Origin of the sequence: Collinsella sp. AF36-3AT, from assembly GCF_003475205.1 — a bacterium.
Taxonomy (GTDB): Bacteria; Actinomycetota; Coriobacteriia; order Coriobacteriales; family Coriobacteriaceae; genus Collinsella; species Collinsella aerofaciens_AF.
The window spans coordinates 75605-133275 of record NZ_QROZ01000005.1; the positions used below are offsets into that span (position 1 = coordinate 75605).

Annotated in this window: 46 protein-coding genes (1 of these 46 cut by a window edge); 36 read left to right on the forward strand and 10 right to left on the reverse strand. The window is 60.8% G+C overall.

Going from position 1 to position 57671, the window contains the following annotated elements:
* Positions 1-562: 562 nt before the first annotated feature.
* Both DW003_RS06005 and DW003_RS06010 read right to left on the reverse strand, forming a co-directional pair.
* On the reverse strand, positions 563-1192 hold the full coding sequence (locus DW003_RS06005; protein WP_117756969.1) for a response regulator transcription factor: 630 nt from the start codon (positions 1190-1192) through the stop codon (positions 563-565).
* Positions 1189-2334: a sensor histidine kinase gene (locus DW003_RS06010; protein ID WP_147352185.1), complete on the reverse strand. Its 1146-nt coding sequence runs from the start codon at positions 2332-2334 to the stop codon at positions 1189-1191. The genes DW003_RS06005 and DW003_RS06010 overlap by 4 nt, the downstream gene beginning before the upstream one ends.
* 211 nt (positions 2335-2545) lie before the next feature.
* On the opposite strand from DW003_RS06010, the gene DW003_RS06015 reads away from it, so the two are divergent.
* The 6 genes from DW003_RS06015 to DW003_RS06040 all read left to right on the forward strand — a co-directional run bounded on the left by DW003_RS06015 (position 2546) and on the right by DW003_RS06040 (position 11006).
* Positions 2546-3484, forward strand: a complete 939-nt coding sequence (locus tag DW003_RS06015; RefSeq protein WP_055251488.1) for an ABC transporter ATP-binding protein — start codon at positions 2546-2548, stop codon at positions 3482-3484.
* 9 nt (positions 3485-3493) lie between these two features.
* Positions 3494-4681 carry an ABC transporter permease gene (locus DW003_RS06020; RefSeq protein WP_118388080.1) on the forward strand — a complete coding sequence of 396 codons (1188 nt, stop codon included), beginning with the start codon at positions 3494-3496 and terminating at the stop codon, positions 4679-4681.
* Positions 4668-5873: an ABC transporter permease gene (locus DW003_RS06025; RefSeq protein ID WP_118388082.1), complete on the forward strand. Its 1206-nt coding sequence runs from the start codon at positions 4668-4670 to the stop codon at positions 5871-5873. The genes DW003_RS06020 and DW003_RS06025 overlap by 14 nt, the downstream gene beginning before the upstream one ends.
* A gap of 321 nt (positions 5874-6194) precedes the next feature.
* Positions 6195-6908, forward strand: coding sequence for an ABC transporter ATP-binding protein (locus tag DW003_RS06030; RefSeq protein WP_118388084.1), 714 nt, complete (start codon positions 6195-6197; stop codon positions 6906-6908).
* 8 nt (positions 6909-6916) lie between these two features.
* A complete protein-coding gene (locus DW003_RS06035; protein ID WP_118388086.1) occupies positions 6917-9583 on the forward strand; it encodes an ABC transporter permease in 2667 nt (888 codons plus the stop codon).
* Positions 9584-9800: 217 nt separating this feature from the next.
* Entirely contained in the window at positions 9801-11006 is a 1206-nt protein-coding gene (locus tag DW003_RS06040; protein WP_118388088.1) for a DUF362 domain-containing protein, read from the forward strand.
* 131 nt (positions 11007-11137) lie between these two features.
* Here the strand turns inward: DW003_RS06040 and DW003_RS06045 are convergent, their stop codons facing one another.
* Positions 11138-12103 (reverse strand): alpha/beta hydrolase, encoded by a 966-nt coding sequence (locus DW003_RS06045; protein WP_117634579.1) that lies wholly within the window; start codon positions 12101-12103, stop codon positions 11138-11140.
* 186 nt (positions 12104-12289) lie between these two features.
* On the opposite strand from DW003_RS06045, the gene DW003_RS06050 reads away from it, so the two are divergent.
* From DW003_RS06050 to DW003_RS06085, 8 genes are all read left to right on the forward strand, one after another.
* Complete coding sequence (locus DW003_RS06050; protein WP_187361909.1) at positions 12290-12973, forward strand: hemolysin III family protein; 684 nt, start codon at positions 12290-12292, stop codon at positions 12971-12973.
* 108 nt (positions 12974-13081) lie between these two features.
* Complete coding sequence (locus tag DW003_RS06055; protein ID WP_117634577.1) at positions 13082-14455, forward strand: hemolysin family protein; 1374 nt, start codon at positions 13082-13084, stop codon at positions 14453-14455.
* 24 nt (positions 14456-14479) lie between these two features.
* Positions 14480-15313 carry a hypothetical protein gene (locus tag DW003_RS10065; protein ID WP_222847415.1) on the forward strand — a complete coding sequence of 278 codons (834 nt, stop codon included), beginning with the start codon at positions 14480-14482 and terminating at the stop codon, positions 15311-15313.
* A 136-nt stretch (positions 15314-15449) separates the two neighbouring features.
* A complete protein-coding gene (locus DW003_RS06065; RefSeq protein WP_099432470.1) occupies positions 15450-15839 on the forward strand; it encodes a YtxH domain-containing protein in 390 nt (129 codons plus the stop codon).
* A complete protein-coding gene (locus tag DW003_RS06070; RefSeq protein ID WP_055252569.1) occupies positions 15839-16594 on the forward strand; it encodes a hypothetical protein in 756 nt (251 codons plus the stop codon). Before DW003_RS06065 ends, DW003_RS06070 begins: the two co-directional genes overlap by 1 nt.
* A gap of 72 nt (positions 16595-16666) precedes the next feature.
* Positions 16667-18073, forward strand: a complete 1407-nt coding sequence (locus DW003_RS06075) for a polysaccharide deacetylase family protein (protein ID WP_233545528.1) — start codon at positions 16667-16669, stop codon at positions 18071-18073.
* Between the two features lie 328 nt (positions 18074-18401).
* Positions 18402-20246: a magnesium transporter gene (locus DW003_RS06080; RefSeq protein ID WP_118256318.1), complete on the forward strand. Its 1845-nt coding sequence runs from the start codon at positions 18402-18404 to the stop codon at positions 20244-20246.
* A gap of 74 nt (positions 20247-20320) precedes the next feature.
* Positions 20321-21517, forward strand: a complete 1197-nt coding sequence (locus DW003_RS06085; RefSeq protein ID WP_117637211.1) for an Nramp family divalent metal transporter — start codon at positions 20321-20323, stop codon at positions 21515-21517.
* 543 nt (positions 21518-22060) lie between these two features.
* Here the strand turns inward: DW003_RS06085 and DW003_RS06090 are convergent.
* Positions 22061-24277, reverse strand: a complete 2217-nt coding sequence (locus tag DW003_RS06090) for an acyltransferase family protein (RefSeq protein ID WP_118388090.1) — start codon at positions 24275-24277, stop codon at positions 22061-22063.
* A 187-nt stretch (positions 24278-24464) separates the two neighbouring features.
* Between DW003_RS06090 and DW003_RS06095 the strand changes: the two genes are divergently transcribed.
* The 16 genes from DW003_RS06095 to DW003_RS06170 all read left to right on the forward strand — a co-directional run bounded on the left by DW003_RS06095 (position 24465) and on the right by DW003_RS06170 (position 43700).
* Complete coding sequence (locus DW003_RS06095) at positions 24465-25427, forward strand: ribokinase (RefSeq protein WP_117758589.1); 963 nt, start codon at positions 24465-24467, stop codon at positions 25425-25427.
* Positions 25428-25457: 30 nt separating this feature from the next.
* Positions 25458-26432: a nucleoside hydrolase gene (locus tag DW003_RS06100; RefSeq protein WP_118388092.1), complete on the forward strand. Its 975-nt coding sequence runs from the start codon at positions 25458-25460 to the stop codon at positions 26430-26432.
* A gap of 203 nt (positions 26433-26635) precedes the next feature.
* On the forward strand, positions 26636-27646 hold the full coding sequence (locus DW003_RS06105) for a LacI family DNA-binding transcriptional regulator (RefSeq protein WP_117839924.1): 1011 nt from the start codon (positions 26636-26638) through the stop codon (positions 27644-27646).
* A gap of 257 nt (positions 27647-27903) precedes the next feature.
* Positions 27904-29304 carry an L-fucose/L-arabinose isomerase family protein gene (locus DW003_RS06110; protein WP_118388094.1) on the forward strand — a complete coding sequence of 467 codons (1401 nt, stop codon included), beginning with the start codon at positions 27904-27906 and terminating at the stop codon, positions 29302-29304.
* Between the two features lie 2 nt (positions 29305-29306).
* The gene (locus tag DW003_RS06115) at positions 29307-30143 is read left to right on the forward strand and encodes a transketolase (protein WP_199573597.1); all 837 of its coding nucleotides are present in this window, start codon (positions 29307-29309) and stop codon (positions 30141-30143) included.
* Positions 30136-31077, forward strand: coding sequence for a transketolase family protein (locus tag DW003_RS06120; RefSeq protein ID WP_118388096.1), 942 nt, complete (start codon positions 30136-30138; stop codon positions 31075-31077). Before DW003_RS06115 ends, DW003_RS06120 begins: the two co-directional genes overlap by 8 nt.
* 56 nt (positions 31078-31133) lie before the next feature.
* A complete protein-coding gene (locus DW003_RS06125; protein ID WP_118388098.1) occupies positions 31134-32624 on the forward strand; it encodes a glycerol kinase GlpK in 1491 nt (496 codons plus the stop codon).
* Positions 32625-32759: 135 nt separating this feature from the next.
* Entirely contained in the window at positions 32760-33248 is a 489-nt protein-coding gene (locus DW003_RS06130; protein ID WP_117640520.1) for an S-ribosylhomocysteine lyase, read from the forward strand.
* Positions 33249-33448: 200 nt separating this feature from the next.
* Positions 33449-34288, forward strand: a complete 840-nt coding sequence (locus tag DW003_RS06135) for a PRD domain-containing protein (RefSeq protein ID WP_117646431.1) — start codon at positions 33449-33451, stop codon at positions 34286-34288.
* 68 nt (positions 34289-34356) lie between these two features.
* A complete protein-coding gene (locus DW003_RS06140; RefSeq protein ID WP_158573189.1) occupies positions 34357-35727 on the forward strand; it encodes a PTS transporter subunit EIIC in 1371 nt (456 codons plus the stop codon).
* A gap of 105 nt (positions 35728-35832) precedes the next feature.
* A complete protein-coding gene (locus DW003_RS06145) occupies positions 35833-36813 on the forward strand; it encodes an alpha/beta hydrolase (RefSeq protein WP_117766239.1) in 981 nt (326 codons plus the stop codon).
* A gap of 123 nt (positions 36814-36936) precedes the next feature.
* Positions 36937-37581, forward strand: a complete 645-nt coding sequence (locus tag DW003_RS06150; protein WP_118388102.1) for a DUF4867 family protein — start codon at positions 36937-36939, stop codon at positions 37579-37581.
* Positions 37582-37931: 350 nt separating this feature from the next.
* Positions 37932-39362, forward strand: coding sequence for a 6-phospho-beta-glucosidase (locus DW003_RS06155; RefSeq protein ID WP_118388104.1), 1431 nt, complete (start codon positions 37932-37934; stop codon positions 39360-39362).
* A gap of 425 nt (positions 39363-39787) precedes the next feature.
* The gene (locus DW003_RS06160) at positions 39788-41587 is read left to right on the forward strand and encodes a histidine kinase N-terminal 7TM domain-containing protein (RefSeq protein ID WP_158573190.1); all 1800 of its coding nucleotides are present in this window, start codon (positions 39788-39790) and stop codon (positions 41585-41587) included.
* 2 nt (positions 41588-41589) lie between these two features.
* Positions 41590-43083, forward strand: coding sequence for a sensor histidine kinase (locus DW003_RS06165; protein WP_370448110.1), 1494 nt, complete (start codon positions 41590-41592; stop codon positions 43081-43083).
* Positions 43080-43700, forward strand: coding sequence for a response regulator transcription factor (locus DW003_RS06170; RefSeq protein WP_117758600.1), 621 nt, complete (start codon positions 43080-43082; stop codon positions 43698-43700). Before DW003_RS06165 ends, DW003_RS06170 begins: the two co-directional genes overlap by 4 nt.
* A 109-nt stretch (positions 43701-43809) precedes the next feature.
* Here DW003_RS06170 and DW003_RS06175 read toward each other — a convergent pair whose 3' ends face one another.
* The 6 genes from DW003_RS06175 to DW003_RS06200 form a co-directional block, all read right to left on the reverse strand.
* Complete coding sequence (locus DW003_RS06175) at positions 43810-44652, reverse strand: hypothetical protein (protein WP_117770244.1); 843 nt, start codon at positions 44650-44652, stop codon at positions 43810-43812.
* An 80-nt stretch (positions 44653-44732) separates the two neighbouring features.
* Positions 44733-45974 (reverse strand): SPFH domain-containing protein, encoded by a 1242-nt coding sequence (locus tag DW003_RS06180; protein ID WP_118388110.1) that lies wholly within the window; start codon positions 45972-45974, stop codon positions 44733-44735.
* Positions 45975-46022: 48 nt separating this feature from the next.
* Complete coding sequence (locus DW003_RS06185; protein WP_118388112.1) at positions 46023-47345, reverse strand: hypothetical protein; 1323 nt, start codon at positions 47343-47345, stop codon at positions 46023-46025.
* 24 nt (positions 47346-47369) lie between these two features.
* The gene (locus tag DW003_RS06190) at positions 47370-48107 is read right to left on the reverse strand and encodes a DUF4428 domain-containing protein (RefSeq protein WP_117766224.1); all 738 of its coding nucleotides are present in this window, start codon (positions 48105-48107) and stop codon (positions 47370-47372) included.
* Between the two features lie 180 nt (positions 48108-48287).
* Positions 48288-49799: a nucleoside hydrolase-like domain-containing protein gene (locus DW003_RS06195; RefSeq protein ID WP_118388114.1), complete on the reverse strand. Its 1512-nt coding sequence runs from the start codon at positions 49797-49799 to the stop codon at positions 48288-48290.
* Between the two features lie 262 nt (positions 49800-50061).
* Complete coding sequence (locus tag DW003_RS06200; RefSeq protein ID WP_118388116.1) at positions 50062-51399, reverse strand: prolyl oligopeptidase family serine peptidase; 1338 nt, start codon at positions 51397-51399, stop codon at positions 50062-50064.
* A 490-nt stretch (positions 51400-51889) separates the two neighbouring features.
* Between DW003_RS06200 and DW003_RS06205 the strand changes: the two genes are divergently transcribed.
* From DW003_RS06205 to DW003_RS06230, 6 genes are all read left to right on the forward strand, one after another.
* Positions 51890-53317 (forward strand): PTS transporter subunit EIIC, encoded by a 1428-nt coding sequence (locus DW003_RS06205; protein ID WP_117736925.1) that lies wholly within the window; start codon positions 51890-51892, stop codon positions 53315-53317.
* A gap of 209 nt (positions 53318-53526) precedes the next feature.
* Complete coding sequence (locus tag DW003_RS06210) at positions 53527-54840, forward strand: DUF4038 domain-containing protein (protein ID WP_117637213.1); 1314 nt, start codon at positions 53527-53529, stop codon at positions 54838-54840.
* A gap of 339 nt (positions 54841-55179) precedes the next feature.
* Positions 55180-55461 carry a hypothetical protein gene (locus DW003_RS06215; RefSeq protein WP_118388118.1) on the forward strand — a complete coding sequence of 94 codons (282 nt, stop codon included), beginning with the start codon at positions 55180-55182 and terminating at the stop codon, positions 55459-55461.
* Positions 55461-56723, forward strand: coding sequence for a helix-turn-helix transcriptional regulator (locus DW003_RS06220; RefSeq protein WP_147352186.1), 1263 nt, complete (start codon positions 55461-55463; stop codon positions 56721-56723). Before DW003_RS06215 ends, DW003_RS06220 begins: the two co-directional genes overlap by 1 nt.
* A gap of 145 nt (positions 56724-56868) precedes the next feature.
* Complete coding sequence (locus DW003_RS06225; protein ID WP_117806556.1) at positions 56869-57318, forward strand: hypothetical protein; 450 nt, start codon at positions 56869-56871, stop codon at positions 57316-57318.
* 20 nt (positions 57319-57338) lie between these two features.
* Positions 57339-57671 carry the start of a zinc ribbon domain-containing protein gene (locus DW003_RS06230; RefSeq protein ID WP_147352187.1) on the forward strand. 1227 nt of this gene lie beyond the right edge of the window, so the window shows 333 of its 1560 coding nt (coding positions 1-333); its start codon is at positions 57339-57341; its stop codon lies beyond the right edge, outside the window.

The window sequence follows — 57671 nt, forward strand, 5'->3', positions numbered from 1 at the left end:
AATAGGGGCCGGCGGGGCAAAAATGCCCCGCCGGCCCCGCGCGTGAACGCGTGTGCGGGCCGCCACGCGACCCGTCCAGCCCGAAAATGACCCGTCTGCCACGAAATGGGCCCATCTACTACGTTTAAGCCGCTACCCTCAACCATGGCAAGTAATGCGAAATAAAAACCGCAGGTAGAACGCCTGCGATTTTTCATGAAAAGCGGGTATGGTCGGGGATATTGAGTCAAACGTAGTAGATGGGCCGATTTCGTGGCGGGCGCTGTCAGCCGATCTCCGCGGGCGGAAGAAAACGGATCATTTTTGTTCCGCGAGGCCTGGGATGGTATCCGTGCGGGACTATCCGAACAAAACTATGTCGGTTTACTACGATGAATTCGACATTCCCGACCATGACTGCATTTTTCTAAATATTGCAGGCGTTCTACCTGCGGTTTTGCAAGCGCGCAATTTGCCGTGGTCGAAGGCGGGCGATTCATCGTAGTAAACCGGCATAGTTTTGAAATGGTATTAAATCGGTAGCAGCCATTTTGCTATGCCGGGGCGGTTGGCCGTTGGGTAATTACCCTCGCAGGTAGGCGATGGCGATTTGGGTGCGGTTGCGCAGACCCATTTTGGCAAGGATCGAGCTGATGTGGTTGCGCACCGTGCCTTCGCCCATATAGGCGGTGGCGGCGATTTCCTTGTTATCGAGACCGCGGGCGATGAGCTCGGCGACTTCGAACTCGCGGTCGGTTAGGCTGGCGAAGGCCGCGGGCCGGCGGGTCGTGCCGGCATCGACGCCCGTCCCATCAAAGTTGATATCTTCGATCGCCTTACCCTCGAGCACGCGTTTGCCGTCCATGACTTGCGCCAACGCCGGAGGAATGACGGCGACATCGGTTTTAATCAAGTAGCCGCGGGCGCCCAGTTTGAGCGCCGACACAATGTACTCGTCATCCGAGAATGTCGTCAGAAACACCACGCGCGCCGAAGGGTCGCGCTCAAGGATTTCGCCCGCCGCCGAAAGGCCGTCGCGCCCCGGCATCTGAATGTCGAGCAGCGCGATATCGGGCGCGTGCTCGGCGTAGAGTGCCACCGCGTCGTTGCCGTCGGCTCCGGTGCCCACCACTTCGATCTGCGGCTGGGCGCCCAGGATAATCTTGAGCGAATCGACTACCAAGCGGTCGTCGTCGACAACTATGAGCCTCATCGGGCGTCATCTCCTTGCTGTTTGGGGACGGTGGCAAACACGCGCCAGCCGGGGGCGCCGGCGCGCAGGCCGGCGGTGAAGGTTCCGCCAAGCGCCTCGACGCGCTCGCGCATGGAGACGAGCCCCATGCCTTCTGCGACGTTGCTGCTGCTCGCCGGGGTCGCGTCTGCGCCATCATCGGTAACGATGAGCTGGTAAAACGACGGATGCTCCATGCACCGCACGGTAATGGTTTTGGCATGGGCGTGGCGCATGGTGTTGGAGAGCGCCTCGCGCAGGACCGCCGCAAAGCAGTTCGCGACGTTTGCGGGCGCATGTTCGGTCATAACTTCAAGCTCAATCCGCGGACCGCCGTCCGAGCGCGCGCCTTCAACAATGCGTTCGAGCTGCACGGAAAGGTCGACGGCGTTGTCGTTGAGCGCGTGGACGCTGGCGCGCACGAGCTGGAGCGCCTCGTCAACGGTGTATTTGACGTCGGCGAAATCGGCGGCAACGCCGGGCTCGTTGGCATGGACCACGCGCAGGGCTTCGGTTTGAAGCGAAGCGCGCGTGAGCTGGTGGCCCACGTTATCGTGGATCTCGCGCGCGATGCGGGCGCGCTCGGCGAGCGTCGCGAGCTCGACTTCGTAGTCCTGGCGGTCGGCGAGGTCGCGGTTGCGTGCCTCGAGTGCCAGGGCGCGTTCTTGCAGCTTGTCGCGGGTGCGACGCATGCGTTCCTGTTCGCGCTCCAGCTGCGCGGTGCGCAGCGACAGCAACGTGGCGGCGACCGAAAGGATGGCGGTTAGCAACAGCGTTCGGGTGGTGAGCGCGCCGCAGCGAAGGTCCGTGGCAAGTGCGCAGGCAAACACGGAGCCAATTGCCAGCGCGGGCCAGATGCGTTCACGGCGCACGCGTCGCGCGATGTCATAGAGGGCGAGAGGTGCGAACGGCACAAACGGCGGCACGAAGACAGCCGCGATGACGTAGGCGTAGCTGCCGGCCTCGCTGGCGCGACGGGCGCGTTCTCCCTGCGCGACCTCGGCCAGTGCGGCGATGACAACGCCAAGGCAAAACGCCGCGACCAGGCGAGCATCCACAGCAAGGCCCGTGGCGGCTGCGATGCAGCACGCCAGCACGATCGATTTGTCGAATAGCCTGTTCATACGGGTATTGTACGCGATGCCGCGCACGGGGGAGGCGCCGCCCGGGGCAACCGTGACATTCCTCCCGCGCGGCAAAGCGGCGTCGATCGCTCGCGCGAGCGGGGGTTTCGCCTCCGCCCCCTCGTACTCGTGACAAAGCTCACTGGTGCGCGCCGCCCACTCCTGCGATGATGCAATCGTACCGGGCCGCAATCAACAGAAGGGCCGCCTCATGACAGACATAGTCCACGTCGAAAATCTCGTCAAGCGCTACGACGACCTTATTGCGCTCGACCACTTTAACCTGAGTATCGCTCCCGGCGAGATCTTTGGCCTGCTGGGCCCCAACGGCTCGGGCAAGACCACGTCCATCAACTGCATCCTGCAGCTGCTCGCCTACGACAAGGGCACCATCGAGCTATTCGGCGAGCGCATGACGCCCGCCCGCTACGACCTCAAGCGCCGCATCGGTGTGGTGCCGCAGCAGGTGGCGGTGTTCGACGAGCTCACCGTGCGCGAGAACATCGACTATTTCTGCAGTCTCTACGTCAACGACCGCAAGCGCCGCCGCGCGCTGGTGGACGAGGCGATCGACTTTGTCGGCCTGGGCGACTTTACCAAGTTCCGCCCCGGCAAGCTCTCGGGCGGCCTGGCGCGTCGTCTCAACATTGCCTGCGGCATCGCGCACAAGCCCGAGCTCATCTTTTTTGACGAACCCACGGTGGCGGTCGACCCGCAAAGCCGCAACGCCATCCTGGAGGGCATCTGCCGCCTGCGCGACGAGGGCGCCACGGTGGTGTATACCAGCCATTACATGGAGGAAGTCGAGCAGATCTGCAGCCGCATTATGATCATGGACGGCGGCCGCGTGCTGGCGCAGGGCACTAACGACGAGCTCAAGCGCATGATTCAGATGGGCGAGAAGATTGTAATCGAGGTCGGCGAGGTTCCGAGTGCGGCGCTCGGTGCCGTCGCAAGCCTGCCGCACGTTCTGGACCTTTCGGCAACGGCGGGACAGCTCACGTTTTCGTGCGAAGCGAGCCCGCACAACCTGACGGACATTCTCGATGCGCTGCGCTCGCATGACGTGCCACTCGGCCGCATCTATTCCGAACCGCCGACCCTCAACGACGTGTTCCTCGAGATCACCGGCCGCGAGCTGCGCGACTAGGGGGCGGCCATGTTCAACACCATCATCACCACGGTCAAGACGCTGCTGCGCCGGCCGAGCACGTGGGTCTGGGGCGCTCTCTTTCCTATTGCGCTTTCCACGATGTTCATGTTTATGTTTGCGAACCTCAGCTCCGACGGCACGGTCGACCCGGTGCCGGTTGCCGTCGTGGCGGACGAGGCCTGGGATGCCTCGACCTTTAAGGACGTGGCAGCTTCGCTTGCCAAGGCAGGCGACGACCAGCTGCTCGATGTGAGCGAGTACGAAGACTTGGCTGCCGCGCGCAAAGCGCTCAAGGCCGGCGAGGTCGCGGGCATCTATATGGTCGATGCCGCGGGCACGCCCAGGCTCACGCTGCTATCGAGTTACGACAGCTCGCGCGCCTCGTCGGTGCTCACCGACCGCAGCATCCTTGAAACGGTGGCAAGCTCGTATACGCAAAATACCGAGCTCATGGCTCAGATTGCTCAAGATGACCCGGCGGCGCTCGCCGACCCGGAGGCGGTTGCGCGCGCTCTGTCGCTCGAGGGCGGAACCCGCCGCGTGAGCCTGACTCGTGCCACGCCCGATGGCACGGTCATCTACTATTACGCGCTTTTTGGCCTGGTCGCGATGATGTCTGCCGAGTTTGCCGCCTTGAGCGTCGTCGATTTGCAGCCTAATCTGTCGGGCCTTGGCGCGCGCCGCTGCGTGGGCGGTCTTTCCAAGACGGCGTCGCTGGCCGGCATTTTTGTCGGCTCGTGGCTGGTTTCCTTTGCATCGATGGCGGTTGCGATCGGCTACGTGCGCCTGGTCGTGGGCGTCGACTTTGGCGGGCGCGAGGGGTTGTGCCTGCTGGGCGGGGCTGCATCCGCGCTTGCCGCCACGGGCCTGGGGCTTTTTGTGGGCACGCTTCCCGTTAAGGGCGGCAAGGCATCCAAGTCGGGCATCCTCACGGGCTTTGCCACCACGTGCGCCCTGTTCGCCGGCCTCTACGGCGAGCCGGCGATGGCGCTTGCCGACGACGTCGCCCGCGCTTGTCCGGTCGAGTGCTGGCTCAACCCCGTCAAGCTCATCTGCGACATGTTCAATCGCCTGTATTTCTTTGAGGACCTGGGGCCCTTCGCTGTTCGCGCCGGCGCGCTCGTCCTGATGGCCCTGGTGTTTGTCGCCGCCGCTACGCTGATCTTTGGAAGGAGCCGCTATGAGCACCTTTAAGACCGCGCTTCGCATGGCGCTGGCGCACCCGTTCTACCTGCTCATCTATACGGTGTTCATCTCGCTCATGGGCGTATTCATCGCGGCTTCGGTGAGCTGGAACTCGTCGCAGCTTACCGAGTACAAGCCCTACGACACCAACGTGATCGTGGTCGACCGCGACAATAGCGACCTTTCGCGGGCGCTTACCAAGCACCTGGGCTCACGCTTTGACCTGGTCACGGGCGTCGGCGACGACACATACGACCTTGCCGACGCGCTCTCCAAGAGCAACAGCGCCAAGGGCAGTGCCGATTGCGTGTTCTTTATCCCGGAGGGGTTTGAGGACGATCTTGTTGCAGCCGCCCGTGCGGGGGAGGCCCTGCCCAAGCTCGACGTGACCTATGGTTCCGGCACCATGGCGGCGGCGCTTTCGTCCGCCGAGGCCTCGCGCTGGATCTCGCTCGCGGGCGCTGCGGCGGCGCTTGAACCCGCTGCCTCCAACGGTGACGTCGCAAGGGCCGCCGAGCACGCGGCCGCAAAGCGCGCGGAGGTCCAGATCGAGCAGGTCAAGGTCGACTCGACTGCTGCTACCACGCTCGAGTCGTACTTCAACTTTGGCGCGTACGCGATCATCTCGTCGGTCATCGTGTCGGTGGGACTGGTGTTCTCGGGCATGAACGAGCCCGAGCGCGTGCGCCGCATGGATGCCAGCCCGGTCTCTGGGCGCCAGCGTTCGCTCGCTGTGTTCGCGGCCGCCGCCGTGCTCACCGTCTGCATCTGGCTCGTGTCGAGCATGATGGGCGTCGTGGGCTTTGCCAGCGCGGTTGCCGAGGTCGGCGTGGGTCGCGTGTGCCTGGCGCTGGCGGCAACGTTTGCCCTAGCGTGCACGCCACTGGCCGTTGGCTTTGCCCTGTCGAGCCTGGGCGCGCGCGAGGAGCTGCTCAACGGTGTGGGCAACCTGCTCGGCATGCTCATGACGTTTTTGGGCGGCGCCTGGATGCCGCTGTCGCTCATGGGCTCGGCCGTGCAGACGGTGGCGCACTTTGTGCCGACGTATTGGGTGAACGACGCGATCGGCAAGGCGCTCGCCGCGGACCTGACGTCCACCGTGCTGGGCGACATCGCCTGCGATCTGGGCGTCACGGTGCTCTTCGCCGCCGCCATCGCCGCCGTAGGCCTGGCCCTCACCCGCGCCAAATCCCACGCCTAGCTACCTGGTCATCGGGGACGTTCTTAAACGGCTAGTCATCGGAGACAGTCTTTGTCGATTCGCCGGCCCGCCGGTCGTGCCGGCAAGGACTGTCCCAATATGTCGGCACTTGGGGACGTTCCTTTCCTGCCGGCACTTGGGGACAGTCCCGGCATTCATTGGGCACTCATTGGGGACAGACTTAAATGAGCGATTTCACTCATTTAAGTCTGTCCCCAATGAGTAGGTTGGAAAATAGTTCGCGCACGTCGCTTAAAAATAGTTCGCCCAGGTTTACTATTACCCTAGAAAAGTAGCAGAAGGCTAACAACGGGGGATAGCATGGCGACAAAGCATGCCTACGTCCAGGTCAACGGGCTCAAGAAACACTACGGCGATGGAGATGCACGCCTGACGGTGCTCGACGGTATCGACACGTCCATCAACCGCGGAGAGATCTGCGTCATGCTGGGGCCCTCGGGCTCGGGCAAGTCGACCTTTCTCAACCTGATCGGCGGCCTGGAGGATGCCGACGGCGGCTCCATCATGGTGGACGGCTGCGATCTCACGGCGCTCAAGCCCGCCGATCTGGGCGAGTATCGCCGCCGTGAGCTGGGCTTTGTCTTCCAGTTCTACAACCTGGTGCCCGACCTTACCATCAAGGAAAACATTGAGGTCACGGCGCACCTGTCCAAAAAACCGCTCGACGTCGACGATCTGCTGCGTTCGCTGGGCCTCTACGAGCACCGCAACAAGTTTCCGCGCCAGGTCTCAGGCGGCCAGCAGCAGCGCTGCGCCATCGGCCGTGCGCTCGTCAAAAATCCGGGCCTGCTGCTGTGCGATGAGCCCACGGGCGCGCTCGACTACAAGACATCCAAGGAAATCTTGCGGCTCATGGAGAATGTCAACCGCACCTACGGCTGCACCATCATCATTGTCACCCACAATGCGGCCATCGCGCGCATGGCCAATCGCGTGCTGCGCCTGCGCGACGGGCGCATCGTCGAGGATGAGCTCAACGAGTCACCCGTCGCGGCCGCCGAGCTCGATTGGTAGGCGGCGCCATGACACCTCTCGCAAAACGTCTCCCGCGCGAGCTGCGCCGCAATATCGGCAAGTACCTGGGCATCTTTTTGCTTATGTGCGGAAGCATCGCCCTCACGTCGGGCTTTTTGCTCGCGGCGCATTCCATCGGCTGCCTCATTGACGACATGCGCGATGCATACACGATCGAGGACGGCCGCGTGACTACCTCCTTCGAGGCCACCAAAGATCAGCTCAAGGCTGCCGAAGACGCGGCTGAGGACGTCGGCGGCGTTACGTTTTACAAGAACTTCTCTATCGACGCCATCATCAAAAAGGCGGCTGGCGACGACGGCACCAAGCGCACCCTGCGCACCTACGCGCATCGCACCAAGGTCGACATTGCGTCCTACTGCGAAGGCAAGCAGCCAAAGGCGGACAACGAGGTGGCTATCGACCGCGTCTTCGCCACCAATAACGACCTCGCCATCGGCGATAGGGTCGAGCTCGAGGGGCGCACCTACACCATCTGCGGCATCATGACGCAGCCCGATAGCCAGGCGTTGTTCCTCGACAATTCGGACTTTACGGTGAACACCATCACGTATGGTGTCGCCGAGGTCACCGACGCCGGTTTTGCCGCGCTCGAGGATGCCGGCGGCGCGCCCGCCTATACGTACTCCTTTACCTTTAACGACCGTGACCTCCCCACCGCGGATCGCATTGATGCGGAGCAGGATATGGTCGAGGCACTGACCGATGCCGATGCGCGCGTGGACGACCTGATCGATGCCGATTCCAATCAGGGCATTGGCTATGCGCGCGACGACGTGGACGGCGACTCCATGATGTGGATGACGTTGCTCGACATCATCATCGTGATCATGGCGTTTGTCTTTGTGGTGCTCACCGACGCCACCATCGAGGAGGAGAGCGCCATTATCGGCACGCTGCTCGCCAGCGGCTATCGCCGTCGCGAAATCGTGCTGCACTACCTAGCGCTTCCCGCCATCGTAGGCGTGGCCGCGGCGCTACTGGGCACCGCTCTCGGCGTTGCGTTCTTTACCGAGCCCATGCGCGGCCTCTATTACGGTTCGTACAGCCTGCCTCCCTTCCAGGTGTATTGGAGCTGGGAGATCTTCGTGAAGTGTGCCGTGGTCCCCGCCGCTGCGCTCATCCTCATCACGCTGGTGGGCCTGCTTCGCAAGATGGGCAAGACGCCGTTGCAGTTCCTTCGTCACGAGGCGAGCGGCAAATCGGGCACCAAGCGCGGCCTGCAGCTGCCGGAGTGCATGGGCTTTGTCTCGCGCTTCCGCCTGCGCGTCTTCCTGCGCAACCTGGGCAACTTCGCCACGCTCTTCGTGGGCATTGCATTCGCCTCGCTGCTGCTGCTCTTTGGCCTGGCGATTTTGCCCACGATGACGCACTACGCCGACAACCTCGAGACGAGCCTGGTCGCCGAGCATCAGTACACACTCAAGGCGCCGCTGGAGCTCGAGGGCACTACCGAGGAGCGCGAGCAGTGGTCGGCACTCGAGCGCTTGCAGTCGGTTGACGGCGCGCTGCTTTCTGCCGCCCAGGATGCCGATGACGAGCTTGACGGCGCGGCCGATGCGGCGCAGACGGCAGCCGATGCCGCGACCGCATCTCCGTCTGCCGAGAGCCTGACCGCAGCGCAGGATGCGCTTGCCAAGGTCCAGGACAAGAAGGATGCGCTCTACGCGCGCCTTGACGATCTTGCCGATGCCCTCGGCTGCAACCGCGATGAGGCCATCGATCTGATCGACAAGGCCTCTAAGATCGACACTGACAACGACGATATCCACCCGGTCAATACGACCGACAACGGCGCGGGCGCAATCGCGCAGGCCGAGAAATATGCCGTTTACCAGCTGCAGTACGACCGTGGCGACGGTAATGGCGAGGAGACGATTTCTGTCTACGGCATCTCGTCCGATTCGCGCTACTGGAAGGGCCTCAACATCGGCGATGGCCGCGTCGTCTTTGGCGGCGGTCTGCTCGATAAGTTTGGCTGGAGCGAGGGCCAGAAGGTCACGCTCAGCGACAAGTACGAGGGTGAGCATTATTCCTTTGAGTACGCGGGCAAGGACTGTGCCTGGGGCTCCAAGTCGGACATGAACATCTATATGAGTATCGACGACTTTAACGAGCTGTTCGACAACGACGCCGCCTACTTTAACGGCTATGTGAGCGACGAGAAGCTCGACCTCGACGCGCGCTACTTTGCCGGCGACACCACGCCCGACGACATGCGCGCCGTGGGTGACCAGTTCATCGGCATGATGAGCAAAATGATCGGCATGATGGTCGGGCTCGCGGTGTTTATCTTCCTGCTGTTTATGTACCTGCTGACCAAAGCGGTGATCGACCACAGCGCCCGTTCGATCAGCTACATGAAAGTCTTTGGCTATCGCGATAGTGAGATCTCGCATCTGTACATCCGCTCGATCACGCTGTGCGTGGCGGCGTCGCTCGTGCTGAGCCTGCCGGTCATTATTGGCTCGCTCACGGCCATCTTCCGCTCGATGCTGCTCGCCTACAACGGCAATATCGAGATCTACGTGCCCGCTTGGTCCATGGCTGCATGCGTCGGCATTGGCTTTGCGACCTACCTGGTCGTGGCGCTGCTGCACACGCGCTCTATCAAGCGCGTCAGCCTAGCCGAGGCCCTCAAGGTGCAAGAGTAGTCATCGGGGACGTTCTTAAATGACTGGTCATCGGGGACAGTCTTTGACGATTCGCCGGCTCGCTGGCCGGGCTGGCAAGGACTGTCCCTGGCGGTACTCATTTAAGTCTGTCCCCAATGAGTGCCTAACGACTCGGCGTTGCGCTTGACTTCGACCCTACTTTAACGGGTACCATCCTCTATGTCTGTAACGCCATATAGACCGAGGGGATAGATCTATGACCGCAACTGCACCCGCAGCACCCGCTAAGGTGTACTTCATCAACCTGCGCACGCATGCTCGCGAGAGCCAGCTCGACAAGCTCAAGCGTCTCATCCGTCGCGCCGGTATTGAGCAGATTGACTTCGAGAACAAGTTCGTCGCTATCAAGATTCACTTTGGCGAGCTGGGCAATCTGAGCTTTTTGCGCCCCAACTACGCCCGCGCCGTCGCGGATGTCGTCAAGGAGCTGGGCGGCAAGCCCTTCCTCACCGACTGCAACACGCTTTATGTCGGCAGCCGCAAAAACGCGCTCGAGCACATCGACACCGCCTACCAGAACGGCTTTACCCCGTATGCCACGGGTTGCCAGATCATCATCGCCGACGGCCTCAAGGGTACCGACGAGGCACTCGTCCCGGTCGAGGGTGGTGAGTATGTGCGCGAGGCAAAGATCGGCCAGGCACTCATGGATGCCGACATCGTGATCAGCCTTACGCACTTTAAGGGTCATGAGCAGGCGGGCTTTGGCGGCGCCATGAAGAACCTGGGTATGGGTGGCGGCAGCCGTGCCGGCAAGATGGAGCAGCATGCCGCCGGCAAGCCGAGCGTCGATACCACCAACTGCGTAGGTTGCCGTGCCTGCGAGAAGATTTGCGCGCACGGCGCCATCACGTTTGACGGTACGCATGAGCGCGAGCTTGCCAACGGCAGCACCCGCACGGTTCACGTGGCTGCCATCGACCACGATCGCTGCGTGGGCTGCGGCCGCTGTATCGGCGTGTGCAACCAGGACGCCATCAAGCCCGGCTATGACGCCGCGGCCGACGTGCTCAACTGTAAGATCGCCGAGTACACCAAGGCCGTTGTCGACGGCCGCCCGAGCTTCCATATCTCGCTTGCCATGGATATCAGCCCCAATTGCGATTGCCATGCCGAGAACGACACGCCCATCGTCAACGACATCGGCATGTTTGCGAGCTTCGACCCGGTCGCCATCGACCAGGCCTGCGCCGACGCCGTCCTGGCGTCCGAGCCGCTGCCTAACACCGAGCTTACCGACAGCGCGGCCAAGATGGAGCATAATCACGAGCATCTGGAGGGCGAGCAGGCCAAGGATCCCTTCTGCATCACGCATCCCGACACCGACTGGCGCGCGTGCATCGCGCATGCCGAGAAGATCGGCCTGGGCACGAGCAAGTACGAGCTCATCGAGGTCAAATAGCGCCTAGCTATTGGACATATCAAGCGCTTTTGTAGCGCAACGTTAGTAAAAACCGCCCGTGAGCACAGCGCCCACGGGCGGCTTTTTGGAAGTGCTAGGGGCCAGATAGACCAGTAAACCGTACTATTTGCTTAAAAATTCTTGTCGAGGAAGTCGTCGACCGTGTTCCAGTAGAGCTCGGGGTCAACTTGCGCGCTCTTGGCGTGGGTGGCGCCGTGGATAGTGAGCTTCTGTTTAACCTTGCTGGCACACGCGTCGTAGTTTTGGTCGAGCATGTCGTACGGCACAAAGGTGTCCTGGTCGCCGTGGATAAACAGCATGGGAACCGTCGCGTGTTCGAGTTGGTCCACACTGCTCGCCTTATGAAAGTCGTAGCCTGCGCGCACGTTGCACACTAAGTTTGCTACATCGAGCAAGGGAAAGCTGGGCAGGCCGAACACGTCCTTGAGCTGCAGGGAAAACTCGTCCCAAACGCTTGTATAGCCGCAGTCCTCGATAATGCATTTCACATTTGCGGGCAGAGATTCCCCCGCTACGTTCATGGCAGTCGCCGCGCCCATCGACTCGCCAAAGACCAGGATGCGCGCCTTGGGATCGGCCGCAACGATCCGCCCGATCCACGCGACGACATCGAGTCGCTCGGGCCAGCCCATGCCAATGTAGTCACCGCCGGAGCGCTCGTGGGCGCGGGCGGCAGGTGCGAGCACGTTCATGCCGCGGTCGTGGAATCGCTTGACGTATCGGGCCATACCGATGGGCTCGTTGGTATATCCATGCAGGCAGACGGCGTAATCGTGGGTGTTCTCCGAGGCGGCAAAATACCAAGCGGAGAGCTCGGTTCCGTCATCTGCGGTGAGGCTGCTGCTCTCGCGATTCTTTTTAAACCATGCCCGTGCCTCGGTGTCCTCGGCATCCGGCTGCTCACTTTCTTTGTCGTCCTTGCCGTCCTGCATCATCTTCATGGTGTATGGCGCGCGGGGATTCAGCGCGAAGTCAAACAGAAAGTTGCCGGCAAATCCGAGCAGCACAATGACAACCACCAGTGCAACGATGCCTGCTATCTTGAGCTTTCGATGGGGGTGTGCGTTTTGAGCCATGCGGTATTCTCCTATAAGATGTTAATACATCAACATTTAATGCAAGCGCATTATGGATGTTCGCCGTTGATGCGTCAACAAGCAAAGAATGGGTAAACAAAGGGTCACGTAAGGTGCAAATTTCGCACGTACCCAGACGCTTTGATATAGTGTTGAGAACTCTTTACATTGGAGGATGTAACCGGCATGTCCGATTCGAGCGACAGTTCTAAGCCGCGACCCAAGACCGCGGCCGTTCCACACTACACGGTGGGTGAGGAGATCATGAACTCCGTCACCCATGGTGTCGGCTGCCTGCTGGGTATCGCGGGCCTGGTGCTCCTGATCGTATTCGCCGCCCTGCGCGGCGGAGGCTCGGCCCACATGGCCGCGGCAATTGTCTATGGCGTCAGCATTATTCTCGAATACCTAGCCTCCACGCTCTACCACGCGATTCAGCCCGCGCGCGCCAAGCGCGTGTTTCGCATCATCGACCACAGCTGCATCTACCTGCTCATTGCCGGCAGCTATACCCCGTTTTGCCTCATCACGCTCGCAAACGACGGCGGCCCTGCGCTGTTCTTTGCCGTATGGGCCATCGCCATTATCGGCATCGCCCTCGAGTGCTTTATGCGCGAACGTCAACCGCACTGGGTAAGTGGCCTGGTCTACTTGCTGATGGGCTGGCTCGTTGTCTTTAAGCTGCCCGTACTTGTGGCACTGCTCAACCCCGTGGCACTTGCCCTGCTCGCCGTCGGCGGCGTGTGCTACACCGCAGGCGTGCCGTTCTATATCGCCAAAAACGTGCGCTATCTGCACAGTATTTTCCACTTGTGGGTGCTCGCCGGCAGCATCTTCCAGTTCATGGCGGTGATTCTCTTCGTAATCTAGCGACCGCGCCCATGCCCTCGCTCCCACGGGCGACCGGCGCAATTGCCCTATCCGTCACCTACGCTTACTACCCAACGTCCCGAATCTTGGAGGTTCGAGAAACTCCCGATGGACATAACCATCTCCCTTATTACCACGCTTGTCCTGACGCTTATCAACGGCTACTTCTCCATGTCCGAGATGGCTCTCACCACGGCCAAGCGCGCCGTGTTGGAGCACGATGCCGAGGAGGGCGACAAGCGCGCCGAGCGCGCCGTCCAGCTCGCCGCCGACTCCGATCAGCTGTTGGCTACCATCCAGGTCGCCATCACGCTCGTGGGCTTCGCCTCGTCCGCCGTTGCCTCGACGAGCCTGTCCGACCCGCTCGCCACGTGGCTCATGAGCTTTGGCATCGCGCCGCTCTCCGCCATCGCGCGCGGCCTGGCGCCGGTCATCATCACCGTCGCGGTCGCCTTCGTGTCCATCGTGATCGGCGAGCTCGTCCCCAAGCGCATCGGCCTGGCCAATGCCGAGGGCGTATCCAAGCAGGTCGTGGGACCGCTTTCCGTGTTCCAAAAGATCGCCCGTCCGCTCGTGTGGCTGACTGGCGCTTGCTCCGATGGCCTGGCCCGCATTCTGCGCATCAAGAGTGCCGACGACCGTCAGAACGTCTCGGAAGAAGAGATCAAGTACATGGTCTCGGAGCAGGACGACCTGCTCGACGAGGAAAAGCGTATGATCCACGAGATCTTCGACCTGGGCGACACCGTTGCCCGCGAGGTCATGGTGCCGCGCGTGGACACCACCATGTGCGAGGACGACGAGACGGTCGCCGACGTGTTGTCCACCATGCGCCAGACCGGCTTCAGCCGCATCCCCGTCTATCACGAGGACCCCGACAACGTCGCGGGCATCGCGCACATCAAGGACCTGATCCAGCCCGCGCTCGACGGCAAGGGCGACCAGCCCATCGCCGATTACCTGCGCGACGCCACCTTTGTGCCCGACACCAAGGACATCCTGCCGCTGCTGTCCGAGATGCAGACCTCGCACGACCAGATCGTGGTGGTCGTGGACGAGTACGGCGGCACGGCCGGCATCATCACCATCGAGGATATCGTCGAGGAGATCGTCGGCGAGATCGAGGACGAGTTCGACCCCGACAACAAGTACCTCACGCGCCTTTCGCGCCGCGAGTGGCTCGTCGATGGGCGTTTTTCGTGCGATGACGCGATTGAGCTTGGTTGGCCGCTCGAGGAAAGCGATGATTATGAGACCATCGCCGGCTGGATTTTGGAGCTTTGTGACTCGGTGCCCGACATCGGAGAGGTGTTTGAGGTCGCGGGGTACAAGTTTAAAGTGCAGTCGATGCGTGGCCAGCGCATCTCGCTCATTCGCGTGATCGCTCCGGCCGAAACCGATAAGAAGGATTCCGAGTCTTCGGTAAACGAGCCGACGACGTCGGGTGCGGGTTCCGCGAATCCGCACGACGGCGACGAGTAGGGCAAGGAAGAGTAGGGGAGAGTTATGGCAGGCCTGTTCAACATCCTTAAGGTCACCGTCAGCGAGGACAAGATCTGCGCGCATGTGCTGGTGAACCCCGGCATGCCGCTCATGACCTCGGAGGACATCGAGGCCACGGCGCGCGTGTACTACCTGGTACCGGCGATTGCCAAGCACCTGTGCCTGGGTGATTCCGGCCGCGAGTTCCAGGACTGCATGGGTCAGACCGAGCTCTGCCACCTGCTGGAGCACGTGACGGTCGAGCTCATGAACGAGACCGGTCTTGCCGGTAGCATCTCGTGCGGCCGCACGCGCGTAAGCGAGCATGACGAGCGTGTCTTTGAGGTCGAGCTTTCGTGCCCCGACGACGCACTGGCCATCGGTGCGCTGTCGTCGGCCACCTTTATGATGGACTGGGCGTACCTGCACGCCGACCAGCCTGCCCCCGACGTGGAAGGCACGGTCGCGGGCCTGCGCAACCTGGTGCTGGGCATGCGCGCCGAGGCCGAGGGCAAGGATCCTCACGAGGCCGTCGCCGCTGCGAACGGCGAAGATGCTGCCGAGGACGAGGGCGCTGACGAGGGCGATGTGCCGGTCGACGCCGAGCCCGTTGCCGATGCGACCGCCGAGCCCGTTCCCACCGAGCCCCAGGGCGTCCCCAACTTTGACGACGAGCCCCAGGTGGCGATTGATACCGAGGGCGCGGTTGCCGAGAGCCACGAGGCCTCCGCTGCCGTCTTTGGCGGTGCGGCGACGGTTCCGGCAGGACCTGCGCATGAGGGCGGCCTGCCGCTCGTGGACGGCGCCGGCGAGGACCCGGGTGCCACGGTGGCCATGCCGGCTATGCCTCAGGAGTAGGCCTACGCGTTTATCACCATCACGTACCTGCACCTTTGCCGTACGCAGATGAGCGGAGCGGCAAGTGATGCGCTGCGGGTATAATGGACAGCATTCAAACGGTGGGCACCGACGTGCCCGCAGGAGAGGAATGATCATGGGTAAGACTTTCAGCTTTGTCTCCGGCGCACTTTTTGGTGCTGCTGCCGGCGCTATTATCGGTGTTGCTCTGGCTCCGCGCTCGGGCGCCGAGACCCGCGCCATGGCTGCCGATATCGCCAACGACGCCTGGGACAATATGCGCGACACCTACGAGCACAGCGCCGAGGAGGCCCGTGCTGCGGTGAATGACTTTGGCCCGATGGTCGACGCCAAGACCGACGACCTGCGCGCCAAGGTCGACCTGGCCCGCGAGCGCATGGACCAGCTGCGTGAGCAGCTCAACGACGCCATTTCGGGTGGCAACGTGACGCCTGCCGCCGACGTCGTGGTCGAGAACGCCGTCGAGGCTGATACCGAGGCTGCGGAGCCCTCGACCGAGGCATAATGCGCGCCGGGGATTTTGTCGGCGCCAAGATTTATCGCAAGCCTACCGAGGACAAGCGCACCAAAAAGGACGGCACGCCGCGCAGCCCTAAAAAGCTCGGAAAGATTCACTTTCCGGTCTTTACCCCGGGCGGTACGCGCGTGGTCGGCTTTATGGTCCGCCAGTCCGATATCGCGGGCATGATCGAGCGCCCCGACCGATTCGTAGCGCTCGACGCCATTGGTGTCTACGAGGGCGCCATTGCGGTCGATGACGTCAAGGACACGTACGATGCTGCCGCCGCCAAGCGCCTCGACATCAACCTGGACGATTGCATCATCTGGGTTGGTATGGACGTGCGCACGGAATCGGGCGATGTCGTGGGCTACTGCTCGGACGTTGAGTTCAAGCCACGCTCGGGCATCGTACAGGCATTCTATGTGACCGCCGGTGCCGCTTCGAGCGTGCTGGTGGGCGACACGCAGGTGCCGCCGACGATGCTGCGCGGCTACGAGAACGGCGCGATGGTCGTCTCGGACGAGGTCAAGTCGCTCGGGTATTCGGGCGGTGCGGCTGCCAAGGCCGCCGAGGCCAGCGTCGTGGTGGGCGATAAGGTCAAAAAGGGCGCCAAGGTGCTCGACGACAAGGGGTCGGTTGCCGTGGACAAGGGCAGTCGCGCACTGGGCAAGCAGCTCGGCAAGACGCGCGGCATGTTCAAGGCCTTTAAGGACGAATACCAAAAGGCGAGCGGAGGCTCGTCAAAAGCTACAAAATAGCGACGTACCAAATGATGGGAGGCAAGCCGGAGACCTGTTGCTCCGGCTTGCTGTGTTTATGGGGGAGGGCATATGCGCCAAAACGGATCCAACTTAAACGGGCGTTCGGGTACGCGTCCGACGGCGCGCCGCGATCTGGGGCAGCTGCCCAGCGGTCAGCGCAAGCGTCACCGTAAGCCCGGCGCGATGTACCTCAACCATAGCCGCGGCTTTAGCGATCGCAGCGCGCGCATCGGCAACAGCCGTACGCCCCGTCGTTCGTCTCGCCTGCCCTATGCGCTCATCGCCGTGGGTTGCGCACTCGTGCTGTTTATCGCTGCCGTCGTGGGCTACGTCAACCGCAGCGTTGACGTGGAACTCAACGGCCAGAAGACCGCGGTGCGTGTGGGCTCTACGCTGCAGAATCTCATCGACGACCAGGAGTTGACTGACACCTACGACGCAGGCGACCTGCTGGCCGTCGATGACAGCGTGCTGACCCGCCATGGCGGCGAAAAGCTGTCGGTTAAGGTGGACGGCAAGCGCATAAAACAGGGTAAGTGGAAAAGCCGCGAACTTGAGGGCGGCGAGAAGGTGACGGTCAAGGATGGCCGTAACACCTACGAGAAGCATGAGGTTCAGGCTACGGTTATCGAGCCCAGGCTCAAGGTCGAGGGCACGGGCGCTATCGAGTATGTGCAGACGTGGGGTGTCCAGGGCCGCTCCGAGGTGTGGGTTGGTGAGCAGTCGGGCAAGACGCAGGACCGCGGCGAGGTTGTGCCCGCCACCGATTGCGTCGTTGCGTGCGCCAGCGTGGCGCCCAAGGGCAACAAAAAGTACGTGGCGCTGACGTTTGACGAGGGTCCGAGCGGCGCCACCAAACAGATCTTGCAGGTGCTCAAGGAAAAGGGCGCTACCGCGACGTTCTTCCTTTCGGGCGATGCGGCCGAGGCCTCGCCTGCCACGGCCAAGGCGATTGTCGATGCCGGGTGCGAGATCGGATCCAACAGCTACAGCGACGATTCGCTCAAGGGTCAGGACCGTGAGACGGTACGCGAACAGATCACGAAAGGCACCGATGCGATTAAGTCGGCGACCGGCGTGAAGACGATGCTGCTGCGTGCTCCCTACGCTGCCTTTGACGAGCAAAACTGGATTGATGCGATGGACCTGGTCTCCGCCGTGGTCTCGTGGAATATCGACTCGGGCGACTGGCTGCTCAACGGTGCCGACGAGCAGGTCTCAACGGTGCTCGATTCGGTGACGCCGGGCAATATCGTGCTGTTCACCGATAGAGACGAATGCGCCGAGCAGACGCTCGAGGCGCTGCCGCAGATTATCGACGGCCTCATTGCCGACGGCTACAAGATCGTGACGCTCAGCGACCTGGTTAAGACGGACACGTCGCTGAGCAAAAAGCTCACCTCGCTGACGAAGGTCACCATGCCCAAGGACGCCGTGTTCCCCCAACTTGCCGAGGACGATGACACCACAGAGTAGTCATTGGGTAGTCGTTTAAGAACGTCCCCAATGGCTATGTCACGGATGCGTCAGCGTTTGGTATGCCTGCAATGTGCAGCGCATAAATTCGATGCCGCAGGGCGATGCTGATGCTATAGTTACTGCGGTTAATGAGGGTCAAGAGAAAGGTTACAGGTGAAATCCAAACCTCGACCATACAGTCGATGACCCCATGCAGGTGCTTTTTGCGCATGCACGGGGTGTAAGCGTCGAGCGGCGTGCCGCCCGCGCATGCGTATACATATCCAGAAGCCCCCGGACGCCGCGCGCGCGGCCGCGTCCGGGGGAATAATGATGGGGAGCACCATTGAATTATCTGAGTGAGATGCTCAAATTGCCGGTCTTGGACGTCGACGGCGAAAAGCTCGGCGTGGTCAACGATTTTGGTATTGCTACCGGCGAAGTTTTTCCGCACGTGACGTCGCTCGCGTTCCGCGGTCCCGGCAAGACGCCGTTTATGATCAGCTGGCGCAAATGGGTCGACCGTATCGACGAGACGGGTGTACACCTTAAGACGTCGGCCACCGAAATCCGTTTTTCGTACCTGCAGCCGACCGAACTCCTGCTTGCCCGCGACGTGCTCAACAAGCAGATTGTCGACACGCAGGGCATGAAGGTCGTGCGCGTCAACGACATCAAGTTTTCCATGTCGGGCGAAAACCAGCTGCGCCTGCTGGGCGCCGAGGTCGGTGCTCGCGGTCTGCTACGCGCCATCAGCCCCGCGCTCGAGCATATCGTCGAAGGCTTTATGAAGCACCTGGGCAAGCCGCTCAGTGAGGACATCATCGCTTGGTCCTACATGGACCTGCTCGACCGCTCGACCAAGAACATTCAACTCTCGGTGTCGCACAAGACGCTCGGCGAGCTGCATCCTGCCGACATCGCCGACATTATCGAGCAGCTCGACCCGCGCCTACGCGCGCAGGTGTTTGCGCAGCTCGATACCGCACAGGCTGCCGAGGCCATCTCGGAGTTCGATGACGACGAGCTCATGACCGAGATGCTCGAGGGCCTGTCCGACACGGACGCATCGTCGATGCTGGCCATGATGGACCCGGACGATGCAGCCGACCTGATCGACGAGCTCGATTACGAGAAGGCCGAGAAGCTCCTGCGCCTGATGGGCGTCAAGGAGGAGAAGGCGATTCGTAACCTGCTAGGGTATGAAGACAACACCGCCGGCCGCATCATGACCTCGGAGTTTGTCTCCCTGCCCGCCACGGCAACGGTCGGTGACGCCATCGAGGCGATTCGCGAGCTCGACGAGGACTTCGAGAGCGTCTACTACGTCTATACCGAGGATCCGAGCGGCATGCTGACCGGCGTGCTTTCGCTGCGCACGCTGATCGTAGCCGACCGCGACGCCACGCTGGGTCAGCTGGCCTATCGCGACCTGGTCTATGTGTCGCCCGACGAGGACCAGGAAGACGTAACGGACGAGATGACCAAGTACGACCTGGTTGCCATCCCTGTCTGCGACGAGAACCGTCATATCCTGGGTATCGTAACCTTCGACGACGCCATGGACGTTATTGCCGAGGAGCATCAGGAGGACCTGCAGATCGCCGGTGTCGGCTCGGGCGATAGCGCGTCGGACGACTCGACGAACGTGCTCAGCTGGTTCGTGCATCGCCAGTACTGGGTTGTTGTATGGGGCATCGCGTCGTGCATCATGGCGACCGTGCTGGGAACGGCGCTCGGCTCCGCGCATCTGGTGGTGTTCCCCATGTGCGCCATGCCGCTCGTGCTGCTGGCGGCCTCGCGCATGGTGTCGTTCGTCAAGAACTACTTCCTGGAGTATGACGGTCACGACGATGAGCCCAAGCCGTATCTGGGGTTCTTCTTCCAGAGCACGGGCATGGGCCTGATTCTGTCACTCGTGACCTACCTGTGCGCCCAGCTGGTGCGCACCGCTGCGTTCCCCGATGCGTCCATGTTTGAGGAGCAACTCTTTACCGGGTGCTTTAACATCGCGGCCATCGTCTGTCTGATTGGCAACATGAGCGCCGTGATTTACCTGATGGTGCTGTTCTGGCGTGACGAGCATGACCTCAACACGTCGGGCACCGCCATGAACGTTATTGCCGTCATGATCTCGTGCGTAGCGTACTGCGTCGCTGCGGTGCTGCTCACCATGTCGGTCATGGGTTAGGTGGTCGCGTGCAAAATACCAAGCAAAAGTCGGGCACCAAGCAAAAGTTGACCATCGCGGCCATCTTTGGCGCTATGGGTCCCGGTCTGCTGGCGGCGCTTTCGGGCAATGACGCCGGCGGCATTGCAACGTATTCCAGCGCGGGCGCCAGCTATGGCTATAAGATGCTCTGGATGCTTCCCGTCATGACTGTGCTGCTCATCGTGACGCAGGAGACCGCGGCGCGCTGCGGCTGCGTCACGGGCAAGGGCCTGGCATCGCTCATTCGCGAGCGCTTTGGCGTGCGCAAGAGTGTACTTGCTATGGCGGCGCTGTTGATCGCCAACACGGCTGTGACCATTTCGGAGTTTGCGGGCATCGCCAGCGGCCTTGCTCTCTTTGGCGTGCCGGCGAGCATCTCGGTGCCGTTGGTGGCGCTGCTGGTGTGGATGCTTACCATGTCGGGTAGTTTCCAGCGCATCGAGAAGATCCTGCTGCTGGTAAGCTGCGTCTTCGTGACCTATATTGTCGCTGCGTTTATGGCTGGCCCCAACTGGGGTGAGGTCGCGGTCGACCTGGTCGTGCCTAACATTCAAAATGACCCCAGCTACGTGTCGCTCGTGGTCGCAACGATCGGTACCACCATCGCGCCGTGGATGATTTTCTTGGCGCAGAATAACGTGGTCGATAAGAATGCGGGTGAGGACGATATCGTGCTGCAGCGCATCGATACCGTGAGCGGCTCGCTTGCCGCTGATGTCATTGCCGGCTTTATTATCATTACGACCGGTACGGTGCTGTTCCCGGCGGGTATTCAGATTAGCGATGCTGCCGATGCTGCCCGCGCGCTGGAGCCTATTGCGGGTCAGTGGTCTACGGTACTGTTTGCCTCGGGCCTGGTCGCGGCGAGTTTCTTGGCTGCCTGCGTGCTGCCGGGCGTTACGTCGAGCGCTATCTGCGAGGCATTTGGCTGGGAGCGCGGTGCCGATCGCAGCTGGGACGAGGCCCCGGTCTATCGCGGCATCATTACGGCCATCATCGGCATCTCTGCCGTGCTGGTGCTTATGCCCGGCGTCGATCTGTTCCAGATTATGATGACCTCGCAGGTCATCAATGGCGTGCTGCTGCCCGTGGTTCTGGTGTTCCAGGTGGTTATTGCCGCTGACCGTCACATTATGGGCACTAACCGCAACGGCCGCGTGTGGAATGTGCTCACTTGGGCGACTATCGGTGTGATTACGGTGCTGACGGTCGTCATGTTTGTTCTGCAGGCGATGGGTTACAGCGCTTAGCGCCTCTTTTGGGTTTCGAGCGGCCGCTGCCATGGGCCGCGGCCTCTTTTTTGCCCGCTATAGGGGGTTAGTTATATGGCAGTGGACAAAAAATGCCAAATATGAGTACTGTTGCTAAGTGAATAGCATTTACATCCAAGAAGATAATGGACATAGCCGATAGTATGTTCATTAAAATTGGCTCCAATATGTCTTAAACCAGTCAGGTTGGCTGCTTTAGGGGGTTGTAGGGGTCGCTCGGACGTCATTTTGGGTGGTTTTGCCTGCTACTAAAATGGTAACAGTACTCATATTTGCCCCTTTTTGTCCATGACCTCTTGGAGTCGGCTCGAAAAGAGTGATTTTGGGTTGTTTGCTGCGGGTGTGGGCTTGGAAACAACGTTCGGGGTGGCGAGGCGCCTAGAATTTGGTCGCAAGGAGGGCGTTCCTCGGCTGTGTCAGGAGTGTCCCTGGGTGCCGGCATATAAGGAACGTCCCTAACTGTCGGAGGGGGTGCCTGCCGTGGCGGGCACCCCTCCGGATGTGGGAAGTTTGCGCTGCAGGTTACTTGTCGGTGCCCAGCTTGTGCGGCTTGAGAGCGAGCGCATTGACGAGCGCGTCGGTGGCAGACTTGACGGCCGCCGGCTGCGGATCGTTGACGTGATCCTCGGGATGCACGGGCAGGTCCTTCTTGACTGCATCGTGGATCAAGTTGAGGTACTCAGTCACGCCAGTGGTCGACAGGTGCGTGCCATCGCCATCGAACAGGTCGTTGCGATTGGCACTGTATCCGTACCAGTCGATAACGCGCACGTTCTTGTAGCGCGTAGCAGCGTTGGCGATGGCCTGGTTGGTAGAGCCAACCCACGGCTGCGGGCTGCGCGTGTTCACAAACACCACAATACGCTTATCTCCCGCATCGGCCATGATGGCGTCGATCTGGTCGTCGGTTACCAAGCCGTTGGTGCCCAGTGCAAAGACCACGATCTTGCCGGCAAGGTTCTGTTGGAGATAGCCCTCAAATGTCGCGCGGCCCGCATCGAACTGGCGGCCCTTTTCGGCATCGATGTGACTGTGGGGGAACACGCCGTCGAAGGAATCGACGGCGCGCAGCGACACGGAGTCACCGATCATCAGCAGGTCGTAGGATCCGTCGGGGAAGCCGTCGTTGTCCTTGTCGGTGTCGTCGGCCGCCTGCTGGTCGGTGGGCGCGGTGTTTTTGGCTTCCTTGTTGAGGACTTCGGCGCCCTCACCGCTCAGTGCGGAGGTCTCCGGCACAAAGATCAGGCCGCCCAGTGCAACGACCAACACGACAGCGCAGGCTGCGCAGACAGGGACGTGCGCGCGTACCCAGTTGGCGGGCGTGGTGGCGCCGTCGCGAAACTCGGATACGGTGCGCCCAAAGGCGCCCTTTCTAAACGGCGTCTCGATAAAGCGATATGAACATTCGGCTGCGGCGACCACCAACAACACCTGCAAAATGTACTGCCACCACGGCGTATCGTTGATGTTGGCGACCGGGTTCATGAGCAACAGTAGCGGATAGTGCCACAGGTAGATGCTGTACGAGCGCTTGCCAACCCATACGAGCGGCTCGGCGGACAGTGCGCGGGCAACCATTCCCTGGGGCTGCACGCAGGCCGCGATGACCATGAGCGTGAGGATGGAGCATAGCAGCGTGCCGCCGCGATACTGGAACGCGGTGTAGCCGTTGGTGAGCGCGACCATGGCGGCAAGGCCAACCAGACCCACGACGCCCAACACATCGATGGATGCGGGCGAGGACCAAAAGCGCACGAGGGCGCTCGGCTGTGCCGGGACGGTCTCGGCTGCGTTGTCGGCCTTCTCGCCAGGCTTGCCCTCGGCGTTCTTGCCGTGCTTGGCGGCGCCAGCCAGGCGATTGAGCCCCAAACGATGAGCGAGACGCACCGGCGCCAGGTCGCGATCGGGGATAAAGGCCATCCAGGCGCCCAGCAGCAGCGAGAAGACGCGGGTGTCGGTGCCGTAGTACACGCGGCTGGGGTCGGCGGCGGGGTTATAGAGCACCATCATGGCGATGGCGGAGACAGCAGCCAGGCCCAGAACCATGCGGCGCGTGTTGGGCTTGCTCATGTGCATGGATACCATAGCGAGCAGCAGCGGGGGCCAAACCAGGTAGAACTGTTCCTCGATGGCGAGCGACCAAAAGTGCGTAAGCGGCGAGGGGTCGCCCAGGGCGTTGAAGTACGAGACGTCCTGCATAATCTGCCACCAGTTGTTAAAGAACAGCAGCGACGGCAGAATGTCGGGACGCATCTTGGTGAGCATCACGTGGTTAAAGATGGTGCACAGCGCGCAGGTCACGAACACTACCGTTACCACGGCGGGGACCAGGCGACGGATGCGGCGAATCCAGAAGCTCTTAAGGTCGATACGGCCGGTCTTAGCGACTTCGTTGAGCAGCAAGCGCGTGATCAGATAGCCCGAAAGCACAAAGAAGATCGTGACGCCAAGCAGGCCGCCCTGAGCCCACGTGAGGTTGAGGTGATAGAGCACCACCGCGACGACGGCAAGCGTGCGCAGGCCGTCAAGGGCAGGGATGTAGCGGGACTTGGGGCGAGCAGGCGTCTGCTCCGCGGCGGGAGTGTTGGCGCGGCCCGCGTTGTTGGCAGAAGCGCGATGGGGGCTCGCGGTGCGTCGCGGCTCGTTGGCACGGCGCTCGCCCTTCACGCGTTCGTGCGGCGCCGGCTCGTTGCCCGTGCGGCGTCGACCGCGCGAGCCCGATTGCGAGAATTGTTCCATAAAACATCATCCAATGACGAGAATAATCAGCACGTATTCATTGTAGCTGCCTGCCCCTGTGAATGCTTGCTGCTGGCGTAAGCTCAAGCGCGCGTCCACATCAAAGTGGACTAAAGTTATAGGGGGTGCGAGAGTGCACAATCGTTGGTCGACGGTGGGCGCAAAGCCTGAAGACGAGGAGGTTTCCATGGCGGATCACAGCATCGTTGCGGTGTTCGGCAGCATGAACATGGACCTTTCGGTGGCGTGCGAGCGCATGCCGCGTGCGGGCGAGACAGTCGGTGGCAGCGGTTTTATCACCAACGCCGGTGGCAAGGGCGCTAACCAGGCCGTCGCTGCTGCGCGCATGGGTGCGCGCACGTGCATGATTGGCGCTGTTGGGCGCGATACCTTTGGCGATGCGCTTGTGGCAGGGCTCCAGGATGCCGGCGTGGGCGTTGAGTTTGTGGCGCGTCGCGATGACGTGGAGACCGGTACCGCGACTATCATTCGCTGCGAGAGCGACAACCGCATCGTGCTGTCGCCGGGCGCCAACCATGCGCTTGCGGGCGAGGACGTTGCCCGCGCACTGAGGCGCTTGGTGGCCGACGAGCTCGACGGCGATGCCAGCGAGTTTGCCCCGGCTGCCGGAAGCGTCTTTATCGCCCAGGGCGAATGTGACCTTGCAGCGACGGCCGAGGCGCTTGCTTGCGCTCACGAGCTGGGGTTCTATACGGTCTTTAACCCTGCGCCCGCCTGCGATTTGCCGGCAGGAGCGTGGCCTGCGGTCGACTTGGTCTGCCCCAACGAGACCGAGTGCCAGATGCTGACGGGCATTCTGCCCACAGATGATGCGAGTTGCGTCGCCGCGCTCAATGCGCTGCTCGACAAGGGCGCCGGCGCCGCGGTCATCACGCTGGGCGGCGCCGGCTCGGTTACGCTCGGCGATGGCGGTGAGCCGCTGCGCATGCCGGCGCTTTCGAGCGCGGTGGTCGATACGACGGCCGCGGGCGATACGTTTATTGGTGCGCTTGCTGCAGCTCGTCTGGAGGGTCTGCCGCTCTTTGAGTGCATGGCCGCGGGTGCTCGCGCCTCGGCGGTGACGGTGTCGCGCCTGGGCGCTCAGCAATCGATTCCCACGCGCGCCGAAGTTGAACATTGGTTTGGTTAAACGATAAAGACGGAGAAGCGGAGTAGAACAATGGCAATCAAGAAGCTGATCCTTGATCTGGATATGGGTGTGGACGATGCGATGGCGCTGGCCTATGCCATCGCGAGCCCCGAGGTGGAGCTCGTGGGCATCACCACGTGCTTTGGCAACGTGCGCGTCGAGCAGTCGGCGCACAACTGCCTGGCGGTGCTCGATCTGCTGGGTCGCCCCGAGGTTCCGGTGTACCTGGGTGCCGACCGTCCTCTGCAGGCGACTGAGCCCTATACGCCGCCGGCGTCCACCGCGCTCATTCACGGCAAGAACGGCATCGGCGGCGCGAGCGTGCCCGCGTCGCCCTACGAGCCGGTGGGAGCGACCTCGGCCGGCGGCAACGCTGCGGTCGATTATTTGATCGATGCCGCGCGCACTTATGGTCCCGATCTGGTCTACGTAGCGACTGGCCCGCTCTCCAATCTGGCGCTCGCCCTGGAGCGCGATGCGGCGGCGATGATGTCCATCGGCCGCGTGGTCGTGATGGGCGGCGCCCTTACCGTGCCCGGCAACGTGAGCGCGGGCGCCGAGGCCAATATGGCGAGCGACCCCGAGGCGGCCGATGCCGTGCTGCGCTCGGGCCGTAAGCTCACCATGGTGGGTCTGGACGTGACACATCGCGCGGTGCTCACACGCCGCGACATTGCCGGCTGGACGGGCTCGGGCACTATGGCCGGCTGCGCATTTGCGAGCATGGTCGAGCACTACATTGGTTCGTACGAGATGAACGCGCCCTACCTGGGCGGCTGCGCGCTGCACGATCCGCTGGCGGTTGCCGTGGCGATTGATCCAACGCTCGTGGGTGCGCTCGGCTGTAACCTGCGTGTTGACTTGCTGGGTGAGTATCGCGGCCGCACCATCTGCGACGAGCACCGTCTGTCCGATCCAGATAAGAGCGCGCTCGTGGCGCTCACCGTGGACGCCCCACGTTTCCTCGCGGAGTTTAAGGCACGCATGGCTCGCATCCTTGGCTAAACGGTTTCTGTGCCCCGTTCCAGATTAGCTACCGAGTAAATACGCCCGTTGGGGGAATAGTCGCGTCGCTTCGCTTGACAACAGGCTAAACTAGCTATTAAACATTTACTATTCTGTTTAGATTGAATTTGCGGTCGTTTAGTTGTCGAGTCACGGGGCGGTCAGGCCACGATGCTCGACCGCGACCGTTACTAGGGGGAACAATGGCCAAAGCAAGTGTTCGCGAGATCAGCCGCATCACCGGTTTTTCGCCTGCGACCGTGTCCAACGCGCTCAACCGCAAGCGCAGCGTGAGCGAGGAGACCGCCAAAGTCATCCTGGAGTGCGCGCAGTCGCTCGGCTATCAGCAGTCGACGCAGCTCGAGAGCATCCAGTTTGTGCTCGCGCGCAAGACGGGCGCCATCCTGGACGAGAGCACCTTCCACCCCGCGGTCATCGAGGGCGTGGAGCGCCAGGCGCGTCGCCACGGCATGAGCACGAGCTTTGTCTCGCTCGACTTTAGCGACCTAGACGCCGTGCGTCCGCAGGTCGAGGGCCTGATCGCCGACCCGTCTGCCGCCATCGTGCTGATGGGCACCGAGTTGGGCGAGGAGGACTACGCCCTGTTCGCTAACGCCGCCGCCCACCTGATCGTGCTCGATGGCTGGAGCGACCGCCAGTACTTCGATGCCGTGGTCATTGCCAATACCGATTCGGTGCTGCGTGCCGTGGACTACCTTATCGAGAAAGGTCACAAGCAAATCGGCTATCTGGCGGGCGACCTTCGTATCCGCAACTTTAAGGACCGCGAGCGCGGCTATCGCCAAGCGCTTGAGGATGCGGACCTCGAGGCCAATCCGGCATGGCGCGTCACGCTGGGCACCACGCTCGAGGGCGCTTATCGCGACATGGGCGCGTGGCTCGACAATGCCTCGCACGACGACCTGCCGACGGCTTTCTTTGCCGAGAACGACGTGCTCGCCGTGGGTGCCATGCGCGCGTTCAACGAGCACGGCATTCGCGTGCCCGAGGATGTCTCGATCATCGGCTTTGACGACCTATCTCTGGGCGCTTTTTCCAACCCGCCGCTCACCACGGTGCATGTTCCCAAGCACGAGGTGGGTGAGATCGCGGTGCGCCGCCTGGTGGGCAACATCCGCAATCCCAAGAGCTACACCTGCAAAACGGCTGTGTCGACCTATTTTGTCGAGCGCCAGAGCGTGCGCGAAATCTAGGCGGAGACGGCATCGCCTGCAGCGTGCCAAAGCTCGCTAGGGCAGTAAACATAGCGCTATTCAAAAGAGGGTCCTTCGGGGCCCTCTTTTTGTTGCCCTTGTATGTTCAGATTGTTTACATACCGTTTAGGCTGATTTCTCTACCGTTTACGAGACCTTCGCGCTAAACTTTTAAACAAAAGAGTAAAACATTTAGTAAACAGAACAAAACGAAACATGCGTCTGTTTACTGAACATGTGACTAGGGGAGGACGTACATGGACAAGATCAAGCTCGGCTTTGTGCCCACGCGCCGCAGTATCTTTAGCGCGCCGGACGCGATCAAGTATCGCGGTCTGACGGCTGATCGCCTGCGCGAGATCGGCGTCGAGATTGTGGATATCGACGACATCAACGACGAGGGCCTGCTGTTCGACGACAGCCATATCGCGCCTATCGTCGAGGAGTTCCGCGCCGAGGGCGTCGACGGCATCATGCTCTGCCACGCCAACTTTGGTACCGAGTATGTCTGCGCCCGCCTTGCCCGCGAGCTCGGCTTGCCCGTGCTGCTGTGGGGTCCGCGCGACGAGCGCCCCGAGCCCGACGGCACCCGTCTGCGCGATAGCCAGTGCGGCCTGTTCGCCACCGGCAAGGTCCTGCGTCGCTTCCAGGTTCCCTTCACCTACATGACCAACTGCCGTCTGACCGATCCCGAGTTCGAGCGCGGTGTCTGGGACTTTTTGGCCGTGTGCAACGTGGTCAAGACTTTCAAGCACACCCGCATCCTGCAGATGGCCACCCGTCCGTTCGATTTCTGGTCGACCATGTGCAACGAGGGCGAGCTGCTCGAGAAGTTCAACATCCAGCTTTCGCCCATCCCCATGACCGAGCTTGTCCAGGCCGTGCGCGACGCCCAGGCTGACGAGCAGGCCATGGCAACCATGCTCGCCCACATTGGTGACAGCTTTGAGATCTGCATCCCCGAGGACAAGGTTCCTGCGGTCGCAGGACTCGCCATTGCCATGAAGCGCCTGGTCGAGAAGTACGGCTGCAACGCCGGCGCCATCCAGTGCTGGAACGCCCTGCAGGACGAGTTGGGCATTATGCCCTGCGCCGCCAACGCAATCCTCAACGAGATGGGCATCCCCATCGTCTGCGAGACCGACATCCATGGCGCTATCACCGCGCTGATGGTCGAGGCCGCCGACCTGGGCCGTCACCGCGGCATGTTCGCCGACTGGACCGTGCGTCATCCCGATAACGAGAACGGCGAGCTGCTGCAGCACTGCGGCCCCTGGCCCTGCAGCTGCGCGGCCGTCAAGCCCAAGCTCACCTATCCGCTGGCCTTCGATCACCCCGGCGCGCTGACGGCCGAGGCCAAGCACGGCGACCTCACCCTTGCCCGCTTTGACGGCGACAACGGCGAGTACTCGCTGCTGCTGGGCAACGCCCGCGGCATCGACGGCCCGGCCGGCATGGGCACCTACCTGTGGGTCGAGGTCGACAACCTCAAGCGCCTCGAGGCCAAGATCGTCGAGGGTCCCTACATCCACCATTGCGTCGCCATTCACGCCAACGTGGTGCCGGTGCTCTACGAGGCGTGCAAGTACATCGGCATTGTCCCCGACCTGTACGACCCCATCGAAGAAGACGTCAAAGCTTACCTGCGAGGAGAGTAGAAATGGCAACTATCGAAGAGCTTGAGTCCCTGCGTTGGGACCTTCGACGCGATTGCGTCGATATCATCATGGCTGGCGCCGGCGGGCACATCGGCGGCGACATGTCGGTCATCGATGCGCTGATGACCCTCTACGCCAACCACCTCAACATTTCGCCCGAGACCGTCGACAATCCCAACCGCGATCGCTTCGTGCTCTCCAAGGGCCACGCCATGGAGGCCTACTACGCGGTGCTCTGCCACGAGGGCTATCTTGACCTTGATGACGTCAAGGCCCGCTTCTCCAAGTTCGGCAGCCCCTACATCGGCCACCCCAACAACAAGCTCAAGGGCATCGAGATGAACTCGGGCTCGTTGGGTCACGGTCTGCCCGTGGCTGTGGGCATGGCACTTGCCGGCAAGATGGATGGCCGCGGCTACCGCGTCTACACCATCATGGGCGACGGCGAGCTTGCCGAGGGCTCGGTCTGGGAGGGCGCCATGAGCGGCGGCAATTACCAGCTCGATAACCTGTGCGCGCTCGTGGACCGCAACCGCCTGCAGATCAGCGGCAGCACCGAGGACGTCATGAAGCAGGATTCGCAGGAGGAGCGCTGGGCCGCCTTCGGTTGGAACGTGCTGTCCATTCCGGGCAACGACGTCCAGGCCATCGATGCCGCGCTGACGCTGGCCGCCGAGACCAAGGGTAAGCCCACGGTCATCATCCTCAACACAGTGAAGGGCTACGGCTCGCCGGTTATGGAGGACAAGGCCGCCTGGCATCATCACCTGCCCAACGATGAGGAATATGCCCAGATCATCGCCGATTTCGCTGCCCATAAGGAGGCCATCAATGGCTAACAAGATCGCCAACCGAAAGGCTATCTGCGACACGCTGCTCGAGGCCGCCGCAACCGATAAAGACATCGTCGTCCTGTGCTCCGACTCCCGCGGCTCTGCATCGCTCACGCCGTTCTTTGACCAGTATCCCCAGCAGTCCGTTGAGGTCGGCATTGCCGAGCAGGACCTGGTGAGCATCGCCGCCGGCATGGCCTCGTGCGGCAAGAAGGCCTGGGCCGCCTCGCCGGCGTCCTTTGTGACCACGCGCTCGTATGAGCAGTGCAAGGTCGACGTTTCGTACTCCAACACCAACGTCAAGCTCATCGGCATCTCGGGCGGCGTGTCCTACGGCGCCTTAGGCATGAGCCATCACTCCGCGCAGGATATCGCCGCCATGAGCGCGATTCCCAACATGCGCGTGTATCTGCCGAGCGATCGCTTCCAGACCGCCGAGCTCGTGCGTGCCCTGGTCGCCGACAACAAGCCGGCCTACATCCGCGTGGGCCGCAACCCGGTGGAGGACGTGTACACTGAGGACGAGTGCCCGTTCCAGATGGATCGCGCCACCTGGGTGCGCCGCGGCACCGATGTGACGATTGTCGCCACCGGTGAGATGGTCCGCCATGCCGTGGACGCCGCCGATCTGCTGGCCGAGCAGGGCATCTCGGCAACGGTGCTCGATATGTACTGCGTCAAGCCGCTCGATGCCGAGGCCGTGATCGAGGCCGCCGGTGCCACGCGCGCCGTCGTGACCGTCGAGGAGCACAGCCCCTTCGGTGGCCTGGGTTCCATGGTCGCGCAGGTCGTGGGCGAGCATTGCCCGCGTCCGGTCAAGTGCCTGAGCCTGCCCGATGCGCCGGTCATCACCGGCACGAGTCCCGAGGTCTTTGCGCACTACGGCCTGACGGGTGCCGGAATCGCGCAGACCGTCGCCGAGTTCTTGCCCGCAGAGTAACTGGAATGTGACAAAGGGACCGCCCCTTTGTCACATTCGTTTTGAAAGGGGTGGCCATGGGCCGCTACATCATCGGAATCGATCAATCCACGCAGGGCACCAAGGCGCTGCTGGTGGACGAGGGCGGCCATTTGATTCATCGTGCCGATCGCCCGCATCGCCAGATTGTCAACGAGGCCGGCTGGGTGAGCCATGATCCGACCGAGATTGCCGCCAACGTGCTGGCCGTGGCGCGTGCCGTGGTGGAGGAGACCGGGGTCGATCCAGCAGATATCGCCGGCATTGGCATCTCCAACCAGCGCGAGACCACCGTTGCCTGGAGTCGCACGACGGGCGAGCCGCTGTGCGACGCCGTGGTGTGGCAGTGCGCCCGCGCCCGCGAGCTGTGCGACGAGCTTGCTGCGCGCGAAGGCGTGGCCGAGCTGGTGCGTGACACGACGGGTCTGGTGCTCTCGCCCTACTATCCGGCGGGCAAGATGGCTTGGATCCTCGCGAACGTTCCGGCGGCTGCCGAGGCTGCGGCGGCAGGCGAGCTGTGTCTGGGCACCATCGACGCCTGGGTGGTCTGGACGCTCACGGGCGGTGCGGAGTTCCGCTGCGACTGGTCCAATGCCAGCCGCACGCAGCTCTTCGACCTGCGCCGTGGCTGTTGGAGCGAGCCGGTGTGCGAGGCTTTTGGCATCGATCCGGCCTGCCTGCCGCAGGTGACCGACTCCGACGGTCTCTTTGGCACAACGGACCTGGGCGGCTTTTTGCCGGCGCCCGTGCCCATTCACGGCGTGCTGGGCGACAGCCATGCGGCCCTGTTTGCGCAGGGTTGCCACAGCCGCGGCATGGCCAAAGCGACCTATGGCACCGGCAGCTCGGTCATGATGAATGTCGGCAACGAGTTTGTCGCCAGCTCGCACGGGCTTTCGAGCTCGCTTGCGTGGCGTATGCATGGCGTGACCGAGTATGTGCTCGAGGGCAACGTGAGCTACGCCGGCGCCGTCAAGACCTGGCTGCGCGACGATCTGGAGCTCATCAACAACCCCGAGGAGGTCACCGACCTGTGCTACGCCGCCAATCCGGCGAGCCGCGTCTACTTTGTGCCGGCGTTTACCGGTCTGGGTGCGCCGCACTGGGCGAGCGATGCCGAGGGTTGCGTCTTTGGCATGACGCGCACCACGGGCCGCGCGGAGTTCGTGAAGGCCGCCGATGAGTCGATCGCCTATCAGATCTTCGACGTCATCGATGCGATGGTCGAGGATTCGGGCGCGGCGCTGGCCGAGCTTCGTGTTGACGGCGGTCCCACGCGCGACGCGTACCTGATGCAGTTTGAGAGCGACCTGGTCGGCTCGCCCATCCGCATTGCGAGCAACGACGAGATGAGCGGTCTGGGCGCGGCTTGGGCCTGCGGCATTGCGCTGGGCATGTACGCGCGCGATGTCGTCGACGTCTATGGCGCCCGCGGCATCGTGGAGCCTGCCATGCCTGCCGACGAGCGAGCCAAAAAGATCGCCGGCTGGCGTCACGCCGTCGACGCGACCATCGCTTACACTGCCTAGGCGGCTGCGCGGCGCCCGCAGGCTATTCCCGGGCAGCTCATTTGGGACGGGGCTTTTTTGACTGGTATGATTGGTGCGACCATTCGAACCAGCTAAAAGAGCCCCGTCCCAAATTGACTACCGAGAGGAACTGCCATGGAGCGTATCGCAAGTTTTTCCGTTGACCATCTGCTGCTCGAGCCCGGCGTGTATGTGAGCCGCATCGACCGCGATCCGGCGACCGGCGCCGCCGTCACCACCTTTGATCTGCGCCTGACCACGCCCAACAAGGAGCCGGTCATGAACACGGCCGAGTGCCACACGATTGAGCATTTGGGCGCGACGTTCCTTCGCAATCATGCCGAGTGGTCGAGCCGCATTGTCTACTTTGGTCCCATGGGCTGCCGCACGGGCTTTTACCTGGTTGTCTTTGGTGAGCTGACGAGCGAGGAAATCTTGCCGCTTGTGCGTGAGCTGTTCGAGTTTGTTGCTGGCTTTGAGGGCGATATCCCCGGCGCTGCTCCCGAGGAGTGCGGCAACTACCTGGACCAGAACCTCCCCATGGCCAACTGGCTTGCGCGTCGTTATCTCGACCGCGACCTGGCCGATATCGACGAGAAGCACCTGCACTATCAGCAGGCATAGGGCCGCCCTCTGCCTCCAAACCGTTCACACGGAGATATCGACCGTTTAACTGTTTAGAAGTGTTTATTCGAGGTCATTAGCACTAGCTCGCTTAAACTAGTCCTCAGAGTGATATTCAGGCAAGGCTCCTGAAGCAGCATCTGTCGACATTGATTGTCGGATTCTGCTTCGGGAGCCTTGTTCTGTTTAGGGGGGGACACATGGAAATTGTTAAACGAATTAATACCAGCGCTGTCCTCTGCGTCGATGGAAATGGCAGACAGTTGGTTGCATTCGGCCGTGGTCTGGGGTTTAAGAATGTCGGAGACGAGGTCCCTCTTTCGGAGATTCAACGAACGTTTTATAACGTTAGCTCTCGCTACATCGCTCTCGTTGACGAGGTCCCCGACGAGCTTCTCGAGCTTACCTCGGATGTTATTGATATGTCGACAGGTTTGCTGTCTTATGAGGTGAGCCCTAATTTGCCGTTTATCCTTGCGGACCATATCGCGTATGCGGTTAAGCGTAAAGAGCAAAATATCGTTGTCCGCATGCCTTTATCGTTTGATGTCCGCCAACAATATCCCGTCGAATTTAGAATCGGCGAGTATGCACTTAAGATAATCAGGAAACGTCTTAACGTTAGGCTTCCAGCTCATGAGGCAGTTGGAATTGCCATGGCGTTTATCAATAACATGGCCGATTCGGACTCATGCGAAGTAGTTAAAGAGTTTAGCGCGGATATCTACGATCGTGTTCTGGAGGAGTCAACCGTTGCTGTTGAAAATCGGCTTGGCATTCAAGTTGATCGGGAAGGTTTCGATTACGCAAGGTTCGCAACCCATCTTCAGTACTTATTCAATAGGTTGAACTCTGGCGAAAGCATCGTGAGCGACAACCGCAAGATGTACCTCTCGCTCAAAAAAGAATATCCGGTGGCATCAATGTGCGCCGATGATATTGCTTCTGTTCTCAGCCGACTGACGGGGCGGGAACTTATAGACGAAGAAAGACTCTACCTCATGATGCACATCAATCGAATTGCATCGAAAACAAGGTAATTAGTTGGCAAAGGCGCGCGCTTTGCTGATGGTTACATATAAAACTCAACATGGGAGAAATGGTATTTATGGCAGATACAACCAAGCTCGCTGCCGAGATTCTCGAGATGGTGGGCGGCGCAGACAACGTTACATTTGTAGCTCACTGCATGACTCGTTTAAGGTTCAACCTTAAGGACGAAAGCATCGTAGACGATGCAAAAGTCAAGGCGATTGATGGCGTGATCGACATTCGCCATTCCGCGGGGCAATATCAGGCGATTGTGGGACCTAAGGTCGATAAGGTCTATGAAATCGTTGCCAAGGAAACCGGGATTGATGCCGGAGATTCCGAGGCAAGCGAAGGAGAGACTAAGGGCTTTCTGGGAAAGCTAATGAAGCTCATCAGCGGCATCATGATGCCCGTTCTTCCTGCCTTGATCGCATGCGGAATGATAAACGCCGTCCTTAGTATTCTGACGACGGCGGGTGCTGTTTCCGCCGAGAGCGGAATATACACTCTGCTGTACGGCATGGGAAATGCCTGCATGTATTTTCTGCCCGTTCTTGTCGGATCATCTGCTGCTCAGTTCTTTGGAACCGATCGATATATCGGTGCGGTACTCGGTGCAATCCTGATTTATCCGACTTTCGTTGCTGCGGCCGGAGCGGGCGATGCGCTGGATTTGCTCGGCATGAAGTTCACAATGGTGAGCTATTCCTCCACGGTGTTTCCTGCTATCGTGGCGGCTTGGTTCGCATCCGTTCTTAATAAGTGGCTGCGGGCGGTTCTTCCCGATGTTGTGGCATTTGCGCTCGTCCCGTTCCTGACGGTTGCTGTTGCCGCCCCCGTCTCGCTCCTTGTGATCGGCCCCGTTATTCAGCAGGCGAGCTCTTTGCTTGCGACTGCAGTGCTGGCGGTCTATCAGTTCAGCCCCGTCCTTTGCGGCGTTATTCTCGGGCCGATATTCGGTCTCGTTATGATCCCCCTTGGACTCCATTGGGCCCTGATCGTGCTTTCCATCAACAATATTATGACCGTCGGCTCCGATCCTATCCTTGGACTTCTCTGCTGCAGCATGGGTGTTGTCGGCGCTTGTTTGGCGTTTGCCCTCCGCTCGAAGGACCCGAGTGAAAAGAGTCTTGGGTTCAGCTGTGCCATTACGGGCTTTTTCGGGATTACGGAACCGGCGCTGTACGGCATCATCTTGGAGCACAAGAAGATCATTATCGCTTCCATGGTCGCCGGAGCAATCAGTGCTGTTATCCCGGCGATTTTCAACACCTGTACGTTCGTTATGACGTCGAGCGGCATTTTTAGCTTCCCCGGTTATATGGATCCTTCTGGTGATATGAGCAGCCTCATCGGCGCAATTCTTTGCAATGTCGTCGGTTTAATTCTTAACTTCGTTCTCGTTTACATCCTGTATCGCCCTGATGAAGAGGCGGTAGTGGAGTAGACAATTATTCGGGATGTAAGCTGCCGAAAACCCCGCGGCAGATTGCATGTGGTGGGCTTGCCGTTGATTCACGCGAGCCCACCCTCATTTTTGGAGTGACTAGCTATGACAATTACTGCCGATATGACGTTTGGCGAAATCGCGCTCCTTCCTGAGTTCGCTGGCTTTGGCGAGCACCTTATGCTTTGCCGGCCTTCAACTTGGGAGCGCATGTGGAATAAACCCATTGTGTCTCATATGAATTCTGATGCTAATCCATATGAAACTGCTCGCGTTTTGCGTGGATTGAATCGAATTGTCGAGCTCGTGGATGACGGGAGGCAGGTTGCCTACGATATTTGGGATGAAGCCGACTGCATCCGTGATCCGACTCGGCGCAATACGAAACTGTTCTTCTTTCCCGGGAGACCTAGGGCTCCCTTTATCATTGCGGTTTCGGGCGGAGGTTATCAGAGCGTTTGTCATCAAGTGGAAGGCTTTCCCGTTGCCCCCGAGCTCAACGATGCGGGCTATAACGTGTTCGTGCTGTCATACAGGGTGAGGGTCGAGCCTTTGATGCCGCGCCCAATCGACGATTTAAATCGAGCCGTCCGTTTTGTCCTGGAGAATTCAGCGAAATTTAATGTCGCAAAAAGTTATGCAGTTATCGGCTTTTCTGCTGGTGCGCATTTAACTGCCGAGTGGGGGACGGACAACAAGGGATTTGCGTCCTACGGATGCGAGGCGCCAAAAGCCTTGGCCCTGTGTTATGCACCGATTGATCTTCATGGCTTTGAGAACGCATCAGACAATAGATTTCTTGATTCGGTGTGCGGCGGGGCTGGTCGCGACTCGCTCGATGATTTCTGTATTAATCAGCATGTGTGGGAGCAGTATCCTCCGACATATCTTTGGCAATGCGCTGACGATGATATTGTATCGCCCGACAATTATGAAAAGATGGTCGATGCTCTGGATGCAGCTGGAGTACACCATGAGGGAGTCATGTATTCAGAAGGGGGGCACGCATTGATGAAGCCCCATGCGCCGGAGACCGACTACTGGTGTATGAGCGTTATTGAGTTTCTTAAAGATTATCTCGACTAGGAAACTGCATGTCGCTTTTTGAGCGGGTGATTTCGTCATGCAATGTTTTCGGTATTGATCGTGGTCGTGGATGAATGATGTTCTAGAATGTTCGTACTGTCACATAAACGAACAGGAGCGAACATGCATATCTACTCTGTATCAGATCACGAGTTCAAATCTTATGGCTGCGTGTGGAACGACGTTCCGTCCAACCTGACCGCTCCGCTCATCGAGGCGCTCGCGGCTACGCCCATCCCCGAGGGCAGCAAGTACGTAGCAAGCGCGCCGGAGCTCGAGGGCGTCAAGGATGCCGATAAGCTGGGCTTTCTCATGTACGGCGGCCGCTCCTTCCAGCTCGGCTGGTGCAACGGGCACAACACACGCCTCAACTGCCTGGAGTATCACCGCGCCAGCGAGTTTAACCTGGGCGCCCGCGACTTTATCCTGCTCGTGGCGCATCGCTGGGAGATCGAGGACGGCAAGCTCGACACCGCGTGCGTCAAGGCGTTCCGCGTACCGGCGGGCAAGGTCGTTGAGGTCTTCAACACCACGCTCCACTACACGCCCTGCATGGTCGACGACGGCGGCTTCCAGGTGATGGTGGCGCTGCCGGCGGGCACCAATGGCCCGCGCCCCGAGGCTGCAGCCGACATGCCTGCCGCCGGTGACAGCTACTGCTACTGGAAGGCCGACAAGTGGGTCCTCTGCCACGCCGACAGCCCCAAGGCAGCCGAAGGCGGCTACGTGGGCCTCGTCGGCAAGAACCTCGACATCACCTGCGACTAGGGGCTTCCTGTTTGTCTCGATCTGTAACATCTAGCGGGCTAAATCGTCTCTACCTGTTACAGATCGAGACAAACTGCAGGGACAGACCGAACAATCTCAATCTGTAACGCCAAGCCCGGTTTTGGCGGTCTACCTGTTACAGATCGAGACAAACCGGGCCCAAGCCGCCACAAAGGTGCCTGTCCCCTTTGTGGTGGTTTGGGGCGGCGGTATCAGAAAGTGTCAGACGGGGGCGGCTGCCGGGCCGCCGTGTGCGAAAAGAAGTGTCGGCCTGCGTCGCTGTCGTTGAGCGAGGCCCCATTTGCGGGGATACTGAAACCACGACAAGCGGCGTATGAAAGGATTGATGCATGGCTTTCCGTAATGACTTCCTGTGGGGCGGCGCGACGGCTGCCAACCAGTGCGAGGGCGCCTACGACGTGGACGGCCGCGGCCTGGCCAACGTGGATGTGGCTCCGCACGGCCCCGAGCGCTATGCGGTGGTCTCCGGCCAGCGCAAGATGCTCGACTTCGAGGACGGCTATTACTATCCCGCACAGACCGGCATCGATTTCTACCACCACTACAAAGAGGACATCGCTCTCTTTGCCGAAATGGGCTTTAAGACCTTCCGCATGAGCCTGGCGTGGACCCGCATTTTCCCCAACGGTGACGAGGCCGAGCCCAACGAGGCTGGCCTGGCCTTCTACGAGGACGTATTCCGCGAGTGCCAGGCGCACGGCATCGAGCCGCTCGTGACCATCACGCACTTTGACTGCCCGATTCACCTCATCAAGGAGTACGGCGGCTGGCGCAACCGCAAGCTCATCGACTTCTACAAGAACCTCGCGACCACGATCTTCACTCGCTACAAGGGTCTGGTGAAGTACTGGCTCACCTTTAACGAGATCAATATGATCTTGCATCTGCCGTTTATGGGTGCCGGTCTGGTCTTTGAGGAGGGCGAGAACAAGGAGGCCGTCGAGTACCTGGCCGCCCACAACGAGCTCGTCGCCAGCGCGTGGGCAACCAAGATCGCTCACGAGATCGATCCTGAGGTCAAGATTGGCTGCATGCTCGCCGCAGGTAGCTACTACCCCTACAGCTGCCGTCCGGGCGATGTGCGCCAGGCGCAGATTGACAACCAGAGCAACTATTTCTTCGTCGACGTCCAGAGCCGCGGCTACTATCCGGCCTATGCCGTCAAGAAACTCGAGCGTCTGGGCATCGATGTGGGTATGACGGACGAGGACCGCGAGATCCTGGCCGCCAACACCGTCGACTTCATCAGCTTTAGCTATTACAGCACCCGTTGCTCCGCCGGTGCCGATAACCCCGATGTCGAGTGCACCCAGGGCAACGCCTTCGCCGGCGCCAAGAATCCCTACCTGCAGGAGAGCCAGTGGGGCTGGGCCATCGATCCGCTGGGCTTCCGCATCACCCTTAACGACCTGTACGACCGTTATCAGAAGCCGCTGTTTGTGGTCGAGAACGGTCTGGGCGCCAAGGATGTTGTCGAGGAGGATGGCTCCATCAACGACGACTACCGTATCGACTTCCTGCGCCAGCATATCGCCGCGATGCGCGATGCGGTGACCGAGGACGGCGTTGACCTGCTGGGCTACACCACCTGGGGTCCGATCGACCTGGTCTCGGCCGGCACGGGCGAGATGTCCAAGCGCTACGGCTTTATCTACGTGGACCGCGACGATGCAGGCAACGGCACCCTCAAGCGTTCCAAGAAGAAGAGCTTCGACTGGTACAAACACGTCATCGAGACGAACGGCGAGGACCTGGCCTAAGGCTTCCCAACAACCATAGCCTCCTAACCAAAACGCCCGGCGAGCAGTTAATGCCCGCCAGGCGTTTTGTTAAAAGAAGTGAAAGCACTCATTGGGGACGTACTTAAATGAGTGCCCGCAGAATGAGAGTGGATAATCTCCCGTTTTTAGCCTGTTTGTGGGCTCAAAGTGGGAGATTATCCACTCTCGCCATTTGGGCGTCCAAAAATCCTCGCTCGTTTTGTCTTAGTCATTGGGGGCGTTCTTAAACGACTAGTCGCTGGCGACGTCCCTCGCCGTCGGCGAATTTTGGGACATGTGGCCCGATTTTTGGGCCCATCTGTCGGTACACTAAAAGCACTATGGGTACCCGCGAGCGACATATCGGCCACGCGGCCGCCCGATCCGCGCCCGTGGCGGATCTTAGGGGCGGCAGGCTCGTTGCCATGCCGCGATTCCTTGTCGGCATATCGCATCGTGTATACCGCCGCCGCGTCTTCGCTGTCGCCAGCGCCATTACCGCGCTGTTCCTTATGCTTTTGGCAGTCTTGCCGGCACTGTTTGCCTCCGACCCCAAGCTTTCCAACACCGTGCCCGCCTATAGCGAGGTGTCCGAAGAGGTCGTGGATGCGCTCGTCCACTCGAGCTCTCTCCCGCTGCTTGTCGCCGCAATTGCATTTTCAATCTGGGGTGTGTTGGCGTACCTACGCTGCTTGGACTACGTCTTGCGCCGCCGCCTTGTTGCCATCGCCGCCATTTGTGCCCTGTGGATGATCGAGGTCATCCTCAAATATAAGTCGTTCACGCCGTTCTATGCCACCGTGCTGTGGTACCTGTACTACGTGCCCATGACGCTCATTCCGCTGATCTACCAGCTGTGCGGTCTGCGCCTCGCGGGTTTGGAACAGCATCGTGTGGGGCGTCGGTACCGCACCGTTTTGTGGGTCATGGCTGTCCTGCTTATCGGCTTTGTGCTTACTAACGATGTTCATCAGCAGGTCTTCCATTTCGATCGATCGAGTGGAACCTGGAGCAACGATTACACATATGGTTGGGGCTACGGTACCGTTCTGGTATGGACAGCCTTTAACTTCGTTGCCTTTTTTATCTTGGTAGGACGGTCCTCGTCTTTTCGTATTCAGCGTTTCTCGGGCACGGCCGCGCTTGTCCTATTGGGCGGCGCGTTCTTTGCCATTTCATATGCGCTGCGTGTGCCCTGGGCATGGAGGCTTAATTTTTCACTTGTCTACTGCGTCCTGTGCGTGGTGGCGATGGAAATCTGTCTCGATTGCGGTGTCATCCCGTCGTACCACGATATCGCCGGTATTTTCGGCACCTTGCCGCTTGACCTCAAAGTTCTAACGCGTGACCTGCAGGAAGTCTATGTCACGCCGGTGTCAAAGCCAATGCCGGTAGGCGTGCGTGAGGAGTTGCGGGTCCAAGAGCACGGGCACGCTCACGCCTTTGCCGTGGCGTCCGATCCCGATGTAATGTATCGCGCCTTTCCGCTGCTGGGCGGATCGGCTCTCCTTGCTCAGGACGTCTCGGAGCTCAACGAACTCAATCGCGAACTGGCGCATCGTCGCATGGAGCTGCAACGCCAAAATGAGCTGCTTGCCGCCGACTACGACCTTAAGACACATTTGGCAGACCAAGAGGCCGAGACCTTGCTAGTCCAAGACGTGGACCAGGCGCTTGCCCGCGCGTTCGAAGAGATGTACGACCTGCTGAGCTCGCTGCCACCGTTGACCGACGAGGCGTCTTCACACGAGCGTTACCGCATGCTGCAGCGCGCCAAGATGCTCGTCGCCTATTGCAAGCGCAAAGGGTCGCTCACGTTGGCGCAGCACGGGGAGAGCGGTTTTGATCGCGACCGCATTCAACTCATTGCCAATGAGCTCGCAAGCGACCTGCGCACCATCGATATCGATTGCGCCTCGATTATCGCCATACGGCGCCCGATGCACGCCAGTACGGTAAGCGCCCTGTACGACTGCGTGTATGACTTTGCGTTTTTTGCCTACACCACCGACCATCCGGCGCTTATGTATCACTTGGGCGACCATGACCGGTGCAGTGTTGAGCTGCGCGCCACGCTTTTTTCCAACGATGATGAAGATCTTTCGCAGACGCCCGCTGCGCAAGAGCTCGAAAGCGCTCTGCAAGGGCGCAACGTGGCATACCGCCTTGAGGGCGAGCCCGGCCAGCTGCGCATGATCGTCTTGATGCCGAGGGCGGGTGAGTGACGATGCAGATTTCGTTCATCCTTCCCCAAATCGTTGCGCTCGATGTTGTCTTTGCCCTGGCTGCGTGTCTGCAGATGATCCACGTCCCGCTCATCGCATCGCGCCGCTCGTCCTATAACTGTAAGGTGATTTGCGCCTACGAGACGAGCCTTGTGCTTCACCTGATGATTTCGGCGCTCATCTTATTCGCGTCGTCTGGCTCGTATCTGGTGGCGCCGCTTGACGTTTGCGCCAGGGCAATGGGCGGAGTGCTGTGGCTCAATGCCGCGATCTTTGCCTATGGCGTGGTCCTCATGGTGCACTATCGTCGCCCTGTCATGCTGGCCGAGCTGCTGCTTGTTGGCGCCGTGACACCGCCGGTGGTTTTTGCCATGGGCTCGGTGTGGGCCGTTGTCCTTATCGCAGAGGGAGCGTTCTTCCTGTTCCGTTCCGTCGCGGCGCTCTTGATGGACGTCCGTAACCGCCAGGAGGATATCACCGCGTTCTCGACGATCGAAACCATCAACGTGATTCCCGTGGGCATCCTGTATCTGGACTCGAGGGGCCGTCCACTGCTCATGAACCGCTGCATGCGCAAAAACCTGGTGGAGCTTCATATGCCCACCGACCTAGGCGATATGAGCGGTACATGGAACGACCTGCGCAAGCTCAGCATGCAAATGCCCGAAAGCAGCCAGAGCTGCGTGCGCATCAATTTGGACCGCTTTGGTGAGGCGCGCGTTGTGGTCGAGGTTTCTCCCGCCGAGATTCGCCTGTTTGTGTGCGATGACGTTATGGTCTCGGGCCGTTCGTTCGAGCGCATAATCGGTCTGGACGTGACAGAGTACGCGCATGCTCACGATCGTTTGGCGCAAGCCAACCACCTGCTTGAGCTCGCGGGTCAAGAGCTCCAGGCCCAGATCGAGGAAGTCAAAAAAGTTGCCGACAATGCGGCCTATCTGCGTATGCGCGCTCGCGTGCACGACGTGATCGGGCAGCGCCTGTCCATCCTCCATCGCTATCTGGAGGAGGGGCGCCTGGATGACGAGTCACTCGAGCAGATCGACCCGCTGCTGCGCTCAATCGCTGCCGATCTGCGCAGCGGGGGCGACACCGAACCGGCAGAGCAACTGGGCGATATCGTCCATGCCTTTGGCCTGGTGAGCGTGCAGATCGATGTGGAGGGCGAGCTGCCAAGCGACGTGCGTGTCGCGGCAGCCTTTTTGCAGATTATCCGCGAAGCCTCGACCAATGCCACCAAGCATGCGCAGGCGCATCGGGTCCATGTGCGCTTGTGGCAGGAGGGGACGGATGCTGACGCCGTCGCGCACATGACGATTTCTAACGACGGGTCCCCGGCCCCCGTATCGTATCGCGAGGGAACGGGTATCCCAGGTATGAGGCATGTCGCGCAAGATCTGGGTGGCAGCCTAGAGGTCCACGCCACCCCGCCCTTTACGCTTACGGTATCCATTCCGCTTAACGCCAACGACACGTCCCAAAGGAGAAACTCATGATCCGCGTGTTAATTGTCGAAGATCAGGCCATCCTGCGCGAGAGCCTGGCGCGCTCCGTTGGCGACCAGCCCGATATGACCGTCGTTGCCGCGATCGCCGATGCCTCCGAGGCCTTGGGTGTCGCGCTCAAGGAGCGCCCGGACATGATACTGATGGACGTGTGCACCGAACACGATTCAAACGGCATCGTGGCGGCGGCACGCATCAAGGAGCAGCTGCCCGAGTGTCGCATCATTATCATGACAGGCATGCCCGAGATCACCTTTGTCGATCAGGCCCGCGAGGCGGGCGTCGATAGCTTTGTGTACAAGAACGTCGGTATCGACGAGCTGTTCGCCGTGATGCGCTCCACGCTGGCGGGTTACTGCACGTTTCCCAAGCCGCCCGAGAGCATCTTCTCGGGCACGGCGGCCCTCGACGATGTCGAGCTGTCGATCTTGCGCCTTGCCTGCGAGGGTAAAAGCCGCCGCGAGATTGCGGCCGAGCTGTTTATGAGCGAGGGCACCATCAAGCGCCGCATCTCGGAGATCCTGAGCAAGACCGGCTACGACAACATCATGCGTCTGGCCGTACATGCGGTGACCGAGGGCAGCATCGTTCCCAACATAGAGCGCTAGCGCTCGTTGCGCATCGGCATAAAAGCGACGGGGCCGCAGGATCATCTCCTGCGGCCCCGTCTGGTGTGCGCGGATGTGTCCGCCAATCCGCGGCTGTCGTGGTCTATCGCTACGCGATGGTTGCGCTGTAGGAGGCGACGTCCTCGTAGGAATCGGTCAGGTAGGCGTCGATGCCGATGGTCGTGTTGACCAGGTCGTCAAGGCTATCGAGCGTGCCGTTCGAGAACGTGAATTCCTCAGTGGCGTTGGTGCCGGGCATCAGGTGAGCCGAGAACCAGGGTTCCTTCATGGTGCCGTTGACGTTGGTCTTGCCGCTGGGGGCGTAGAAGGTCAGGTCCTTGTCGCTCTTGTTGGTGATGTTGACGACAAAACCGATGTCGCCCCACTCGTCCTTGAACTTCTCGGTGATGGTAATGGTGCACAGGTCGTCATCGGCAACGGTGACGGCGGGGGAGATTTCAATCTTCTGGACGTCGTCGTCTTCGACGGCCTCGTCGATCTCTTCTTCCTTCTCGGCCGCCTCGCGATCCTTCTTCACCGTGCCGGACAGGTCCTTGTCGGACTTGGTAAAGACAAGATTGCCGTCATCCTCTTCGAGGATGAGCTTGCCGTCCTTGAGCTTCATGTCATGCGACTCGTCTTCGGCGGTGATGGTTACGGTGGTGGCGTCCTTTGCCTCCCATTTAAGGTCGACGACTTCAAGGAACAGGTCGAGGGCACCTGTACCGTCCTCATCGAGAATCAGGACGCAGTGCACACCCCAATCCTCGAGCATCTTCATGTACTCATCGGTCAGCTCTTCGCCCTCCATGGTTCCACCCGAGAGTTCCCAGCTGCCGACGAAGTTGGCCTTGGGGTCTTTGCCGCCGCCGCTGCAGCCCGTCAGGGCAAAGGCGAGCGCAAGGACGCATGTCAGAAATGCGAGTACGGACTTTTTGAACGTTGTCTTCATGGTGTCCTCCTTTATCGAACGAAACCCATAGAAGCAAATGCGGGGGTGGCGGATCCCCCGCCAATTACCAGATAGAGGGGCTAGGGCCTGGGCGTTCCGCAGTTGCTGCAGAACTTGCCGCCGTTTTCGCTGCCGCAGTTGGGGCGGAACCACTTGGCCGGTGCCGGGGCGGGTGCGGGACTGCCACACTCGGAGCAGAACTTGCCGGTGTTGGTGGCGCCGCAGCTGCAGGTCCATGTGCCGGCCGCGGGAGCAGCGGCAGGAGCCGGTGCGGGAGCGGGTGCCGGAGCCGGCTGCGGGACGGCCTGCTGCTGTGCCTGGCCGGCGGCGAACAGCTGGCTGGCGTTCATGCCGCCCATGCCACCTGCCATGCCCATGCCCATAAAGCCTGCCATCGCGCCGTTGGGATTGGCGGCTGCCGCGCGCATTGCGTCGCTCTGGGCGCTGGCAATGTTGGCTGCCGCCATAGTGGGATCGCGCATGACGGCGGCTTTCTGCAGGTCCTTGATCATCTGCTCGTCTTCTTGCGAGGCTGCGATGGAGTTGACGCCAAAGCTCACGATCTCGACACCACGCAGGTCGCGCCAGTCGGCAGAGAGGACCTCGTTGAGCGCGCGGGCGAGCTCGGTGGTGTGACCGGGGATGGCGCTGTAGCGAATGCCCATCTCCGAGATCTTGGCAAAGGCGGGCTGCAGGGCGGTGAGCAGCTCGGACTTAAGCTGGCTGTCGATCTTGTCGCGCGTGTAGCTATCGGTCACGTTGCCGCACACGTTGGTGTAGAACAGCAGCGGGTTGGTGATGCGGTACGAGTACTCGCCGTTGCAGCGCACGGAGATGTCAACGTCCAGGCCAATGTTGTTATCGACCACGCGGAAGGGCACGGGCGAGGCGGTGCCGTACTTGTTGCCGATGATCTCCTTGGTGTTGATGAAGTAGACGCGCTGGTCCTTGCCCGCGTCGCCGCCAAAGGTAAAGCGGCTGCCGATATTGGCGAAGGTCTCCTTGATGGAATCGCCCAGGTTGCCGCTAAAGACGCTCGGCTCGCTGCCGGTATCGAAGACGAACTCACCGGGCTCCAGTGCGACTTCGATGATCTTGCCGTTTTGCACCACGAGCATGCCCTGGCCGTCGTTGACGGCGATGACCGAGCCGTTGGAGATGACGTTGTCCTCGCCGCGCGTGTTGGAGCTGCGGCCACCGGTGCGTTTGCTGCCCTTGCAGGCCAAGACGTCAGCAGGCATCGATTCGCAGTAGATAAATTCCTTCCACTGGTCGGCCATGACGCCGCCGGCAGCTCCCAATCCAGCTTTCAAGAGTCCCATGGTGATCTTCCTTTCTCGTCAAAGGCCGGGTGGTATTGGTCGGATTGCTTAGTCGTCCTTGTCGTCTTTCATGACAACGGTGGTCTCGGTGTGGTTGAAGGTGTCGTGCTTCTCGGTCAGGTCGAGCTCGCCGCAGTACTCGTCGGCGTGGGTGGCCTCGTTGGCCGTCTTGAGCTGGCCTACCAGTAGCACGTCTCCGATAATCACGATGATCAGCGGCGCGACGATGTTGATGAGGATGCCCTCGATATCAAAGGCGAGGTAATCCGGATCGAAGGCGTTCTCACCCATAAAGAGAATCTGGGAGAGGATAAATCCGATCACAAAGAACAGCACCGAGGCAATAGCGAGCTTGGGCTTGGAGCAGGGGAGCTCGCCGACCAAGAGGCCGGTCTGGCCGTTCATGGCAAACAGGTAGCTCTTGCCGTTCCACGAGGTGGAGAGCATCCAGACGGGGAACAGGGCGTAGTCGCTGTCTTCCCAGGTGTAGTCGAGCTGCTTGCTTTCGACCGTGGCATCGTCGTATTCGTCGACGACAGTCTCGCGCAGGGCCGAGATCGTGCTTTCTTCCATACGGCGCTCGGCGCGCGCCTTGCAGGTCTCGCAGTCCTCGTCGTAACGGTTGGCGATGTAGCCGGGCATATATGCGACCGAGAACGGACGCAGCGCGTCGTAGTCAAACGGCTCGATGGCGTCCATGTGGCCGTCGGGCATCTTGGACGATCCGTCGACGGGCACGCGCTTAAACGAGATATTGCCCTTGCGATAGGCATCGTAGTGGTCGGTGGTCGTGACGGTGCGGTCGGATTCCTCGGTCACGGTCTCGTTGGTCGCGTCAAAGTACACTTCGCCGTCCACGCGGGCGCCGTAGAGCCAAAACGGCACGTAGACACCTTGGACCTCGTCGATGTGGTTGCCGGTGACAAAGCTCTTGGGCAGCAAGATCTTGCCCTTGTAGTGTTCCTTGAGTGCGGCCGTGACGTCGTCGCGCCCGAGCTTAAACGGAATCACCAGGTCGGGCGAGAAGTCGCCAGAGAGCTGGCCGGGCGCCACGGCGGAGTTGCCGCAGTACGGGCAGGTGGTGACGGCGACGGTGCCGTCGGACACGAGCTCGGCGCCGCACGACGAGCAGATGTAGCCGGCGTTTTGGGCGAGCTCCTGCACGGCATCGTCGGCAGCAGGTTTGGGAGCTGCGGCTGCGGCATCGGCTTTGGCATCTGCCTTGTCCTGGCGCTCGCGATAGAGGGCCTCGACTTCTTCGACTTCAAAGCGTGAGTCACAGTAGTCGCAGACAAGCTTTTGCTCGGCGCTGGCAAAATGCAGGGGACCACCGCAGGCAGGGCACTGATAGTTGACGCTCTCGAAGGCCATGATCGGTCCTTTCCGTGCCGGAGGCTATGCGCCGATGGCGCCGCCGCAGTATTCGCAGCGCCCACTGGCATCGGGAATGGTGGTGGCTCCGCAGAAGGGGCAGGTCACCGCGGTCTTGGGGGCCTTGGCGGCCACGACGCTGTCGCGCGTCTCCTGGCGCAGCTGCACCAGCGCGTCGCGGACCTCGGTTGCCTGGCGCTTGGCCTCGCGGTATTCGATGGAGCCGCGCTGATCGATGGTGGAGTCGTTCACGCGCAGGTTGATCTCGGTAAAGTACGGCGTGTTGACGTGAATGGTCAGATTAAAGTCGTAATCCAGGTCGTAGCGCGGCGGATTGTAGCTCTCGCGCTCGCCGTCCTTGGTCTCGCGATAGATTTCGGTGCGATGCTCGTCGATATCCATATCGCAGCCGAGTACCTGCGAGAACTCGATGATGTCGGGATTGGCGTCGCGCCAGCGGCTCTGCGAGGTGATGATCAGCAGGCCCGCGTCCTCATCGAGCATGATGTTGGTGCGCCCGGCAGAAAGCGTGCGCGTGGGGTTGAACGACGCCAAGCGCTCGGCATTGGCCTCGCGGTAGGCGATCTGCTCGCGGATATCGTCCGCGGTGCTGGAGCGATAGCCGTGAAAGTAGGGGGAGAGCTTGCCGGCGCACTCTTTGCACAGGTAGCCTTCATTGATTTTTGTCTTACCTAGAAGTCCCAGCTCGGTACCGCAAATCGCGCACTCTTTCTTCTCGAACATCTTGTCAAAGAAGCCCATGGCTGCCTCCCATCAACTGGTAGCGTGTGTCACTTTTGATGATGGGGGAGTGCGCAGCCTTTCACGATACCCAGACGGCTCAACGAGTCTCCACAACTGGGACACATGGCCCATTTTTCCTACTCATTGGGGACACTCTTTGTCGAATGCGGCGGCTGCCGAATGTGGGCGCCGTTCTTGCTATGCCACGGTCACGGCGATCTGGGCGTAGCGGGTGCAGGGGCGCTCGGCGCGCGTCTGCACGGTAAGCGTGAGTACGAAGCGGTCACCGGGCTGCGCGTCGGCGGGCACGATGAAAGCGGTGTCCACCGTGCATTCTTGCCACATCGACAGATCCTGGACGCCTGCATAGCTCGATGGGTCTACGGCCACATCCCAATGTGCATCGAAGCCCTTGTCGTCGGGGTCGACGATGGTTGCCGCAAGGGCGACGCGCTCGCCGGCTGCGGCGCTGCGGTCGGCCGTGACCTCGACAACATGTGCCGGATGCGAGCAGATGGCCGGATCATGGGCGCACCATTGCGCGCGGGCGGCAAAGTTTTCCTGATAGGCACGCAGATAGGGATTGAGATTGTCGTCTGCGGGCGTGCCGATGGAGGCAAAACCGGCGGGCGCGCTCGCATCGGGGTGTCCATCAAGAAACATGCGGCCCAGCAGCGTATCGAAGTCGCGGTCGTCGATGCCGCGCAGGCCAAACGGCAGCAGTGGAATATAGGTCATGCTGTCGCCTTCGGCCATAAAGTCGCCGCGCTCAAACTGCATCGCGGTCATGCCTTCCAGGCCCCAATCCAGGCGGGCATGCTTGCCAAACTGAAAGCGCTCAGGCTCGTTTTCGTAGACCTTACCATCGCCATAGAGCATATAGCGTGCCATGAGGGGGCCGTTGCCCTGCGTGAGATTCTGCTCGGGCCAGGGAGCCTTAAACAGCGGCAGCGTATCGGGCTGAGCTGTTTTGGCGTCGAAATAGTTGCCATACATATAGGGCGTACGCCAAAAGATGAGCTCGGGAAAGAGCTCGCGCCCATGGTCGAGCCACGAGTTGTCCTGTCCCACGCCATCGGCAACGCCCATCACGCGCACCTTCTGATAGACCTGCTGCTGCACGGCGGGCCACTCGGGCGTGGCGCGATAGCGCTCGGCAATACTCATGAGGGCGCGAACGATCGTATTCATACCACCCCAGCTGAGCAACCATAACGTACGCGGATCATCATCCAGAATCGCCTGCGCAATTACGCGAGACCCCTCAGTTTCCTCAGTCACATCACCCTCAAAGGCAACATTTCCCACAAAGGTGCGCTCGATCATCTGGGCGGGCGTGGGAAACGGCGGCTCACCGGCAGCGGCCGCATTTGCCTGCAACTGCGGCCAAGCCTGGGCATATTCATTACTCCAGAGACTCTCAATCCAATGCTCGGGAAACGGCCGATACTCACGAAGCTCGCCGGCTAGCGGATCGGGCTCATGAGGCACAACAGCCCACTCATAAGAGCGCCGCCCTTTGGTCCGCCAATGCGAATTCACCTCGCCGAGCGTATGAACCCCATCCCCAAGAAAGTGATACTGCGAAGCCGTATACACCACAGCCTGAACATCAAGCAAGTTGAGATACAGAGCCAAATGAACAAGCGAGTTCATATCGTCGACTTCCATATCGGTAGTAACAATCACCCGAGTCAACTTCTGGGACATAGGAACAGCTCCAATCAAAATCAATTCAGCCAGTTACGCGCAAGGCAAGACGGGACCCATGCCCCCATCGCCACCGACCCGGCGGCCCGCTAGAAGCGGCCGGCCAGGGTCACGGCAACGTCAACGCAGCGGGGACCGGGGTTTAGTCTTGCAAACATTCCGCAGGGGGCATGGGCAGGCGCAGCGCGAAGCGCAAAGCGCCAGCCCATGCATGCCCGAGGACGTTTGCAAGACTAAACCCCGGTCCCCGCGATGGGAGGGCTTAGCGGTCGACCCTGGCCGACCACTCCCAGCAGCCCACCGGCTCGCCGTCGATGAGTACGTTGCCCCCGTCGAAGTCTTGATAACACAGGTCGTTGAATTGGTGGATCCACACGCCGTGGTTGAACGTCTTCTTGGCCGAGCCGTCGGCCTCGCGATACACGCCGGTCAGGTCCTCGACATGGCTAAAGTAGGTGAGATGCACGTTGGCGCCGGCACCGCGCAGGCGCGCGAACAGCGGCAGCACGGTCTGTTGCGGTGACACAAGCTCGTCGCCCTTGGAGTGCGTAAACCACAGCGGCGTCTTGGCGAGCGCGGCCACGTCCTCGTCCGTGGCGTTGTACCACGGGGCGCAGCAGGGAAGGCCCGCGGCGAAGAAATCGGGGTAGTCGGCGCACAGGCGCAGGGTCATAAAGCCGCCGTTGGAAAGACCGGCGACCACGATGCGGTCGGTGTCGATGCGGTCGGCATGCTCGGCGACAAACTCGTCGATAAGCGCCTTGAGCACGGAGGAGTAGATGCTCTGGTTGGAGCGACCGAGTTGTTCGACGCCGTTGTCCATCCAAAACGTGGGCGACTGCGGCACGAGCACCCAGGCAAAGCCGCCAAAGTAGCGCTGGATCTGCGCCTGGCTAATGGCCGTCACGCGGTTGCCGATATAGGCGCGCGTAGCGCCTTCGCCCTGCGTGGCGCCCTTGCCCTCGCCGGCGCCGTGCAGATACACCACGAGCGGTGCCTTTTGGGGCACGGCCGTGGCCTCGGGCGCAAAGGGGTTGAAGCATGCCGAGTCCTCGGCCTTAAAGCTGGGCTCAAAGAAGCCGTATTCGAGCGCGATACCGTCGACGGCGGTCTTTTGCGTGTCGTTGCTCCAGCCTTTGAGCGCAGGGCAGATATCGCCACGGCAGGTGTCGAAGACCAGGCCGCAGGTGGGATCGTCGCCGTCGTTGCCGGGAAGAGCCGCGAGCTGCGTGATGTGCAACTGGTCATCGAGCATGCGCGAGCCCATGACGCCGCCTTCGATCTTTTTGGTCAGGCGCTGCTCGGCGACCTCGAGCGCCACATGGGTGCCCACGGCGAGCTTACGTCCGTTCTCGTCGCACGGATATGCGGCGAGAATGTCGATGTAACCCACGGAGGGCGCGGCATGGTCGGCGCCGCGTTCCTTGCGCATCAGAACATCGCCCGAGCGCTCGTGACGCTCTACATATATATGGAAGGTGTTCGCGTCGATGTCGTTGGCGCGCACGGTGCAGGGCAGGTCGAGTACGACCTTGCTGATCCAGGGGCCAAAGTCGCCCAAGGTGGTGACGGTTGCGTAGGTACACAATTTGAGTTCCATGAGCTGCCTCCCTTGCGCCGCGAATGCCTGGCATCTGCGGCAATACAAACTAAACATGTTTAGTGTAATCTAGAATTGAAGAATAACCAGATGAACTCGGTAAACGGCAAAATTGAACACGTCGTGAACTACTAAACGTATGTTTACTAGCTTCTAGCAGGGATTCTGTTGATGAGTTAACAGATCAGTGAGGTGTTCATCAAAATAAAATCCCACGTAAATGGCTATATATCAATAGAGGGTCAAAGAGACCATCTCCCGCCATTCAAATACGTTCACCCCCGATTTCCTACCGTTCACCGGACTGTAGACGGCAAAATTGCCATAAATTCGGCGCTCCGTGTAAACTAAAGCCCGTAAACGTTCAGTAAACACCTTGTTTACAAAAGCGTATCCAAGGGTCCGGCAACCGTAAGGGGTTATAGTCGCCGGGCCAAAGGCGTGCCTAAGCCCAAAGGGGCTGGCACACGAAGATATGGGGAGGGGTCCCATGGCAGTAGATAACAAGCAGATTGCCACCGATGTCCTCGAGCTCGTGGGCGGTGCGGAGAATGTTTCCGTTGCCACCAACTGCATGACGCGCCTGCGTCTGACGCTCAAGGATAACAGCAAGGCCGACGTGGAGAAGATCAAGAAGGTCAAGGGTGTTCTGGGTTGCCAGTTTGCCGGCAGCCAGCTCCAGGTCATCATCGGCCAGAACGTGCCCAAGGTGCTCGCCGAGTTCGTCGCCATCTCCGGTGTCAAGCAGGGTGAGGCCGTCAACGAGAACCTCGATGCTCCCAAGGAGAAGTTCGAGCTCAAGAACCTGCCCAATATCATCCTCGACTATCTGTCGGGCTCCATGACCCAGCTCATCCCGCTGCTCATGGCCGGCGGTCTGTTCCGTACCATCGCGGCCGTCCTCGGCCCCACCATGCTCGGTGTGCTCTCGGCCGACGACCCGACCTATACGTTCCTCTACACCACGCTGTACGAGGCCACGTTCACCTTTATCCCCATCTACCTGGGTTATGCCGCGGCTAAGAAGCTCGGCGCCAGCCCGGTGCTCGGCATGCTGCTCGGTGGCGCCCTCATGGCTCCTTCCGTGGTGAGCGTCGCCACCCAGGAGGGCGGCGGCATCATCTCCGTCTACGGCATCCAGATCGCTGCTGCCAACTATCAGCAGTCCGTCCTGCCGATCATCCTTTCGGTGCCTGTCCTCTACTTCGTCGAGAAGTTCTTTAAGAAGGTCATGCCCGACGTGCTCTCCACGGTCTTCACGCCGTTCTGCACCATGATCGTCACGATCCCCATTGCCTTCATCGTCCTCGCTCCGATCGGCAACGAGATCGGTACGCTGATCGCCAACGCCCTCTTCGGCCTTGCTGACCTTGGCGGCATCGGCATCCTGATCGTCATGGCCGTCCTCGGCGCCTTCTGGCAGCTCTTCGTGGTCTGCGGCATGCACATGCCCGTCATCCTGCTCGCCCAGGTTCAGATCATCGCTGCCGGTTACGATCCCTTCGTCTTCGTTTCCACCAACTGCGCTATGGCCGCTGTCTGGGGCTGCGCCTTCGGTGCCTTCCTCAAGATGAAGAACCCCGACGAGAAGTCTCTCGCCATCGGTTACGTCATCTCCGCCATCGCCGGCGGCGTCACCGAGCCCGCGCTCTTCGGCATCCTCATGCGCTTCCGTCGCACCATGTTTGGCATGTTCATCGGCGGTGCCATCGGCGCTGTGTTCTCCGGCCTCATGGGGGTTACCTACTACCTCGCAGGCGGTGCCTCCAACTTCCTGGTCTTCACCAACTACCTGCAGGGTGGCCAGATGAACACCGTCTGGGCTATCGTTGGTATGGCAATCTCCTTTGTCATCGCCGCTGCCGTCGTCTTTGTCTCCGGCTTCTCCAAGGAGGAGCTCGCCGAGATGGAGGCCTAAGGCCAAACCGTTCGGTCGCATAAGACCTCACCTACACGACAGGGCCCCGTCAGGCGTAAGCCCGGCGGGGCCCTTCTTGCAAGGTAGACTGATGGAGGCGGGTGAGATTCGCCCGCGAGGGTTTGCCAAGCGCCGGGGGCTTTCGCGCGGGGTTATCGCGAAAGCCCCCGGCGCTTGGCAAATCCTTTATCAAACGAAAGGACATGCAGATGAGTTTGGGAAAGCTGACCGCCAACGGTCGCCAGGACGGCTTTTTGTGCGAGGGCAAACCGTTCTTCTGGTTTGCCGATACGTGCTGGAGCGCATTTACGAGCATCGCCGAGAACGACTGGGATTACTACCTGACCCGCCGTGCCGAGCAGGGCATGAACGTGCTGCAGATCAACACGTTGCCGCAGTGGGATCGCTGCTGTCCCGACCTGGGCATTTGGCCCTATGCCAGCGAGGACGGCGTGCACTTTGATTGGTCCTGCCCCAACCAGGCGTATTGGGATCGTGCCGCCGCCATGTGCCGCGCGGCCGTCGAGCACGGCATTCGTCCGGCGCTCGTGCTCATGTGGTGCAACTACGTGCCCGGTACCTGGGGTGCCAAGATCGCCGAGCGTTGCGGTGCCGAGATTATGCCGCGTGAGGAGGTTCGCGCCCACGTTGCCCGCGTCGTCGAGAACCTGGGCGAGTTCGACCCCGTCTACGTGGTGGCGGGCGATACCGACTTTGCCGGCGACGAGGCGATCGCCTATTACGAGGACGCCCTCGACGAGGTCGTCAAGCGCGCGCCCGAGGCACTGCGCACCATGCATATCAACCGCGGTAACCGCACCATTCCGGCGCAGTATCTGGACCGTCTGGACTTTTATATGTTCCAGCCCGGCCACAACTACGAGGGCCAGCCCGAGGCATGGCGTCTGCCGCAGGACTTTATCGCCAACTATCCCAAAAAGCCGATGGTCAACTCCGAGCCTTGCTACGAGCAGATGGGTGCGTCGCGCAACGTCTACTGGCGTTTTACCGCGCAGGATTGCCGCGCGAGCGTATGGTCGTCGATTCTTGCCGGCGCCAGTGCCGGCGTGACCTATGGCGCACACGGCGTGTGGAACTGGCAAACATCGCGCAGCCAGGGTTCGGTCCTGGGCGAGGGCTTTGACATGCCCTTCCGCTGGCAAGAGTGCCTGCAGTTTGCGGGTGTGTGGGACTTTGGCGCGATCGAGCACGTGCTTGCCGCCCTAGGCGCTACGGCTGCCGACGATGCACTTGCCGTGGTTCCGGCGCAGGAGCTCCTCGACGACGCGCGCGAGTCCATCCGTGTGGCGCGCGTTGGCGATCGCATCGTCGCGTACCTGCCGCGTACCACGGCGCTCAAGTTTAAGCTCGACGGCGCGCGTGGCTGGACGGCGACGGTCCTCGACATGGAGGACAAGCGCATCGCAAAGCTGCCCGTCCGTGACAACGGTGACGGCACCGTGCGCGTGGCGCAGCATCCCTTTGAGCACGACGCGCTGGTGATCCTGGCCCCCGGGCGCTAACGGCTCTTCTCCAACATTTACAACCCAGTCCCTTTCATTAGGCTGCGACGGAATGGTTCCTGCATGACGGCTTTAAGCTGCCAAGGGGAGCCATTCCGTCGCACTCTTTGTTTACTCATTGGGGACGTACTTAAATGAGTGCTTAAATGAGTGGCAGTTGGAGGGCACTCCTTGTCGAGCTGCAAGCCGCGCGCGCCCCTTCTGGGTCATGCGGCTCAAAATCGCGGCGTCATGCGGACGGCTGGGGTCGAATTTGCAACATTTCGAACTTGGCTTCGATATTGAGATTGGTTCTTTATTAAAATGGTGTTCCGGACAACAAAGCGGGTGGGGGTTACCATGAGGGACCTGGGAGACACAACCGCATATTTGCGCCGGGGCATGCGGGAGATTCTGTGCCTAGCGCTGTTCTTCTTCACGTTTTTGGCGTGCGAGTATTTCTTTGATGCGCGCATGGCCGAGTTCGTGCCATCGAGTGAGGTCGTCATCTACGAGAGCATCGTTGTCGGCGCGAGCGTGATTGGCTTTTTCGTGCGCCCATTTCTGTACTATCGCCGTCCCAGACGATCGATGCGACGAGCGATATTACGGGCGTGCTGTTGGTATCGGCGTTGCTGCTGATGATTATGGCAATGCGGTTTGAGGTAGTAATTGCCGGCGGCCTGGTGGCGTGCTGCGCCCTGGGCTATTGCGGATCGACCGCCCATGCCAATCTTGCGCGGCGTTTTGCGCAGACGCCCTGCCTGGCGCGCACCGTGGCGGTTTCCTATGCTGTGGGCATTTTGGTGCAGGTGCTCAACCATATGGTGATGCCTGCGGGCATTCCCCAGCAGTCTGTTCTCATTGCCTGTGCGATTGCGCTGGTGGGGCTGCTTCACGGTGTCCGCCGCGCTAAATTGCGTGATGAGCCTGCGCCCGAGTTCGAGGTCGAGATTGCCGAGCTATCGGTCGATGCGTCGGAGCGTGGCGCCAGGTGGCACGATGACCCCGAGGCAAAGGCGGCCTTTCAGGGTGCCGTGGTGCGTCTGACGGTGGCGACCGCTTGCCTCACCGGCGTGTTCGCGGCCCTCAATGCCGGCCTTACGACCTCGCATGCCGCTGGCGCTATCGATCTGGGCGACTGGCCGCGCTTGCTGCTGGTTGTGAGCGCCCTTGCCGCCGGCGTCCTGTATGACCTGCGTGGGCGTTCGTATATGAATATCATCATGACGTGCGCCGCCATGCTGTCCACGCTCTCGTTCTTTGTACTTATCACCGATGGCAACGGTGGCAACACGCTTGCCGCCACGATTATCTTTTACCTTGGCACGGGCTTTTTCGTGGTGTTCTTCACCGCGAAGTTCGCCGCGATTTCGATGTATGCCCGCTGGGCGTATCTGTGGCCGTGCATGGGCCGTGTTATCAACAACGTTTGCTCGATGCTCGTGACGGCTCCGGCAGTGGCGATTATCTCGAGTCAAAACGTGCTGGCGGCAGTGAGCGTCGTGCTCGTGCTGTTTGTCGGCATCGCGATTTCGCTGTTAGGGCAGTTTAGACAAGACGGTGAGGGCGAGGCGACGCGCGGCAGGCTGGCGCTTGCCACCGACGATCTTGGCGTGAGCTGTGAGCCCGGCCAGGCCGACACGGTGCCCCTGGAGGCGCCGGAGCTTTCGTTTGACGATCGGCTCGATGGCTTCGTTGCCGCCTTTGGGCTCACCAAGCGCGAGCGCGATGTTTTGGAGGCACTGGTCGTTTCGGACGACAGCGTGCAGGACGTGGCGGCGGCACTCTTCCTTTCGCGTTCCACGCTCTATCGCCACATCGCTTCGATTAACAAAAAGACAGGTGCCTCCTCGCGCGTAGCCCTCATCAACTTCTTCTGGTCCTGGACACCCCAAGACTAGCTAACCACCACAAAGGGGACAGGCACCTTTGTGGTGGTTTTTTACCTGCAAAAATATGAATATGAGACATTTGTCACCTGCCGTTTTGGTGCTCAAAGGCATATGAATGTGATGCTGAGCAGAGCAGAACGGAGGGGGTGCACCTATGGCGTCTCGGGGTTGCGCGTCTAATAAAATTGCGGGCGCGCTTATCGCCGTGGTGGTCTTTGCCGCGGCGGTGACACTCATGCGAGTTTACGTTGCCGGCGACCATGGCGCTCAGGGAAAGACTGCCGCGCAAGTGTCGCTCAACGATTGCGCTGCCGTTCCGGTGGCGGTCAAGCTTATCGAGGACGGGGAGGCGCGGACGGCCTATGAGACCGACGATGCCGAACTGGTCGCATCGACTTTTGCCGCGCTCGATGGCTGCACCGTGGGGGATGCGGTGGATGAGCGGACGAGCGATGCCGGCCGAACGCTCGTCTTTGTCTATACGGATGGCTCGGAGCAATCGGTAGAACTTGAGGGCAAAAACATCGTGCTCGATAAGACGGCGTATCGACTTAACGGTGCCGATGAGTTATGGCGGCAGCTTGCCGCAATCAAAAACAGCTAACGAAATTAGGGATGTACGGGATGAGTGACTTGAGATTCTGCCCGGCGTGCGGGGCGCAGCTGCCTCGGGTCGCCGGCGTGCCGGTGCGATTTTGCCCGGGGTGCGGCGTCCGACTTGAGGGCGTTGTGGGCTACTCGGGCGCCGTGGGGGCTACAGATGGGGCGACTGCCGATGACGATGCGGACGAAGGCGGCGACCCGAGTGTGGACGCGCCGGCCGATGCGCCGGTGGAGACTGCCGGCGTCGCGTCGTCTCGTGACGCAGCCACGACGGATGCGCCTCACATCGGTGACCTTGAGCTTCATGCCGCATGCGATACCTCTGGCGGCCAGGCACTCGCGCAGGTGGCGCTG

Excerpts from the sequence above, each read along its gene's own strand:
- DW003_RS06180 (WP_118388110.1), bottom strand. The coding sequence starts at position 45,974 with ATGGGACTCTTGAAAGCTGGATTGGGAGCTGCCGGCGGCGTCATGGCC.
- DW003_RS06175 (WP_117770244.1), bottom strand. The coding sequence starts at position 44,652 with ATGAAGACAACGTTCAAAAAGTCCGTACTCGCATTTCTGACATGCGTC.
- DW003_RS06125 (WP_118388098.1), top strand. The coding sequence starts at position 31,134 with ATGGGCCGCTACATCATCGGAATCGATCAATCCACGCAGGGCACCAAG.
- DW003_RS06200 (WP_118388116.1), bottom strand. The coding sequence starts at position 51,399 with ATGGAACTCAAATTGTGTACCTACGCAACCGTCACCACCTTGGGCGAC.
- DW003_RS06130 (WP_117640520.1), top strand. The coding sequence starts at position 32,760 with ATGGAGCGTATCGCAAGTTTTTCCGTTGACCATCTGCTGCTCGAGCCC.
- DW003_RS10065 (WP_222847415.1), top strand. The coding sequence starts at position 14,480 with ATGGCAGGCCTGTTCAACATCCTTAAGGTCACCGTCAGCGAGGACAAG.
- DW003_RS06145 (WP_117766239.1), top strand. The coding sequence starts at position 35,833 with ATGACAATTACTGCCGATATGACGTTTGGCGAAATCGCGCTCCTTCCT.
- DW003_RS06165 (WP_370448110.1), top strand. The coding sequence starts at position 41,590 with ATGCAGATTTCGTTCATCCTTCCCCAAATCGTTGCGCTCGATGTTGTC.
- DW003_RS06005 (WP_117756969.1), bottom strand. The coding sequence starts at position 1,192 with ATGAGGCTCATAGTTGTCGACGACGACCGCTTGGTAGTCGATTCGCTC.
- DW003_RS06215 (WP_118388118.1), top strand. The coding sequence starts at position 55,180 with ATGAGGGACCTGGGAGACACAACCGCATATTTGCGCCGGGGCATGCGG.
- DW003_RS06110 (WP_118388094.1), top strand. The coding sequence starts at position 27,904 with ATGGACAAGATCAAGCTCGGCTTTGTGCCCACGCGCCGCAGTATCTTT.
- DW003_RS06195 (WP_118388114.1), bottom strand. The coding sequence starts at position 49,799 with ATGTCCCAGAAGTTGACTCGGGTGATTGTTACTACCGATATGGAAGTC.
- DW003_RS06065 (WP_099432470.1), top strand. The coding sequence starts at position 15,450 with ATGGGTAAGACTTTCAGCTTTGTCTCCGGCGCACTTTTTGGTGCTGCT.
- DW003_RS06100 (WP_118388092.1), top strand. The coding sequence starts at position 25,458 with ATGGCAATCAAGAAGCTGATCCTTGATCTGGATATGGGTGTGGACGAT.
- DW003_RS06025 (WP_118388082.1), top strand. The coding sequence starts at position 4,668 with ATGAGCACCTTTAAGACCGCGCTTCGCATGGCGCTGGCGCACCCGTTC.
- DW003_RS06205 (WP_117736925.1), top strand. The coding sequence starts at position 51,890 with ATGGCAGTAGATAACAAGCAGATTGCCACCGATGTCCTCGAGCTCGTG.
- DW003_RS06095 (WP_117758589.1), top strand. The coding sequence starts at position 24,465 with ATGGCGGATCACAGCATCGTTGCGGTGTTCGGCAGCATGAACATGGAC.
- DW003_RS06135 (WP_117646431.1), top strand. The coding sequence starts at position 33,449 with ATGGAAATTGTTAAACGAATTAATACCAGCGCTGTCCTCTGCGTCGAT.
- DW003_RS06040 (WP_118388088.1), top strand. The coding sequence starts at position 9,801 with ATGACCGCAACTGCACCCGCAGCACCCGCTAAGGTGTACTTCATCAAC.
- DW003_RS06220 (WP_147352186.1), top strand. The coding sequence starts at position 55,461 with ATGATTATGGCAATGCGGTTTGAGGTAGTAATTGCCGGCGGCCTGGTG.
- DW003_RS06185 (WP_118388112.1), bottom strand. The coding sequence starts at position 47,345 with ATGGCCTTCGAGAGCGTCAACTATCAGTGCCCTGCCTGCGGTGGTCCC.
- DW003_RS06160 (WP_158573190.1), top strand. The coding sequence starts at position 39,788 with ATGCCGCGATTCCTTGTCGGCATATCGCATCGTGTATACCGCCGCCGC.
- DW003_RS06090 (WP_118388090.1), bottom strand. The coding sequence starts at position 24,277 with ATGGAACAATTCTCGCAATCGGGCTCGCGCGGTCGACGCCGCACGGGC.
- DW003_RS06210 (WP_117637213.1), top strand. The coding sequence starts at position 53,527 with ATGAGTTTGGGAAAGCTGACCGCCAACGGTCGCCAGGACGGCTTTTTG.
- DW003_RS06115 (WP_199573597.1), top strand. The coding sequence starts at position 29,307 with ATGGCAACTATCGAAGAGCTTGAGTCCCTGCGTTGGGACCTTCGACGC.
- DW003_RS06020 (WP_118388080.1), top strand. The coding sequence starts at position 3,494 with ATGTTCAACACCATCATCACCACGGTCAAGACGCTGCTGCGCCGGCCG.
- DW003_RS06140 (WP_158573189.1), top strand. The coding sequence starts at position 34,357 with ATGGCAGATACAACCAAGCTCGCTGCCGAGATTCTCGAGATGGTGGGC.
- DW003_RS06155 (WP_118388104.1), top strand. The coding sequence starts at position 37,932 with ATGGCTTTCCGTAATGACTTCCTGTGGGGCGGCGCGACGGCTGCCAAC.
- DW003_RS06070 (WP_055252569.1), top strand. The coding sequence starts at position 15,839 with ATGCGCGCCGGGGATTTTGTCGGCGCCAAGATTTATCGCAAGCCTACC.
- DW003_RS06035 (WP_118388086.1), top strand. The coding sequence starts at position 6,917 with ATGACACCTCTCGCAAAACGTCTCCCGCGCGAGCTGCGCCGCAATATC.
- DW003_RS06105 (WP_117839924.1), top strand. The coding sequence starts at position 26,636 with ATGGCCAAAGCAAGTGTTCGCGAGATCAGCCGCATCACCGGTTTTTCG.
- DW003_RS06045 (WP_117634579.1), bottom strand. The coding sequence starts at position 12,103 with ATGGCTCAAAACGCACACCCCCATCGAAAGCTCAAGATAGCAGGCATC.
- DW003_RS06085 (WP_117637211.1), top strand. The coding sequence starts at position 20,321 with ATGGGTCCCGGTCTGCTGGCGGCGCTTTCGGGCAATGACGCCGGCGGC.
- DW003_RS06010 (WP_147352185.1), bottom strand. The coding sequence starts at position 2,334 with ATGAACAGGCTATTCGACAAATCGATCGTGCTGGCGTGCTGCATCGCA.
- DW003_RS06055 (WP_117634577.1), top strand. The coding sequence starts at position 13,082 with ATGGACATAACCATCTCCCTTATTACCACGCTTGTCCTGACGCTTATC.
- DW003_RS06150 (WP_118388102.1), top strand. The coding sequence starts at position 36,937 with ATGCATATCTACTCTGTATCAGATCACGAGTTCAAATCTTATGGCTGC.
- DW003_RS06015 (WP_055251488.1), top strand. The coding sequence starts at position 2,546 with ATGACAGACATAGTCCACGTCGAAAATCTCGTCAAGCGCTACGACGAC.
- DW003_RS06030 (WP_118388084.1), top strand. The coding sequence starts at position 6,195 with ATGGCGACAAAGCATGCCTACGTCCAGGTCAACGGGCTCAAGAAACAC.
- DW003_RS06170 (WP_117758600.1), top strand. The coding sequence starts at position 43,080 with ATGATCCGCGTGTTAATTGTCGAAGATCAGGCCATCCTGCGCGAGAGC.
- DW003_RS06225 (WP_117806556.1), top strand. The coding sequence starts at position 56,869 with ATGGCGTCTCGGGGTTGCGCGTCTAATAAAATTGCGGGCGCGCTTATC.
- DW003_RS06050 (WP_187361909.1), top strand. The coding sequence starts at position 12,290 with ATGTCCGATTCGAGCGACAGTTCTAAGCCGCGACCCAAGACCGCGGCC.
- DW003_RS06190 (WP_117766224.1), bottom strand. The coding sequence starts at position 48,107 with ATGGGCTTCTTTGACAAGATGTTCGAGAAGAAAGAGTGCGCGATTTGC.
- DW003_RS06120 (WP_118388096.1), top strand. The coding sequence starts at position 30,136 with ATGGCTAACAAGATCGCCAACCGAAAGGCTATCTGCGACACGCTGCTC.
- DW003_RS06075 (WP_233545528.1), top strand. The coding sequence starts at position 16,667 with ATGCGCCAAAACGGATCCAACTTAAACGGGCGTTCGGGTACGCGTCCG.